Here is a 57,334-nt window from a genome sequence, read left to right on the forward strand (position 1 = left end):
CCCTCGCCACCGCGGGGGGGGTTTTTTTTTTTCAAAAAAACCCCCCCCGCTTCTTGTTGCCTACCCGACCTACTGGGTCAGGCGGGGCTGCCGGTCGCCGCCTTTGCTCTGCTTCAACCCACGCAACACTTCTGCGCCGCAAGTGTTGCGTGGGTTGAAGCAGAGCAAAGGGACACGAAAACGCCCTGACCGCAGGGATGCGGTCAGGGCGTTCTTCGCCTATATGTCCGTTAAGGCCGGATCAGCCCTGGCGGCTCTTCCACTGCGGGTTGGCGCGGTTCACCACGACCACCCGGCCGCGACGGCGGACCACCACCGAACCCGGCTTCTGCTTCAGTGCACGCAACGAGCTACGTACCTTCATGGCTGCCTCCTCGGTGCAAGCGGTTCCGAGTATCGAAACGCTCCGCCCACCCGCCGGATTCCCGCCGGTCGTCGTCGAACCTTTGTCGGCTGCCGGCCGTACCAGTGGGCGGAGGTCATCCTCATGCCCGCACGCCGGCTCCTCGCCACGGTGCTGGTCGCTGCCGCGACCGTGCCCCTGGCCGCCACGCCCGCCGCCGCTCACGGCGCTCCGACCGACCCGATCAGCCGGGCGGCGGCCTGCGGGCCCGAGGGCCGGTACGCGGCCACCAGCGCCTGCCAAGCGGCGGTCCAGGCGGGCGCTGCGGTACGGGAGTGGGACAACGTCCGGGTGGCGGCGATCAACGGTCGGGATCGGGAGCGGATCCCGGACGGCGAGCTGTGCAGCGGTGGGCTGTCCGCGTACCGGGGGCTGGACCTGCCCCGTACCGACTGGCCGTCCACCGAGCTGACCACCGGTGCGAAGTTCACCTTCCAGTACCGGACCACCATCGAGCACCGGGGCACCTTCCGGCTCTACCTCACCCGGCCCAGTTACGACCCCAAGGCTCCGCTGACCTGGGCTGACCTGGAGGCGCGCCCGTTTCTGACGGTGACCGACCCGCCGGTGCGGGCCGGGGCGTACCAGTTGGCGGGTCGACTACCGGTGGGTCGTGAGGGCCGGCACCTCATCTACACGATCTGGCAGAACTCCAACACCCCGGACACCTACTACTCCTGCTCGGATGTGGTGTTCCACAAGACCCCGCAGCGGGCCGGCGCGACGAAGAGCGCGGCGAAGAAGGCGTCAGCCGCTCCACGTACCGCCGAGAGCCGGCCGGCCACCACCGACCCGGCGGTGGCGGCGGCGGCCGACCCGGGCGTGCCGGTGGCGTCGGTGACCAACCTCGGTGGCCGGTGGCCGGTGCTGGCTGGCGCTGCCGCCGTGCTGGTCCTGGTGCTGCTGATCGGCGCGGGCCGGCGGCGCCGCAGCGTCGTCGCACCGGTAGGCCGGGAGTGTGGGGTACGCAACCACCGGGCCGGGCGGCGCCGGATCTGGTGACCCGGGCCGCCGCCGGCTCGGTGGGCCTCAGCCCAGGTGCCGGTCGATCTCGGCCAGCTCCTCGGTGCTGAAGTCGAGGTTGTCGAGCGCGGCGATGTTCGTCTCCAACTGCTCGACGCTGCTCGCCCCGATGATCAGGCTGGTCATCCTCGGGTCGCGAAGCGCCCAGGCCAGCGCGAGCTGGGCCAGCGACTGGCCACGGCTCTCGGCGACCGCGCCGAGCCCGCGGATCGTGGCCATCTTCTCCTCGCTGAGGTCGCTCTCGTTGAGGAACACACTGGTGCGCACCCGGGAGTCGGCCGGGATACCTCCCAGGTAGCGGTCGGTCAGCAGGCCCTGGGCCAGCGGGCTGTACGCGATGCAGCCGGCGCCGACCTGCTCCAGCGTGTCGAGCAGGCTGTCGGACTCGGTCCAGCGGTTGAGCATCGAGTACGACGGCTGGTTGATCAGCAGCGGCGTACCCAGCTCGCGCAGGATCGTGGCGGCCCGCGCGGTCTGCTCGGAGTTGTAGTTCGAGATGCCGACGTAGAGCGCCTTGCCGGAGCGGACGATGGCGTCGAGCGCGCCCATCGTCTCCTCCAGCGGGGTGTCCGGGTCGAACCGGTGCGAGTAGAAGATGTCGACGTAGTCCAGCCCCATCCGGCCCAGCGACTGGTCCAGCGACGAGATCAGGTTCTTGCGCGAGCCCCACTCGCCGTACGGGCCGGGCCACATCAGATAGCCGGCCTTGCTGGAGATGACCAGCTCGTCGCGGTACGGCTTCAGGTCGGTGGCGAGCATCCGGCCGAAGTTCTCCTCCGCCGAGCCGGGCGGCGGGCCGTAGTTGTTGGCCAGGTCGAAGTGGGTCACACCCAGGTCGAAGGCGCGCCGGACGATGTCGCGCTGCCGCTGATACGGGCGGTCCGGGCCAAAGTTGTGCCACAGGCCGAGGGAGACGGCGGGCAGCCGCAGACCACTGCGTCCGCTGCGCCGGTAGGTCATGGTGTCGTAGCGGTCATCCGCGGCGAGGTAAGTCACGATCATGAGCCTAGCTCCGGCCCGGGGTGCCCGGGATCAGGCGTGTGAACCGGACAACGGGGGTAGTTTCGACGCCATGCGTTTCATCCCGCTCGACACGCCCAAGCCACTGTCCAAGATCGGGTTGGGTACCTGGCAGTTCGGCTCCCGGGAGTGGGGCTACGGTCCGGCCTTTGAAGCCCAGGCGACGCAGATCGTCCGGCGGGCCGTGGAGCTGGGCGTGACCGTCTTCGACAGCGCGGAGATCTACGGCTTCGGGCGGAGCGAGCGAATCCTCGGCGCGGCCCTCGGCGACGACCGGCCCAAGGTGGTGGTCGCCACCAAGATCTTCCCGATGCTGCCGGTGGCCGCCGTGGTGCAGCAGCGGGCGGTCGCCTCGGCAGCCCGGCTCGGCGTCAGCAGCATCGACCTCTACCAGGTGCACCAGCCCAACCCACTGGTCGCCGACCACACCACCATGCGCGGTATGCGGGTCCTGCAGGACGTCGGGCTGGTCGGCGAGGTCGGGGTGAGCAACTACGGGCTGCGCCGCTGGCAGGTCGCAGAGGCGGCGCTCGGCCGGCGGGTGCTCAGCAACCAGGTCCGCTACAGCATGCTGGACCGCGCGCCCGAGCAGGAACTGCTGCCGTACGCGCGGGAGGCCGGCCGGGTGGTCATCGCGTACAGCCCGTTGGCGCAGGGCTTTCTCTCCGGCCGTTACGACGCGAAGAACCCGCCGACCGGCGCGGTTCGGCGCGCCAACCCGTACTTCCTGCCGGAAAATCTGGAACGTGGCGCGGTTCTGATCGACACGCTGCGCCAGGTCGCCGACGCCCACGACGCCACCCCCAGTCAGATCGCGCTGGCCTACCTGCTGCGCCACCCGAACGTGCTCGCCATCCCCGGCGCGTCCAGCGTGGAGCAGATGGAACGCAACGCCGCCGCCGCGGACATCGACCTCGCCGACGACGAGTACGCCGTGCTGGCCGAAGCCGCGAAACGCTTCCGCCCGGTCACCGGACTCGCCGCGATGCCGGCAATGGTGCGTGCCCGATTCGCCAGCCCAACGGAAAAGTGAGCACAGTGGACGACATCACCGCACTGATCCTGGACGACCACGCCACCTTCCGGCGCGGCTTCGCCCGCCTCGACGACGCCCGCGACGAGCAGGAGATGCTCGCCATCTGGGACGCCCTCGCCCTGCACCTGGACATCCACGCCGAGGCCGAGGAAGCGATCCTCTACCCGCACCTGGTCAAGCACGGCGACGACGGCGAGGACGAGACCGCCGACGCGATCGGCGACCACAACAAGATCCGGGATGCCATCGCCGAGGCGAAACTGCACCCCGTCGGCTCGGAGCAGTGGTGGGCGGCGGTCGGCACGGCCCGTCGGGAGAACAGCGAGCACCTGGCCGAGGAGGAGGACGAGGCGCTGCCCGACTTCCGGCGGCACGCCAGCACCGAACTCCGCGCCGAGCTGGGCCAGCGCTGGCTGACCTTCTACGGCGAGTACAAGAACGGCCGTAACCTCCCGTTCCGCGACAAGGACCCACAGCAGTACGTCGCCGACCACCGCTGAGATCTCCCCGGCACGGGGGAGTCGCGCGGGCCGATCCCGGCAGCAGAATGACGAGGTGACCCTCCGAGCGGCACTGACCCCGCTGGTCGCCGGCACCACCTGGCGTCGCGGCGTGTTCCTGCTGCTGGGCGGGGTGCTGGCGCTGCCGTACGGGCTGCTCGCGGTGACCTTCGCCCAACTGCTCGCCGACTCGGAGATCCCCCGCCCGCTGGTGTACGCCCTGCTGGTGATCGCGGTGCTGATCGCCGTGGTGCCGCTGCTGTTGGACGGCAGCCGGGCCCTGGAGATCGCCGCCGTGCGGGCCTTGCTCGGCGTCGACCTGCCCGAGCCCACACCAGGGCACCGCGGCGACCGGGAAACCCGGCTACGTAGTGCGCTCTGGATCGCCACCCACCTCACCATCGGCGCTCTGGTGATGATCGCCCTGTTCACCGCCGTACCGATGGCGTTGGCCTTCATCGCCCAGCAGTTCGGCATCGGCGCCGAGGTGACCAGCCGGGAACAGTTCGGGCCGTTGCACGGCCGGGACACCGGCTGGCTGACGGTGACCGGGGTGGCCCTGCTGGTCGGCCTCGGCTACGCCGTCGCCGGGCTGGGGGCTCTCGCCGGTTCGATGGCGCCGGTGCTGCTCGGCCCGGCTCCGGCGGAGCGGATCGCCGCCCTGGAGGCGCAGGCCACCCGGCTCGCCGAACGTAACCGGCTGGCCCGGGAGCTGCACGACTCGGTCGGCCACGCGCTGACCGTGGCCACCCTCCAGGCCGGGGCCGCCCGCGAGGTTCTGGACACCGACCCGGAGTTCGTCCGGCGGGCGCTCACCGCCATCGAGGAGACCGGACGGACCGCCATGGACGAGCTGGACCACGTGCTCGGGCTGCTCCGGGAGACCGGCCGCGACCGGCCGGTGGTGGCGCCGCAGCGTACCCTCGCCGACCTGGACCGGTTGGTCACCGACGCCCGCGCGGCCGGGCTGGCGGTGCACGCGCATCGCGTCGGCGACCCGGCGCGGGTGCCCGCGGCGGTCTCCCGGGAGGGCTACCGGATCGTCCAGGAAGGACTGACCAACGCCGCCCGGTACGGCGATGGGCCGGTCACGCTGCGGCTGGACCTGCTCCCGGGGGCGCTGGAACTGGAGCTGGTCAACGCGGTGAGCCCGCCGGATCGCGCCGACCCGGGCCGGGGTGGCCGGGGCCTGGACGGCATGCGGGAGCGGGTTCTGCTGCTCGGCGGTCGGCTCACCGTGGGCCCGGACGGCGACCGGTGGCTGATCCGGGCCCGCCTGCCGTACGAGGAGCAACGATGACCACCGGCGTGCTCATCGTCGACGACGACGAGCTGATCCGGATCGGGCTGCGGGCCATCATCGACGCGCAGCCCGACCTGGAGGTGCTCGCCGAGGCCGCCGACGGTGCCGAGGTGCCGCCGCTGGTCGCCCGGCACCGGCCGGACGTGGTGCTGATGGACGTGCGGATGCCCGGCATCGACGGCATCCAGGCCACCCGGCACCTGCTGACCACCTCCGCCGACCCGCCCCGGGTGCTGGTGGTCACCACGTTCGCCAATGACGAGTACGTCTACGAGGCGCTGCGCGCCGGCGCCTCCGGTTTCCTGCTCAAACGGGCCCGGCCCGCCGAGGTGGTGGAGGCGGTCCGGGTCGTCGCGGCGGGGGAGTCGCTGCTCTTCCCGGCCGCGATCCGTCAGCTGGTCGGGGCGTACGGGCCGGTCGGCGGTGACCGCCTGCGCGCCGCTCGGCTCACCGAGCGGGAGGCCGAGGTGCTGCGGTTGATGACCACCGGCCGTTCCAACCCGGAGATCGCCGCGCACCTGGTGGTCGGGGTGGAGACGGTCAAGACGCACGTCGGCAACGTGCTGGCCAAGCTGGGCGTCCGTGACCGTACCCAGGCGGTCATCGCCGCCTACGAGTCCGGCTTCGTCACCCCGTCCGGCTGAACGGTCCCTCCTCCGGGGGAGCGGGTTCACCGCCACCCGGGAGGATCCCGACCGGCCGTCGGCCGAGGCTGAGAGCATGACAACGATCACTGCCTCCCCACCTCGTCCCGCCTCCCGCTGGCCGGACCGGCTCGCCTCGCTGGCCGCCGGCTGGCTCGCCCTGTGGGGCATGCTCGCCCTGCTCGGCACGCTCACCGGCTCCGGCTACCCGTTCGGCGCGAACGACACCCACGGCGGCGACGTCAACCTGCTGCGCCTCGTACCGGTGGACCTGGCCGCCCCGCTCTTCGCCGGCCTGCTGCTGACCGCCGCGGTGGCCGCGCTGGCCATGAGCCGACCGGCGGTACGCCCGCCCGGCCCGCTGCGGGCGCTGCTCGCCGGCTACGCCTGGGCGGTGGCGTTCGTGCTCGCCGTGGTCGTCCCGGACGCCCCGCGTGCTGGTCATCCTCGGCTACCTGCCGATGCTGATCATCGGGGCGCCGTTCGGCTGGCCGCCGGTGGACTATGCCGAGATCTTCAACTGGGCGTTGTTCGCCCGGTTCGCCGCGCTGGTCGGCGGGTTACTGCTGGCCGGGGCGGTGCTCGCCTGGCAGCGCCGCACCGCCGGGGCCTGCGTGGGCTGCGGCCGCGGCGACACCGACCGGGCCTGGACGACCCCGTCCGCCGCCGCGCGTTGGGGCCGGTGGGCCGCAGGGATCGCCGCGGCCATTCCGCTGACGTACGCGCTGACCCGGTTCGCCTGGGCGGCCGGCATCCCGCTGGGCATCTCCCGGGAGTTCCTGACCGAGATGCAGGAGACCGGGCTGGTCTGGGCCGGGTTCGGGCTGGGCGCGTTCGCCACCGTCGGCGCGATCCTCACCCTCGGGCTGGTCCAGCGCTGGGGCGAGCGGTTCCCGCGCTGGATGGTCGGGCTCGCCGGCCGTCGGGTGCCGGTGAAGCTGGCCGTGGTGCCGGCCACCCTGGTCGCCGTCGCCGTGACCGCGGCCACGTTGGGCCTGCTCAGCAACCCCGAGTTCTGGAAACTGACCGGTGGGTTCAGCCTGACCGGGGCGCCGATGCTGCTCTGGCCGCTGTGGGGCGTGGCGCTCGGCGCCGCCACCTACGCGTACCACCTGCGCCGCCGGGGAACCTGCCAGCGGTGCGGTCGGGGCTGAGGGTGGCAGTGGGGGTGCCCCCTGATGCCCGGGGCACCCCTGCGAAGGTGAGCTAGCGTGGGTCGGGTGACTGCGCCTAACCCGGTAATTCCGGTTCCACCGGCCGACCTGCCCGGCACGCTTGGCGCGCTACGGGCGGCCGGTCACCAGTACCGCACCGTCAAGCAGGAACTCCGCGACAACCTCCTGGCCCGGATGTGCTCCGGCGAGGCCCGTTTCCCCGGCATCGTCGGCTACGACGACAGCGTGCTGCCCGAGGTCGAGCGGGCCCTGCTCGCCGGGCACGACATGGTGCTGCTCGGTGAGCGCGGCCAGGGCAAGACCCGGCTGATCCGCTCGCTGGGCGCGTTGCTCGACGAGTGGACCCCGGTCATCCCTGGTTCCGTGCTCAACGAGCACCCGATGCACCCGCTCACCCCGGCGTCCCGCGCCCAGCTGGCCGAGGCCGGCGACGACCAGCCGGTCGGCTGGCTGCACCGGTCGATGCGGTACGGCGAGAAGCTCGCCACCCCGGACACCAGCGTCGGCGACCTGATCGGTGACGTGGACCCGATCCGGATCGCCCAGGGCCGCACCCTCGGCGACCCGGAGACCATTCACTTCGGGTTGGTGCCCCGCACCAACCGGGGCATCTTCGCCGTCAACGAGCTGCCCGACCTGGCCGAGCGGATCCAGGTGGCCCTGCTCAACGTGCTCGAGGAACGGGACATCCAGGTCCGGGGCTACCAACTGCGGCTGCCGCTGGACCTGCTCCTGGTGGCCAGTGCCAACCCGGAGGACTACACGAACCGGGGTCGGATCATCACCCCGCTCAAGGACCGTTTCGGCGCGGAGATCCGTACCCACTACCCGGTCGACCTGGAGTTGGAGCTGGCACTGATCCGGCAGGAGGCCGACCTGGTCGCCGAGGTGCCGGAGCACGTGCTGGAGGTTCTGGCCCGGTTCGCCCGCGCCGTGCGGGAGTCCCCGTCGGTGGACCCGCGCTCCGGTGTCTCCGCCCGATTCGCCATCGCCGCCGCCGAGACGGTCGCCGGCGCCGCGCTGCGTCGCGCCGGGCTGCTCGCCGCCTCCGACACCCCGGACGGCCGGCCGGAGGCCGCGGTGGCCCGGGTCGGCGACGCGGTGTCGGTGACCAGCACCCTGCGCGGCAAGGTGGAGTTCGAGAGCGGCGAGGAGGGGCGGGAGATCGAGATCCTCGCCCACCTGCTGCGTACCGCGACCGCCGAGACGTTCCGGGCCCACCTCGCCGGGCTGGATCTGTCCGGCTTCACCGGGCTGGTCGAGGAGGGCGCGGCGATCGAGACCGGCGAGCTGGTCGGCGCCGCCGAGCTGCTGCGCCAGGTGGGCACGGTGCCCGGGTTGGCGAAGGTCCTCGATCGGCTCGGCCTGGGCGACGCGCCCACCCCGGAGGAGGCGGCGGCCGCCGTCGAGTTCGTGCTGGAAGGGCTGCACCTGACCCGTCGGCTCGGCAAGGACGTCACCGACTCGGGGCGCACCGTCTACGGCGGCCGGGGCTGACCGTGGCCGGCAACCGGTTCCGGTACGGGCAGTGGCGCGGCGGGCCCGACCCGCTCGCGCCCCCGTACGACGTGCAAGAGGCGGTGGACGCGGTCGGCGCCGAGGTGCTGGCCGGGGGCAGCCTGCGGGAGGCGCTGCGCGACCTGCTGCGCCGTGGGCCGCAGGGGCGGGGTGGGCTGGACGACCTGGCCGCCCGGGCTCGGCGGCTGCGCCGGGAGGCGCTTCGTCGCGGTGACCTGGACGGCGCGGTGACCAGGGCTCAGGCCCTGCTCGACCAGGCCCTCGCGGCCGAGCGGGACGAGCTGCGCGGTCGTGCTGACGACGACGCGCGGTTCGCCGAGTCGGTGCTGGACAACCTGCCCCGGTCCACCGCGCGGGCGGTGGAGGAGTTGGCCGGCTACGAGTGGGCCAGCGAGGACGCCCGCCGGTCGTACCAGCAGATCCTCGACCAGCTCCGCGACGACGTGCTCGGTCAGCGGTTCGCCGGGCTGCGCGACGCCGTGCGCGCGTCCGCCGACCCGGCCGCCCAGCAGCGGCTCGCCGAGATGATGCGGGACCTGAACGATCTGCTGGCCCGGCACGGGCGCGCGGAGGACACCACCGACGCGTTCGCCGAGTTCATGCGCAGGCACGGCGAATTCTTCCCGGAGCGGCCGGAGACCGTCGACGAGCTGATCGACGTGCTGGCCCGCCGTTCGGCAGCCGGTGAGCGGCTGATGAACTCGCTCTCCGACCGGCAGCGCGCCGAGTTGGCCGGTCTGATGCAGCAGTCGCTCGGTGACCGCCTCGCGGGGGAGTTGTCCGCGCTCGACGCGAATCTGCGGGCCCTTCGACCGGATCTGCGGTGGGGGCGCGGCGAGCGGGTCCGGGGCGACCAGCCGCTGGACTACGCCGACGCGGCCGGTGCGCTGGGTGAGATCGGCGAACTGGACGACCTCCTGGACCAGCTCGACCAGGAACACCCGGGGGCGACCCTGGACGACGTGGACGTCGACGCGGTGGCCCGGACGCTGGGCCGGGACGCGGCCGACGACGTTCGCCGGCTGCGCGATCTGGAGCGGGAGCTGCGCCGGCAGGGCTGGGTGAGCCGGGACGCGGACGGGCTCACGCTGAGCCCGAAGGCACTGCGCCGACTGGGCGGGACCGCGCTTCGACGGGTCTTCGCCGACCTGACCGCCGGGCCGCGCGGGCAGCACGACCTGCGCTCCGCGGGGGCCGCCGGCGAGGTCAGCGGCGCGTCCAGACCCTGGGAGTACGGCGACGAGCAGCCGTTGGACGTGGTCCGGACGCTGACTCGGGCCGTCAGTCGGGCCGGGTCGGGCGTGCCGGTGCAGCTCGTGGTGGACGACTTCGAGGTGGTGGAGACCGAGAAGCGGTCCTCGGCGGCGGTGGTGCTCTGCGTCGACCTGTCGTACTCGATGATCTCCCAGGGCCGCTGGGGGCCGATGAAGCAGACGGCCCTGGCGCTGGCGCACCTCATGGAGACGCGCTTTCCGCAGGACGCCCTGCAGATCGTGGGCTTCGGTCGGGAGGCGATGACGCTGACCCAGCAGGAGTTGGCGGCCGTGGAACCGGACATGGAGCAGGGCACCAACCTCCAGCACGCGCTGCGGTTGGCGGGTCGGCACCTGCGCCGGCACCCGGACGCCGAGCCTGTGGTGCTGGTGGTCACCGACGGGGAGCCGACCGCCCATCTGGACCCGGACGACGGTGAGGCGCTGTTCCACTGGCCGCCGCTGCCGGAGACGATCGAGGCGACGGTCCGTGAGGTGGACCGGCTCAGCCGCTACGGCGCCACGCTCAATCTGTTCATGCTCGGCGACGACCCCGGTCTGCGCCGCTTCGTCGACGCGGTGGCCCGCCGCAGCCGAGGCCGCATGTTCACCCCCGACACCGACGACCTGGGTGAGTACGTGGTCAGCGACTACCTCCGCTCCCGCCAATCCCGCCGCTAACCCACCCCCACCCCCACCCCTTACCCCCCCAACCCCGAACCCCGCCCTCTCTCGTCGATCATGGAGTTGTGGTGGGCCGCAAATGCCGCTCATCCGGGTGAACCGGGCACCACAACTCCATGATCGACGGGGCGGGGCGGGGTTGACTGGGTGGTGTGGTGGACGGTGTGGGGCTGCGGGAGGCTTATCGCGGGGTGTTCGCCGAGATCGACGGGGTGGAATTTGGGCCGCCGCCGGAGGGGCAGCTCAGTGCCGAGCAGATCGTCGCGCACCTGGTCGCCAACGACGAGCTGATGATCCAGGCCACCGAGGCGTTGCTGGCCGGGTCGCCGTTCGCCTACTACGACCTGGATGACATCCACCGCCCGCAGCTCGATGCGCTGGCCGCCGAGCAGGGCGGCCTGCGTGGCCTGACCGCGCTGCTACACGAAACCAGCGAACGGCTCTGCGCGCTGGTCGACCGGCTCGGTCTGGCGGCGGACACCCCGGTCGAGACCCACCTACGCGAGGGCTTCGACCTCATAGTCGACGAGCCCCTGCCCTGGTCCCGAACCCTGGACCTGCAAGCGAGGGTCCACCTCCCCAAACACCAAGCCCAGCTAAACCTGCTCCGCCCCTGACCCCCCGCCCCCGCCCCCGCCCCCGCCCCCTCCCCGCCCCCTCCCGGGGAGAGGTCACGCCCCGTCGATCTAGGGCAGATCGTTGCTCAAGGAGATCAACTCACCGCGATATCCCCTAGATCGCGGGGGAGGAGGGGCGGGGAGGGACGGGGCGGGGAGGGGAGGGACGGGGGCGGGGCGGGGAGGGGCGGGGCGATCAGCGTGGGGCGGGGGTGGAAGGTTCGGCGGTAGGTGGTCGGGGCTACTCCTATTCGCTGGTGGAGTTGTTGGCGTAGGGCGGCGGTGGTGCCGAAGCCGGAGCTGTGGGCGATCTGGTCGACCGTCAGGTCGGTTGTCTCCAGCAGCAGGCGCGCGTGGTCGGTGCGCTGTTGCAGCAGCCACTGGGCCGGGCTCAGGCCGGTCTCCGACCGGAAGCGCCGGGTGAAGGTGCGCACGCTCATCCGCGCCTGCTCGGCCAGGTCGCGCAGCGCGATCGGCTCGTGCAGCCGCTGCCGCGCCCACTCCCGGGCGCCCGCGGTGCTGGTGTCGGTGGCCTTGGGCACCGGCTGCTCGATGTACTGCGCCTGACCGCCGTCCCGCCACGGCGGCATCACGCAGCGGCGGGCCGCCCGGTTGGCCACCTCGGTGCCGTGGTCGAGGCGGATGACGTGCAGGCAGAGGTCGATGCCGGCGGCCACTCCGGCGGAGGTGAGCACCCGATCGTCGCCGATGAAGAGCACGTCCGGGTCGAGGTCGACCCGCGCGTGGAGCCGGCGGAACTGCTCCGCGTACGCCCAGTGGGTGGTCGCCCGACGCCCGTCGAGCAGCCCGGCGGCTGCCAGCACGAACGCGCCGCTGCAGATCGACATGATCCGGGTGCCCCGCTCGTACGCCGATCGCAGCGCCTCGGCCACCTCCGGCTCGACGGTGCCCAAGGTCAGCGCGTTGCCGTCGTGGATGCCGGGGACGATCACCGTGTCGGCGGTGTCGAGCAACTCCAGCCCGTGGTCGGGTAGCACCTGGAAGCCGGCGGTGCTACGGACCGGCTGCCCGCCGGGAGTGCACACCCGTACGTCGTAGTAGTGCGTCCCGTCGACGCTCCGCGCGGTGCTGAAGACCTGCGCCGGGGTGCCGAGGTCCAGGCCGACCACGTGGTCCAGGGCGAGTACGGCGATGTGGTGCGGGCGTACGGTCATGGCCCGATTATTGCGCACGATGGCTTTCCGGCCACTCGTCGCCGTCAACGGCCCCGCCCAGACTGGTCGCGTGACCAAGAACCGCCGCCTGCATCCGGCCTGGCTGGTCGCCGCCGTCGCCTTCGTGGCGTTGGTCGGCGCGGCCGGTTTCCGCGCCACCCCGTCGGTGCTGCTGCACCCGCTGCACGAGGAGTTCGGCTGGCCACTGGCCACCATCTCCGCGGCAGTCTCGGTCAACCTGCTGCTCTACGGGCTCACCGCACCGTTCGCCGCCGCGCTGATGGACCGGTTCGGCATCCGCCGGGTGGTCTCGGTGGCGCTGCTCACGGTCGCCGTCGGTAGCGGGCTGACGGTCTTCATGACCGCCAGCTGGCAGCTGCTGCTCTGCTGGGGTGTGCTGGTCGGGCTGGGCACCGGCTCGATGGCGCTGGCCTTCGTGGCAACCGTCACCGGCCGCTGGTTCGTGCGCCGACGCGGTCTGGTCACCGGAGTGCTGACCGCCGGTGGGGCAGCCGGACAGCTGGTGTTCCTGCCGCTGATCGCGGTGCTGGTGCGCGACCACGGCTGGCGGACGGCAGCGCTCGTCGTGGCCGGAGCGGCGCTGGCGGTCGTACCCCTGGTGGTGTGGTTGCTGCGCGAACACCCGGCGGATCTCGACCTGCCCGCCTACGGCGCGACCGAGGTCGTCGCGCCGCCGCCGGCGACCGGCGGCGCGGCGAGCCGAGCGCTGGGCGCGCTGGCAACCGCGGCCCGAACCCGGCCGTTCTGGCTGCTGGCCGGCGGGTTCGCGATCTGCGGCGCGACCACCAACGGCCTTGTGGGTACGCACTTCGTGCCGGCCGCGCACGACCACGGCATGACCCAGACCACCGCCGCCGGGCTGCTCGCCCTGGTCGGGCTCTTCGACATCATCGGGACGATCGCCTCCGGCTGGCTCACCGACCGGGTGGACAGCCGATTGCTGCTCGGCATGTACTACGCGCTGCGCGGGGCGTCCCTGCTGGTGCTGCCGAGCCTGTTCTCCGGCTCCGCCAGGCCGAGCATGCTGGTGTTCATCATCTTCTACGGCCTGGACTGGGTGGCAACCGTGCCGCCCACCGTGGCGCTGTGCCGCGAGTACTTCGGCAGCGCCGGGGCCGTGGTGTTCGGCTGGGTGTTCGCCGCCCACCAGTTCGGGGCGGCGTTCGCGGCGACCGGCGCGGGGCTGGTCAGGGACCGGCTCGGCGACTACGCGATGGCCTGGTACGTGGCGGGCGCGCTGTCGATCGGCGCGGCCGGGCTGTCGCTCCTGCTGCGTCGACGGCCGGGCAGGCCGGTGCCGGAGGCTGTCCTGGTCGCCGCCACCGCGCCCCGGGCCTGGAGCTTCCGGGGCTGAGGCCGGGCCGTCAGCCCAGGCTCCACTGCTGGGCCGGCCGGCCGTCGCATGGCCGCTGCCGGACCTTGTCGCCGGCTTCGGCGCCGTCGTCGTCGGCCTGGGCGCACTTGCCGCTGTGTACCGCGACCAGCAGCACCGGGCCGGTGCCGGCGGCGGCCAGCCGCCACTGCTGGTTGGCACCGCCGTGGCAGGGGAACTGCATCATCCGGGCGCCGTCGTCCCCGCTGCCGCCCTCGACGTCGAGGCACTGCCCGTGGGCGGCGTTGGTCAGCGTCACCACGTCCGCGGCGGCCGGGTTGACCACCCACTGCTGCTCCGGGCCGCCGGTGCAGGCCGCGAGCTGCGCCTCCGCCTCCTTGTCGTCGCCGTCGAGCGCGAGGCAGAGCCCGGAGGTGGCCCGCAGCACCCGGGGGCCGGTGGGCGGCGCGGCCGGGGTGGTGGCCGACGGGGTCGGTGACGGCTCGGTCGGGCTCGGCTCGGCCGCCGGGGCGGTGGGTTCCGCCGCGCTGGACGACGCGCCGACCGTCGCCGGCACCACCGGCTCGTCGTCACCGTCGAGCAGCCCGGTGGCGAAGACCACCCCCAGGAGTACGCCGACGACCCCGACCGCCAGCGCCACCCGCAGCAGCGGATCGGCCAGCGGGCCGGGGCGGGGCGCCTGTCGACCGCCGTACACGGTGCCGGCGGGGTCGGGGCGTTCGTCGGGCGCGGACATACGCGCCATCCTCGCCCACGGCGGCGCGCCGGAGCCAGCCCAGCGGTCAGTCGACGACCCGGACGTCCTTCCAGAACGCCACCCGGTCGCGCACCATCTCGGCGTCCGGCTTGGGCTCCGGGTAATACCAGACCGCGTCCTCGCTGGTGCTGCCCTCGTGCGCGAGGGTGTAGTACGAGGCCGTGCCCTTCCACGGGCAGACGGTGTGCGTCGCGGACTCCCGGATCAGGTCGTCGCGCAGGGCGGAGCGGGGGAAGTAGTGGTTGCCCTCCACCAGCACGGTGTCGTCGCTCTCGGCGACGATCAGGTCGTTCCAGACGGCTTTTGGCATGCCACCAACACTAGGCCGTGGCACCGACGACGACAGCGTTCAGCGGGTGGGCTGCGGGTCGGTGACGTCGGCCACGGTGGCGTCGAGGGCGGCGATCGCCGCGTCGGCGTCGACCGCGATGGCGAGGCCGCGTTCGCCGGCGCCCACGGTGATCTCCCGGCCGCGCAGTCGTTCGTCGGCGATCACCGGCCAGGCCCTGCTCGCGCCGAACGGGGTGATGGTGCCGCGTTCGTAGCCGGTGGCGGCCAGGGCGCCCGCCGCGTCCGGCATGGAGAGTCGGTGCACCCCGAGCAGGGCGCGCAGCTTGGGCCAGGAGACGACCCGGTCGCCGGGGGTGAGGACGAACAGGTGATCGTCGGCACCTCGGCGGACCACGATCGTCTTGACCACGTCGGGGATGGCCACACCCCGGGCTGCGGCTGCCTCCGCGAGGCTGCCGACCGCGCCGTGGCTGACCAACCGGTAGGGCAACTGCGCGGTGTCCAGGGCGGCGATCGCGGGCGACGGCATGTCCGCCACGGTAACCGCCGGACCTGGCATCGGACGGGAAACGCCCCTCGTTGACATCCCACCGAATCCGGGGTGCGGGCGTAAGGTGATCACATGCGCGCTGAGCGTGTGGATCACCCCATTGACCATGATCAAGCGGTGGACACGCTGCGACGGTCGTACGCCGCGGTGCCCACGGGCGAGCCTGTCCGGCTCGCCAAACGGACCTCCAACCTGTTCCGCCCCCGATCCGTTCCCCGCACTCCAGGGCTCGACGTGAGTGGCCTGAACGGCGTGCTGTCGGTCGACGCGACTGGCCGCACCGCCGACGTGCAGGGCATGTGCACCTACGAGGACCTGGTCGACGCGACGCTGCCGCACGGGCTGATGCCGCTGGTGGTGCCGCAGTTGCGCACCATCACCCTGGGCGGTGCGGTGACCGGCCTCGGGATCGAGTCGACCTCGTTCCGTAACGGCCTGCCGCACGAGTCCGTGCGCGAGCTGGACGTGCTCACCGGCTCCGGCGAGATCATCACCGCCCGACCCGACGGTGAGCATGCCGACCTGTTCACCGCGTTCCCCAACTCGCTGGGCAGCCTCGGCTACGCCACCCGGCTGCGCATCGAGCTGCAACCGGTCGGCCGGTACGTGGCGTTGCGCAACGTGCGGTTCACCGGGCTGGAGGCGCTCACCGACGCGATCGCCGAGGTCAGCGCCACCCGTTCCTGGGCCGGGGAGCCCGTCGACGCGATGGACGGGGTGATGTTCAGCCCCGGCGAGGCGTACCTGGTGTTCGCCAGGTTCACCGACACGGCCGACCCGCCCAGCGACTACACCGGTCAGGCGATCTACTACCGGTCGCTGCGCCAGCGCACCCGGGACGTGCTCACCGCGTACGACTATCTGTGGCGCTGGGACACCGACTGGTTCTGGTGCTCGGCGGCGTTCGGCGCGCAGCACCCGGTCGTGCGGCGGCTCTGGCCGGCGCGTTACCGGCGCAGCGACTTCTACCACCGGCTGGTCCGGCTCGAGCACCGGCACCAGGTGGCGGCCCGCATCGACCGGCTGCGCCGACAGCCGGCCCGGGAGCGGGTCGTGCAGGACGTGGAGATCCCGCTGGACCGCATGACCGACTTCCTGCGCTGGTTCGCTGACAGCGTGGGGATGAACCCGGTGTGGCTGTGTCCGTTGCGACTGCGCGAGCCGGCGGGTCCCGGTTCCGCACGGTCCTGGCCGCTGTATCCGCTCCGGCCGGGGCAGGACTACGTCAACATCGGGTTCTGGGGGAGCGTGCCGATCGCGCCTGGCGCCGCCGACGGCGACGTCAACCGCACGATCGAACGCAGGGTGTCGGAGTCGGGCGGGCACAAGTCGCTCTACTCCGACGCGTACTACGACCGGGACGCCTTCGATCGCCTGTACGGCGGCGACACGTGGCGTGCGGTGAAGGACCGCTACGACCCGGACCACCGGCTGACGGGACTGTACGAAAAGGCGGTAGCACGAGCATGAGCCTGACCGACAGAGATCAGGGGGCGGCCAGCGTCCCCGCCACCCCGCCGGCGGGGGGCCGGCACACGGGTCCGACCGTGGCGGACGTCGTCCGCGCGCTCACCGCAGGGCCGCTGCCGGTGCGGATCACCGGGTACGACGGCAGCGCCGTCGGCCCGGCCGACGCCGGCATCACCCTGGCGATCCGTACCGAGCGGGGTTTGTCGTACCTGCTCACGGCTCCGGGAGACCTGGGCATGGCCCGGGCGTACGTCAGTGGTGACCTGGCGTTGCAGGGGGTGCACCCGGGCGACCCGTACGAGGCGTTGCGGGTGCTCAAGGACGAGTTGCGGTTACGCCCACCGTCGCTGGCCGAGGGGCTGGCGCTGGCTCGTGGGCTGGGCTGGGAGCGGCTGATGCCGCCGCCGGCACCACCGCAGGAGGCGCAGCCGCGGTGGAAGCGGGTGATGAACGGGCTGCGGCACTCGCGGGTCCGCGACAGCACGGCGATCTCGCACCACTACGACGTCTCCAACGCCTTCTACGAGAAGGTGCTCGGCCCGTCGATGACGTACACCTGCGCGGTTTACCGGTCCCCGGACGACACGCTGGAGCAGGCCCAGGCGGCGAAGTACGACCTGGTCGCCGGCAAGCTGGCGCTCAAGAAGGGGATGCGGCTGCTGGATGTGGGCTGTGGCTGGGGTGGCATGGTGCGGCATGCCGCCCGCGAGTACGGCGTGAAGGCGCTCGGGGTGACCCTGTCGAAGGCGCAGGCCCAGTGGGCGCAGGCCGCGATCGAGCGGGAGGGGCTGACCGAGTTGGCCGAGGTGCGGCACCTGGACTACCGGGACGCGCCCGCGGAGCAGTTCGACGCCGTCTCCTCGATCGGCTTGACCGAGCACATCGGGGTGCGCAACTACCCGGCCTATTTCGGGGCGTTGCGCGACCGGCTGCGGCCGGGTGCGCGGCTGCTCAACCACTGCATCACCCGGGCGGACAATCGGGCGCCGCACCGCTCCGGCGCGTTCATCGACCGGTACGTCTTCCCGGACGGGGAGTTGGCTGGTCCGGGTCGGCTGATCAGCGAGATGCACGACGTCGGTCTGGAGGTGCACCACGAGGAGAACCTGCGCGAGCACTACGCGCTGACGCTGGCCGCCTGGTGCCGCAACCTTGTCGAGCACTGGGACTTCTGCGTGTCGGAGGTGGGCGCGGGCACCGCCCGGGTGTGGGGGCTCTACATGGCCGGGTCGCGGATGGCGTTCGAGCGCAACGGCATCCAGTTGCATCAGGTGCTGGCGACCCACAACGGCCCGAACGGCGTGAGCGGGTATCCGTTGCGGCCGGACTGGTTGCCCTGACCACCTGCTGAGAGCTGCCTGAAGCCGCGCCGGAAAGTCGGCGCGGCTTCTCGCGAAGCCATTGACAAACAAATTTTTTACGTACAAACTGATTTTGCCATGAGAGACGTCCTGTACCTGGAGCAGATTGAGCAGGCCGAAGTCCTGCTCAAGCCGCAGCGCGTCGAGGTGCTGCGGCAACTGGCCGAGCCGCGCACCTGCACGGAGGTCGCGGCCCGACTCGACCAGACGCCACAGCGCGTCTACTACCACGTCAAGCAGCTCGTCGCGGCCGGCCTGGTCGAGCTGGTCAACGAGCGCAAGGTCCGCGGCATCACCGAGGGCATCTACCAGGCCGCCGCCCGGTCCTACTGGCTGTCCCCCCGGCTCGTCGGCCGGATCGGGCTGCGGCGGGCCCGCGACGAGCTGAGCCTGGGCTACCTGCTCGACCTGATGGAGGAGGTCCAGGCCGACGTCGCCGCCCTGGATCGGGCGGCGCCCGAGCTGCCCTCGATCGGGGTCTCCGGCGAGATCCGGGTGCCGGCCGAGCAGCGCCAGCAGTTCCTGCACGACCTGCAAACCGCACTTCAGGACCTGTTCACCCGCTACGGCGGCAGCGAAGGGGATGCCTTCAAGCTGGCCGTCGCCTGTTATCCGAAAGGGAACGACCATGAGTGAACCGTTGAAGATGCAAGCCCGTCTCTCCGCGCCCGTCGGACGCGTCCGCGAGGCCCTGACCGATCCGGCCGAGCTGCGTCTCTGGCTGGCCGAGCACGCCGAGGTCGAGCTGCCCCAGCGGTACGAGTTCTGGGGCCGCTTCACGCCCGAGGGTGACGCCCCGCACCAGCGGCTGCTGCACGCCGACGACGACACGTTGCGCTTCGGCTGGCTGCTCGACGGGGTGGAGACCACCACCGAGTTCCAGTTGACCGCCGAGGGCACGGACAGCACCGTGCTGACGCTGACGCAGAGCCACTTCGACTTCGCCGAGGCGATGAGCGGCTCCAGCATCCGGGGCGTGCTCCAGACGTACTGGGCGCTGGCCATCGCCAACCTGGGCTCCCACCTGGAGGGCCGGCCACTGCTGCCGCGCACCGACTTCACCTCCGCCGACCTGCGCGGCGAGTTGGTCATCGCCGCCCCCGCCGACAAGGTGTGGGAGTCGCTGACCAACTCCGAGCAGGCAAGCGCCTGGTTCGGCTACCCGATCGGCATCGAGCCCTGGGTCGGCGGCCGGTATGCCATGGGCGGCTTCGACGCCGGTTACGCGGCCAAGGTGATCGACCTGGACCCCGGCCGGAAGGTGTCCGTCGACTGGGGACCCACCGGCGTCACGAGCTGGGAGCTCGCCGAGTCCGGCGGCCGGACCACGCTGACCTTCGTGCAGAGCGGCTTCGACGAGGGCAACCCCCCGTACGCGGCCTGGACCGGGTCGGTGGCCGGGCTGTCCGAGCTGCGCCGCTACCACGAGGTGCCGGACTGGCAGCCGATCTGGCTCCCCGCCGAGGTCCCGGGCCTGGAGCCCGAGCCCGCCAGCTGACGGTCTCGCCGTGATCGTGCTCGATCAAGGATGTAGTGGCCTCCGTTCGCCCCCGAGGGCACTACATCCTGGATCGAGCACGATCTTGTGCCGGCGGGCCGCCGTTCTGCTGATCCGTTGGCCGGATCGGGTGACTATTCGGGGTGCACTGGGTAATGACGGGCGATGTTCTTCATCTTTGGTCTGCGTACCAAGGTCGACCGCTCGGGGGTCGTGCAGCAGGTCTGCCGCCACTGCGGCAACCACGCCGCGCAGGTGATCACTCGCCGCTCGACCAGGTTCACCCTTTTCTTCATCCCCCTCATTCCGATCCGCACCCGGTACGCGCAGCAGTGCACGTTCTGCGGGGCCGAGTATGAAATCTCCAAGTCCGACGCCGAGCGACTCCCGGTCGGCTGACCCGTCGATGGAACGCTTCCTCTGCTGGCTGATTCGCCGGCCACCACCGTCGGCCGGCCCGCCGGTGCACAGCGCCCCGCGCCCGCCCTGCACCCCCGGCCGGCGCAAGCACCGCCGAACCCAGCGTCCACTGGCCGGCACCAGGCTTCCCCGCTCACCCTGGAATCGCTCCACCGGGCGCTGACCCGGCGCGTACCGGCGAGGCTTGTCGGTGCTCGTGGCTTGCGTGGCCGGTCGCGGCTGGACCGGCACGGGCGTCCGGCTCTGGCGGCGCACCCGGGCGCTGGCTAGGCTTTTGGGGCTTGCCGTGGACCGGTCCTCCCGAGGGTGCACGCACGACGAAGAGCCGGAGCGACCGTGTCCCGACAGGACGTGAGGCAGGCTGCGGGGGAGCGCGCCCCTGCCGAGCCGACCGGTGTGCCGCCGAACCGCGCTGGGCTGATCATCGCGGGCGCGGTCGTTCTCGTGGAGGCGTGCTGGCTGGTCGCCGCGTTGCCCGGCGCCGCGCTGGTCAGCGACCTCGGCGGGATGCTGGTGGCCGGCTGGGCGACGGTCGCGTGCGTCGGAGTGGCCCGTCGACACCCGGCACTGCTACGCCGGTTCTGGGCACTGCTCGCCGTCACCATGGCGCTCGCCGCGCTCGGCCGGGCGATCTGGACGGCGCAGCGGCTCGTCGGCGGCGATTTGCCGCACACGCCGCTGATCGGGGTGGTCTTCACCGCCGGCATCCTCACCGGCACGGCCGCGCTGCTCAGCTCGCCGTCCGCGCCACGGACCGCGGTCGGGCGGGCCCGTACGTTGCTGGACGGGGTGATCGTCGCGCTGGCCCTGGTGCCGATCGGTTGGGTGCTGGTCTACCGCGGGGTCGCCGCCGCCGAGTTGGCCGACCCGGCGCGCACGCTGGGGCTGCTCTACCCGATGTTCGACCTGATGCAGCTCACCATCCTGGTCGCGGTCTCCGGCCCGGCCCGGCAGATGTGGCGACCGATGAGCGTGCTCGCGGCGAGTCTCACCCTGCGGGTTGTCGCCGACGTCGTCTACGTGTCGCTGGTCGCCCGCGCTGACTACGCCGCCGGTCACCCGATCGACCTGTGCTGGCCGTTGAGTTACCTGCTGATCGGCCTGGCCACCCGGAACTCGCCGCCGCCGGACCTCGACGACACCGATGACACCGCCGAGTCGCCGCTGCCGCCCTGGTGGCGGGTGGCGTTGCCGTACCTGCCGGTGGGTGGGGCGATCATCGCGGTGATTCTGGCCCGTCGACCCACCGGGCAGACGCCACAGCTGATCTTCGTGACCATGATGGTGTTGCTCGCGGCCCTCGCCATCCGACAGGGGTTGGCCGCCAACGAGAACCTGCGGTTGGTGGCCCGGCTGCGCCGACTCGCGTACGGCGACCAGCTCACCGGGCTGCCCAACCGGCTGCTGTTCAACCGGCGGCTGCGCCTGGCCCTGCGCGACGGGCGACCGGTGGCCGTGCTGCTACTCGACCTGGACGGGTTCAAGCAGGTCAACGACCGGTTCGGGCACGCCACCGGTGACACTCTGCTGACCGGGCTGGCGGCCCGGATGCGGGCTGCCGTGGACAGCGACGGCACCATCGCCCGGCTCGGTGGGGACGAGTTCGCGGTGCTGGTCGACGGCGACCGACCGGTGTCACCCGAGCGGCTCGCCGAGCGGCTGCTGGACGCGCTGCGGCCCTCCGAGGGGGAGGAGGACGTCGGGGTGCACCCGTCGGCGAGCATCGGCATCGCCGAGTACGGCCCGCAGCACGCCTCCCACACCGATCTGCTGCGCGACGCCGACATCGCCATGTACGCGGCCAAGGCGGCCGGGAAGTCCGCGTACCGGACGTGCACCCCGGCGCTGCGCGAGTCGGCCGTCTCCCGCGCCGAGCTGATCGCCGATCTGCGCCGCGCGGTCGACGAGGAGCAGCTGCACCTGGAGTTTCAACCCATCGTCGACCTGGCCACCGGTGCGGTCCGCAGCGCCGAGGCGCTGGTGCGCTGGCGCCACCCCCGACTGGGGATGCTGCCGCCGGCCCGGTTCCTGCCGCTGGCCGAGGAGACGGGCCTGATCCTGCCCATCGACCGTTGGGTGATCCACGAGGCGTGTCGGGCCGCGGCGACCTGGCGGGGCCGAGCGCCGGAGGCGACCGTCGCGGTGAACATCGCCGCCGCGCACCTGCGCCGGCCGGACCTGATCGCCACGGTCACCGCGGCCATCAGCGCCGCAGGGCTGGCGCCGCGTGCGTTGACCCTGGAGCTGACCGAGTCGGCGCTGATCGAGGGCACCGACGCGGTGCTGGAGCGGCTGCACCAGCTCCGGGAGCTGGGCATCAGGATCGCCATCGACGACTTCGGCACCGGCTACTCGTCGCTGAGCTACCTGCACCGCATCCCGGCCACCGAGCTGAAGATCGACCGTTCGTTCGTGGCCCGGCTGGGCACCGACGACCGGGCGTACGCCACGGTGGAGATGGTCACCCGCCTGGCCGGCGCGTTCGACCTGGCGGTGGTCGCCGAGGGTGTGGAGACCGAGCGTCAGCACGACGCGGTCGCCGCGATCGGCTGCCCACGCGGCCAGGGCTACCTGTACGGGCGGCCGGACGGCGCGGCCATGGTGGGCCAGAATCGGGCTTGACCCTGACGTAGCGACAGGCGGGAGCCTGGTTTCCGGAAGGGAGGGGAACCATGGCGTACACGGTGGGTCAGGTGGCGAAGGTTGCCGGCGTGACGGTCCGGACGTTGCATCACTACGACGAGATCGGGCTGCTCTCGCCGAGCGGGCGGACCGCGGCCGGTTACCGGCGCTACGACGACGCGGACCTGCAACGGTTGCAACTCGTCCTGTACTACCGGGAGCTGGGTTTCCCGCTTGAGGAGATCACCGCGATCATCGACGACCCGGCGGCCGACCCGGCCGCACACCTGCGCCGGCAGCACGAGTTGCTGACGGTACGGATGAAGCGGTTGCAGGAGATGGTCACGGCGATCGAATTCGCGATGGAGGCGAGCAAGTTGAACATCCAACTCACCCCCGAGGAGCGGTTCGAGGTCTTCGGCGACGTCAACCCGGAGGAGCACGAGGCCGAGGCGGAGCAGCGCTGGGGCGACACCGACGCGTACCGGGAGTCGAACCGGCGGGCCTCCCGCTACGGCAAGGACGACTGGCTGCGGATCAAGGCGGAGAACGAGGACTGGGGTCGGCGGATCGTCGCCGTGCTGGCCTCGGGCGCGCCGGCGGACAGCCCGGAGGCGATGGAGTTGGCCGAGGAGCACCGGCAGCTCATCAGCCGCTGGTTCTACGAGTGCCCGTACGAGGGGCACACCGGGTTGGCCGACATGTACCTGGCCGACGAGCGGTTCACCGCGTACTACGAGAACATCGCCCCGGGGCTGGCCGCGTACCTGCACGAGGCGATCCACGCCAACGCGATCAGCCGCGCGTGACTCGGTGCGGTCCGGCTAGTCTGGCCGGACCGCACCGCCCCCGGGGAGATGACCGTGCAGAAGCCGAAGCTGATCGCCGCTGTCGCCGTTCTTGTCGTGGCGGTCGGCGCCGGGGCGTGGGCCCTGGCCGCCAGCGGCGACGAGCCGGACGCGGGTCGCCCGGCGGCCGAGGCGTCGTCTGCCTCGACCGACCCGGTCGGTGTGCTGAAGGCCGCTGCGGCGAAGGCCGACGAGCAGCCGTACAAGCTGACGGTGGGCACCGGCGGCGCGGATGGCGACGCCACGGTGCTGCTCTGGGACCCGAAGGCGAAGCGTGGTCTGGAGACCACCTCGTTGAAGGTGCCGACCGGTGCGGTGAAGATCGAGCGGTTGACCACCGGGCCGGACGTGTACGTGCGGGTCACCGCCCCGGACCGGCGTGTTCCGGTGTGGGACGGCAAGACCTGGTGGCACGTGGGCGCGCCGGGCGCGCCGGCCGCGAAGCAGGGTCTGGACAACACGCGGCTGGCCAGCACGCTTGCCGCGCCGGCGGGGGTCCGGCAGACCGGGGTACGGGAGTACGCCGGCACGTTGGACCTGCGCGACAGCGGCGAGGTGCTGGGCAGCGGCGTCGGCAAGGTGCTCGGCGACCGGGCCGGCGCGGTGCCGTTCACCGCTTCCGTCGACGAGCAGGGGCGGCTGGTCCGCTACCGCATCGAGCTGGCCAGTGAGCAGTCGCAGACCGCCCAGCTCGACCTGACGTACGCGGATTTCGGGCTGCAGGTGTCGGCCGACCCGCCGGCGGCGGACCTGGTCGGCGAGGATCCGCCGGCGAACATCCCCGGCGCCTGACGCAGGCTCATTCCTCGACCGCGCCGCCGGTCGGGGTGACCAGGAAGTCGTAGACGGTGCGGGCCATCCGGCGGACCGTCTCGTCACCGGTGGCCATCGGCCCGGCGGTGAGGAACGCGACGGCGGTCTCGGTGCCCGGGATCAGGTAGTAGCCGACGTCGTGGGAGGCGTCCGGCAGGTCACCGGTCTTGTGGGCCACCGGCACCCCGGGTGGCAGCGCTGCCGGGATCTTGGTGTTCAGGGTCTGCTCCCGCATGAAACCGATCATCAGGTCGCGGGTGGCGGGGGTGAGGATCTCGCCGTCCCAGACCGCGCCGAGCAGCGACACCACGTCGTCGGGGCTGGTGTAGTTCTCCTCGCCGCGCTGCGCGGCCGCGCTGTCGAGCATCCGGCGGGCCAGGATAGTGGACCGCTGGTTCATCGAGTCGATCAGCGCGTTGACCGGGGTGAACCCACCCAGGTAGGTGATCAGCACGTTCGCCGCGATGTTGTCGCTGTACTTGATCAGATACTGGGCGAGCCGATGCAGGGTGACCACCTGCGGGAACGTCTCGAACTGCAGCTGGCCGGTGCCGCCGACCACGTCGTCCGGGGTGACCAGCACGCCGTCGTCGAGGGAGACCTGTCCACAGTCGACCCGGCGGAGCAGCTCGACGAGGATCCACAGTTTGATCACGCTGGCGGCCTTGGGGCGGAGCGCGCCGTTGACGGCGATCTGCTGGTCGCCGTACCGGCCGGACAGGTCGCGGACGGTGACCCCGGCCGGGTTGAGGCTCGCGTCGGCGACGACCCGGGCGAGCTGCCCGCTGAGCGGGAACAGTTGGGCCCCCGCGATCGGGTCGGTGGGCGGCTGCGGGCTGGTGACCACCACGCCGGTCAGCTCGATCGGCTGGCGGTGCCGTCGGATCACCTCAAGCGTGCCCTCGCTCCGCCCGATCAACGGCACCCGGTAGCGGTAACCGGTGCCTCCGACGACGACCTCGCCGCTGGCCACCCCGGCGGCGACCCGCATGTTCGGGTCGGCGACCCGGCCGGTGTCGCCGTCGCAGGCGCGGTAGCGCACGGTATGCCCGAGCGAGTCCACCGCGAACACCCCGCCGGGGAACGACAACCAGGACACCTCGCTGGTCGGCGCACGATCCGGCGTCGGCTCCACACCGGGCTCGTCGCTCTGCCCGTCACCGGCTCCCGGCTCCACCCCGTACCCCGGCTCGGCCTGCTGTCCCGGCTCCGCGACGGGCCCGCGGCCGGGACCGTCCGCGGTGGCCGGCCCGGTCGTCGCGACCACGGCGAGCGCGACCGCCGCCGTCAGCCACTTCAGGGGTACGCGGGCAGGGGTGAACAACAGGGAAGATGAGCGCGTCTTGTCGCTTTTTCTCACGTTTGCACGATATGAAGCGCCGGGGGCGGGTGGGGTCACCGGGACTGCTGTCACCCGTCCGGGCGGCGATGCTCCCGGGAGCGACATACCTCAGAGGTACAACTATGCCTCTGCGGCATCAGGCACATCAGCGGAACCCCAGCCCGAGGGAGCATCCATGTTGATCATCGCCGGCAGTCTGCGCGTCGAGCCGGAGGCGCGCGACGGCTATCTCGCCGACTGCGCCAAGGTCATCGCGCAGGCACGCGCAGCCGCCGGTTGCCTCGACTTCCTGCTCGCGGCCGACCCGTTGGAGCCGGGCCGGATCCACGTCTACGAACGCTGGGAGTCCGCGGAGCAGTTGGCGGCGTTCCGTGGCTCCGGGCCGGATGACGTGCAGACGACGGCGATCCTCGACGCCGACGTGCACCGCTACGTGATCGCGGGCGTCGAGGCACCCTGATCCGGGCCCATGCCCGCCGAGGTCGCTACAAAGGGTCACATCGGTGGTCCTGCTGATGGCTCGGAGTCCGCGGGTAGGCCGGGTGCCAACCGGCGCATCGAGGTGAAGGTGGGCACCAGCGCGTCGTACAGCTCGGCGAAGAGCGGCAGCAGCGTCGCGTACGTGGCGGCGGCGGCCGGGTCGGGGCGGACCGTCTCCTCGATCCGCACCAGGTCGGCGGCGACGTCGATGCTGGGGATCAGCCCGAGCGCCTCCATGCCGAGCAGCGCCGCGCCGAAGCTCGACCCCTCGTGCGCGGCCGGGAAGCTCACCGGCAGGCCGAGCACGTCGGAGAGCATCTGCCGCCACAGCCCGCTGCGGGCGAAGCCGCCGCCGGCCCGGATCTCGCGGACCTCGTTGCCGGCCGCGCGCACCGAGCTGAGCACCAGCGCGAGCTGCTGGCAGACCCCCTCCAGCGCGGCCCGGATCAGATGCTCGCGGCGGTGCCCGTTGGTCAACCCCACGTACGCGCCGCGCGGCAGCGCGCTCCAGTGTGGCGCTCGTTCGCTGTGCAGGTACGGCAGCATGATGAGCCCGCCCGAGCCAGCCGGCGCGCGGGCGGCGAGGGCGACCAGCTCCTCCTCGGAGTGCTCGCCGAGATCCGGAGCGAGCGCCTCACCGGCCCACTTGAGGACGATGCCGCCGTTGTTGATCGCGCCGCCGACCGCCCAGCGGTGCTCGGTCAACGCGTAGCAGAACACCCCGCCGAGCGGGTCCACGCCGGGCCGCTCCACCATGACGCGCATCGCGCCGCTGGTGCCGATCGAACAGGCCACCATGCCGGGGTGCACCGCGCCCAGGCCCAGGTTCGCCAGTGGGCCGTCGCCGGCGCCGACCACCACCGGGGTGCGTTGCGGCAGGCCCGTCTCGGCCGCGGCCTGCGGGGTGAGGCCGGGCAGTACGGCGGTGGTGGCGACCAGTTGGGGGAGTTGCTCCTCGGTGATGCCGGCGATGGTCAGCGCCTCGCTGTCCCACTCCAGCCTGTGGATGTCCATCAGGCCGGTGGCCGAGGCGATCGAGTGGTCGGTGACCAGCGCCTCGCAGAGCCGCAGCAGCACCCAGTCCTTGATGCCCACCCAGTGCGCCACGCTCTCGAAGAGCTTCGGCTCCTGCTCGGCGAACCAGAGCAGCTTGGGCAGTGGCGACATCGGGTGCATCGGCGTGCCGGTGCGCCGGTGCAGGGCCAGCCCGGACGGCACCGCCCGCAGCCGCTCGGCCTGTCGGGTTGCGCGCGAGTCGGCCCAGGTCACCGACGGGGTGAGCGGGTTGCCGGTCGGGTCCAGCCCGATCAGGCTGTGCATGGCGGAGCTGAACGCCAGCCCGGCCACCGGCTCGACCAGCTCGGCCACGACCATGCTGATCGACTTGAGCACCGCCTCCAGGATGAGTTGCGGGTCCTGTTCGGCGTACCCGGGCTGCGGGTCGTCCAGCGGGTAGCCGACCGAGTAGCTGCCGAGCTGCCGCCCGTCGGTGTCGTACGCGACGGCCTTGGTGCTGGTGGTGCCGATGTCGACGCCGATGACCACGGCGGGCCGGGTGTCCTGCGGCACGACCCTCACCCCCTTCGATCGGCGGTGCGGCGGCATCGCCACCCGGCTGCGGCTGACGTTACCGAGGCAGCGACCTCCCCCGCACGACACGCGCGAAGGCGGCACTCCGTGCTGGATGAATCGACGCAGCAGTATCGGCCTATCGTGCAGGTTGCTCCGCCGATCGGGTAATTTGCCCGTTCCGGCGTGTCCGCGTGCCGCGCCGCACCTGTTAAACCGGGTGACACCCCCAGATTGGTGGCCTGCGCGACGAAGGAGTCGGCGTGGCAAAGACTGATTCGACGGGTTCGACGTGGCGGTACCGGTGGGCGCACCGGCAGAACGTGCGGCGGGTCAGCACGTACCGCGGCGCTGATACGGCGTGGCGGCGACGCGACGACGAGTTACGGCGGCTACGCGCACTCGCCGCCGACTTCCAGGGCTCCGCGGCGGGTGGTACGGGCCTACCGCTGGAGTTGGCCGCCGACGAGGTCGTGCTCTGGGCGCTGCCCGCCGCGCAACTGGTCGAGGTGCGTCACACCACCGTGCTGCCCGCGCCGGACCTCACGGTCGTCGCGCAGACCGGGCCGCTGCGTCCGCGCCGCCCGGACGGCGTACGAGTCACCGACGCCGGCATGGCCGTGATCACCAGCCGTCGGCTGGTGCTGCTCGGCGGACGCGGCCGGCGTGACTGGGCGTACGGCCGGATGACCGGTCTGGCCCACGACCCGGTGGCGCCGGTCACCCTGATCCAGGTGCTGGACCGGCGGCGTACCTCCGGGTTGCTGCTGCCCACCAAGGCGGCGTCGGACTTCCGGTTCAAGCTCACCCTGGCCTTCGCCGACGCGATCGAGCAGCGCGCCGTGGTGCTCGCCCAGCTCGACGAGCTGATTGCCGAGCACGCGCAGCTCAAGCCGTTCCGGCCGGCCGTGGCCACTCCCGGGCAGGCCCGGCTCTCCTCGTTCGTCCCCGGTGGTCGGCGGACCCTCGCGGTGGCCGCCGCCATCGCGTTGCTGGTGCCGGCGGCGCTGATCGAGTCGAACCCGTCCGACCCGACCGGTGGCCCGGAGGTCGCCGTCGCCGCCACTCCGGCGCCCACCCCCAGCGTGGTGCCCGCGCTGATTCACCCGGCGGCCCCGGCGCCCGCGCGGAGCACCCCGCCGAAGCCGACGACGTCGCCACGCCCGTCTCCCAGCACGACCCGCGACCCGCGCTGTGGGGCGCCGGAAAATCCGCTGGGGTACGACTTCTGTGGCGGTACGCGGATCCGCCGGCCGGCCACCGAGGTGTGCGACTGGTTCGACTGTGTGCCGCAGTTCTGGGCTGGTCGGGGTTACCTCGTGCAGTGCCGCGACGGCTCGGTCAGCCTGACCGGCGGCCGGTCCAACGCCTGCGAAGAGCACCGAGGCGTGCGGCGAACCATCTGGAAGTGACCGATTTGGGGGTTAACGTCTGCTTCGGTCGGCCAGAATGATCGAGTGGAGATCCGGTCTGACGATGGCGCGCGGGTGCGGATACGCCCCGTCGGCTACCAGCCCGGGGTCGACCCGCCCGACGACCCGGGCCGAGCCGCGCCCGGTTGGCACGACTGGCTGCTCATCGAGGTGGACGCCCGCACCGCTGACGGCCAGACCTGGTCGCATCACTACCCGAGCCTGATGGTCGAGGAAGCCCGCGCGCTCGGCGGTTGGCTGCACGGGCAGGCCACCGCCGCCCTCGGTTCGAGCTCACCACCGGCGCTGGTCCGCTTCAGCGAACCCAACCTGGCCCTGCGGACCCGGATGCTCCGCCGTCGTCGGTTGGAGCTGACCGTGGAGTTCACCGCCGAGTCGCTGCCACCGTGGATGCGCCGCCCGTCGACCGCCATCTACCCGCTGATCCTCACCGTCTCCGCGGATGCCCTCGCCACCGCCGCCGAGCACTGGGCCGAGCACTGCGAGGCGTACCCGCCGCGTACCCAGTCGCGGTTTCCGGCCCGAGGCCCGCTGCCGGACCGGCGGCGGGCCGGCTGACGCCTGGTTACGCGGTGTTCCTTGTCCCAACTGGACCGGCCTGCTGTGATGGGCGGTCATGGGGGACGAGCAGGTGCACCGCACCGTCGAGGCGGTATGGCGGATCGAGGCCGGGCGGGTGATCGCCGCCCTGGCCGGCCTGGTGCGTGACGTGGGCTGGGCCGAGGAGTTGGCCCAGGACGCGTTGGTGGCAGCCCTGGAACAGTGGCCGCGCGACGGGGTGCCGGCCAACCCGGGCGCCTGGCTCACCACGGTCGGCAAACGACGGGCTATCGACGCGCTGCGCCGCCGGAGCCTGCTCGAACGCCGGGTCGCCGACCTCGGGCGCGACCTCGGCGACGAGCAGTTCACCCCCGACTTTGACGCCGCCTTCGAGGAACGGATCGACGACGACCTCCTGCGCCTGGTCTTCACCGCCTGCCACCCGGTGTTGTCGCCGCAGGGGCGGGCGGCGCTGACCCTGCGGATGCTCGGCGGGCTCAAGACCGAGGAGATCGCCCGGGCGTTCCTGGTGCCCGAGGCGACCGTCGCGCAGCGGATCACCCGGGCCAAGAAGACCCTGGCCGAGGCGAAGGTGCCGTTCGAGGTGCCCGGCGTCCTGGAGCGCGGCGAACGACTCGCCTCCGTGCTGAAGGTGATCTATCTGATCTTCAACGAGGGCTACTCGGCGACCGCCGGCGACGACTGGATGCGTCCGGCCCTCTGCGCGGACGCGCTGCGCCTGGCCCGCGTCCTTCAGGGGCTGATGCCCGCAGAACCGGAGGTGCACGGGCTCGCCGCGCTGCTCGAGATCCAGGCGTCCCGCACCGCCGCCCGGGTCGACCCCACCGGAGAGCCGATCCTGCTCATGGAACAGGACCGCGGACGGTGGGACCAGATGCTGATCCGCCGGGGCCTGGCCGCCCTCGACCAGGCCCGAGCCGCCGACATCCCACCCGGCCCGTACACCCTTCAGGCGGAGATCGCGTCCTGTCACGCGCGGGCGCGTACCCCGCAGGAGACGGACTGGGCGCGGATCGCGGCCGGCTACGCGGAGCTGGCCCGGGTCGTGCCGTCGCCGGTCGTGGAGCTGAACCGGGCCGTCGCGGTCTCCTTCGCCGACGGCCCGGCCGCCGGCCTGGACCTGGCCCGGGCGCTGGCCGAGGAGCCGGCCCTGGCCGGCTACCACCTGCTACCGAGCGTGCTCGGGGACCTGCTGGCGAAGCTGGGCCGATACGACGAGGCGCGGGCCGAGTTCACTCGCGCCGCCGAACTGACCGGCAACGAACGTGAGCGCGCGCTGCTGCTCGCCCGCGCCGCCGACTGCGCCCGAGGCGTCGCGCCGGCCCGCTGAAAAATGTTCGACCGTCATGTCGTATCCCGTGCCGGCCGCTCGACGCGTCAGTGAAAGCCGGCTCGCACCGGCGCGCGGGACCGGCGACCGGCCGGCAGAGACGAGGAGATCGACATGACGACGGCGAACGCGATGAGCGCAGGGTCCGCGGTGGCGGGCGTCGACTCCCGGCGTACGACGACCAGGGCGCTGCTGGCCGGTGGAGTTGTCGCCGGCCCGCTGTTCGGGGTGGTGGCGGCGGCCCAGGTGCTCACCCGGGACGGGTTCGACCTGAGCCGGCAGCCGCTCAGCCTGCTGGCCCTGGGCGATCTGGGCTGGATCCAGATCACCAACTTCGTGCTGACCGGGCTGCTCGCCCTGGCCGGTGCGGTCGGGCTGCGCCGGACGCTTCGCGGCGAGCCGGCCGGCACGTGGGGACCGGCGCTCGTCGCCGTACACGGCGTCGGCCTGATCATCGGCGGGGTGCTGGTCTCCGACCCCAGCATGGGCTGGCCGGCCGGTGCGCCGGAGGGCGCGCCGGACACGTTGAGCTGGCATGCCGTCGGCCACGGTGTCGGGGCGATGCTGGCCTTCGGGTCGCTGGTCGTGGCCTGTCTCGTCTTCGCCCGTCGGTCGTCGCGGGCCGGGGAGCGGGGCTGGGCGGCGTTCTCCCTCGGCTGCGCGTTGGCCGCCGTCGTGCTGCTGGCCTGGCCCGACCAGGACACCATCAGCGTCCGGATGGCGCTCGGCTGCGCTGTCATCTTCGCCTGGCTGACGGCGCTCTGCGGCCGGCAGCTCGCCCGCTGACCGTCGTTTCATTGATCACGAGAGGACCGAAAACCATGCGCTACATGCTGATGCACAAGCTCGACGAGAACCTGCCCGAGGCGTTCAACCCGAGCCCGGAGTTCATCGTACGGATGGACGCCTTCATGAAGGAGGTGGCGCAGTCCGGGATACTGCTCGCCGCCGAGGGGCTCTGCGAGACCTCCAAGGGCGCGACTCGGATCACCGTGAGCGGCGGCAAGACCACCGTCACCGACGGTCCGTTCACCGAGACCAAGGAGCTGATCGCCGGGTTCGCACTGGTGGACGTGCGTTCCCAGGAGGAGGCGGTGGAGTGGGGGCGGCGGTTCGCCGACATCTTCGCCGAGACGATCGGCGAGGTCGAGGTGGACGTCCGCCGGGTCTTCGAGATGCCGGAGGGCGGTCAGCCGGCCTGATCCAGCCATGCCGTGCCGCCGCCGTGCCGCCGCATCCGGATGCCCCGGGCGGCGGCGCGGCCCGGCTCTTCTGGAACGGAGCGGTCCTGTGTAAGGTGATCTTCGTCAGCCACGAGAGGAGGTGAGCCCGGTGACCACCCATCGTCATTCCTGGGCGCTCCTCTCGGCCGTCCCCCTCAGCTGACCTTCCGCGTCGGGGAGTGCGCCCTCCTTCTTCGGAGGACCAATGTCTTTCTCTTCCTTCCGCGTCGACGTGTCCGATGCGGTCCTTGACGACCTGCGGGCCCGACTGGCCCGTACCCGCTTCACCGACCGCAGCGGCACCCAGCCGTGGCAGGGCGGCGTCGATCCCGACTACCTGCGGGACCTGGTGCCCTACTGGCACGACGGGTTCGACTGGCGAGCTCGCGAGGCCGAGCTCAACGCGTACCCGCACCACCTGGCCCTCGTCGGCGGCCGGAAGCTGCACTTCCTGCACGTGCGCGCGGTCCGTCCGGCCGGCGCGCCCGCGACGCTGCCGCTGATCCTCAGCCACGGCTGGCCCAGCAGCTTCGTCGAGATGCTGCCGCTGGTCGACCGGCTCACCGACCCCGCCCGGTACGGCGGCGACCCCGCCGACGCGTTCGACGTGGTGGTGCCGTCCCTGCCCGGGTTCGCCTACTCGGAGCTGCCGAAGGAACCGCTGACCCGGGCGGTGCTGGCCCGTACGCTGCACGAGCTGATGACCGACGTGCTCGGCTATCAGCGTTACGGCGCCTTCGGCGGCGACGTCGGCGGGGTCGTCACCGGCTGGCTCGGTGCCCTGTACCCGGAGCAGGTGGCCGGCATCCACATGATCCACCCACCGTTCCCGGCCAGCTTCGACGCCCGGCCGCTGTCGGCGGCCGAGCAGGCCTACCTGGACGCCGAGGCCGCGTACGACGAGACCGACGGCGGCTACAGCGCCATCATGGGCACCCGACCGGACACCCTCGCGGCGGCGCTGGTCGACTCCCCGGCCGGGCTGGCCGCCTGGCTCGTCGACAAGTACCGGGACTGGAGCGACAACCACGGGGACCTGGCGAACAGCATCGACCGGGACACCCTGCTCACGATCATCACGCTGTACTGGGCGACCGACACGATCGGCTCGTCGTTCCGGCAGTATGTCGACTTCGACCACAACACGCCACGGCCCATGATCACCGTGCCCGCCGCGTTCACGGTGAGCACCGAACCCTCGCAGGCCAGCTTCCCCCGCTCGATCGCCGAGCGGGCCTGCACCGACATCCGGCACTGGAGCGAGCCGGGCCGGGGCGGGCACTTCATGCCGTTGGAGGAGCCGGACCTGCTCGCCGGGGAGCTGAGGCAGTTTTTCACCTCACTGCGCCCGTAGTCGCATCCTAGTTTCGTAGCGCCGCGCATTGCCGGCGGCTGTTCCGGTTGTCACCCGGACGGCCGCCGGCACCGGGCTACGCCCCGATCGACGCCTTGGCGGCGTCGATGGCGTCGGACAACTCCTCGGTGTGTTCGAAGCCGTCCTCGATGATGGCCATGTTCACCCCGCACTCGCGCTGCCGTGCTCGCAGCAGCGTCTCCTCGATCGGGGCCACCGGGAAGGCCAACGGGTCGAGACCGGGAGCGGAGCCCACATCGTCGACCAGGAGCCATTTGCTGTCCGCGTCGTAGACGACCACACCGGCGGCGATTCCCCTGGTCCACTGGTCGAAGAGCGTGGCGAGGCTGGTGGCGGCACGGACCGAATCCCAGGCATCAGGGGAGATTTCGTAGCGCCAGATCTCACCCTCGTGCTCGCCCGCGAGGACGAACGTGTAGAGAATGGCATCGAAGTGGAACAGGGGCAGTTGCTGCCGCCAGGGGAACGGCGTGCCGATCGACAGCCCCAGATAGTCCAACGCGTCCCTGCCCTCCGGCCAGGGCATCCGCCAGCCGACGTTGGGCAGCAGGTGCCGGGCGGGCCAGCGCTGCGACTGCAACCACGTCAGCTGCTCCGCGATGTGATCCACGCCGAAGATCCGGTAGACCACGTCCGGCGGTTGCCCGGCCGGCGACTCGGCCTGGTCCGGCCAGTCGAGACCGGCGGCCGTCGCCGCGACGCGGTACTCCCGCACCGCGTCACGCAGCACGCGCATGTCATCGAGCATCAGGAAGCTCCTTGGCTGTGGGAGTCCTGCGCAGGCTAGCTCCGCGGCCGTCCCCGCGTATGCCCGTCAATTCTCTCCTTTCGGGCGCAAAGGGATGCATCGATCCCGCCCGCGTTGCCTGTCACGTACGTGACCGGTTGTACCACGTGTGACCGTGACCTCACTGGCACGCTCCCCCTGGCGGATCGCCTGGGCCGAGCGCGAGAACGAGCGCCGGCAGCGCGCGTACCGCGACGCCACCGACGCCTGGCTGCGCCGCAACGACCACCTGGTCCGGCTCCGCATCGAAGCCGCCGGCTTCCTCGGGTGTACGCAGCCACGCACCGGCCTGCCGGTGGACCTCGACGACGATGAACTCGTCTTCCGCGTCGTCCCCGCCGCCGAGCTGGTCGAGGCCGAGGCGCGGCACGTCGCCGGCCTGCCGACGCCCGGCCCCGTCACCTGCGCCGAGACACCCGGCAATACCCTGCCGACCGGCCTGCGGGTCGTCGACGCCGGCGTGGCCGTCGTGACCAGCCACCGGGTGGCCTTCGCCGGGCGCGAGCGCTGGCGCGAATGGCGGTATGCGGACCTGGCCGACCCCGCGCACCATTCCGACGTACCCCTCACCCTGCTGCACACCACCGACCGCAGCCGGCTCGCTGGCCTGCTGGTGCCGGCCGCCGCCGCGGTGAACGCCCGCTTCTACCTCACCCTCGCCGTCGCTGCCGCCGCCGGGGAACGCGCCGCCGTCACCGCGCAGCTCGACGCCCTGCTGGACGCCCACCAGGGCGCGCGGCCGACGCCGCCGCCGTTTGTCGAGCCGGACCAAGCGCCGCTGACGGCGGTACGCCCCGATCGCCGGGTGATCGCCGTCGCCGCCGTCGCGACGGTGGTGTTCGGGACACTGGGCCCCGGCGCTCTCGGGCCCGAGCAGGCAGGCACTGTGCAGCGGGCAGCAGCCACCACGATCGCCATTACCGACGCTCCGACGGCTATCGACGCACTCGTGCCGGTCCTTCCCATCGGGCCGGTGGCGCCGGAGCGCGGGAGGGCCGGGTCGGTCGGCCGTACGGTGCAGGCCCGAACCACAGCCGGCGCGCCACATGGCCCATCGAGCACGACTTCCGTGCGGCCGCCGGTCCCGGTTGCGCCGGCGGCGTCCACCGCTGTGGACCCGCCGACCGCTCCGGCTCCGACCACGGACCCGCCACCGGTGGCCCGCCCGATTTTGCCCACTGCTGCGGCCTCGTCCACTGCTGCGGCCTCGTCCACTGCTGCGGCCCCGCCTACTGCCGCGCCGTCGCCGGACCCCGCCCTGATCACGCTCTGCCTGGATCCCCTACAGCTACCGCTGCTGGACCGGCTGCTCTGCCCACCGACCGAACCCTGACGCGCTGGTTTGCCGGCCCTTCTGCCTGGCTCAGCCAATGGCGCCGAAGTCGGGGACGGTGATGGTGCCGTCCTCGGCGAGGGGGAAGGCGGGGTTCCAGGCGATCTCCCACACGTGACCGTCGGGATCGGTGAAGTAGCCGGCGTAGCCGCCGTAGAACGTCTCCCGGGCGGGTCTGGTCATCTCGGCACCGGCGGCCACCGCCACGGCGATCACCTCGTCGACCTCGGCCCGCGAGCGGACGTTCTGCGCCAGGGTCACCCCGCCGAAGCCGTCGGTGCCTCGATCGTCGATGCCCGCGTCGTCGGCCAGCTTGTCGCGGCCCCACAGCACCAACGCCAGGCCGCCGGCCTGAAGGAAGACCGTCTCCTCGACCTCCTGGCCGCGCCAGCCAAGGTGCTCATAGAACGCCTTTGCGCGCGCCACGTCCGTGACTCCGAGGGTGATCAGGCTGATCCGCTGCTCCATGTCGTCAACCTAACGCGTGATCACTCGGGGGCATGGCAGACGGCTTCGACGTTGTTGCCGTCCGGGTCACGGACGAATGCGGCGAAGTAGGTCCGGTGGTACTCCGGCCAGATCCGGGGCGCGTGCAGGACCTCCGCGCCGGCCTTGACGGCGGCGTCGTGGAACGCCTGGACGGCGGCGCGGTCATCGGCCGTGAAGGCCAGGTGCAGCTCGCGGGCCTCGCCGCGGGTTTCGGTCGGGCCTAGCCAGAAGTCGGGACGGTCCCGGCCGTAGCCGACGACGTTCGGGAACTCCAGGAGGCGGCGGCCGCCGAGCGGGGCGAGCACGGCGTCGTAGAAGGCGCCGCTCGCCTTTACGTCGCGGACCTGGACTGACAGGTGGTCGATCATCGCGGGCTCCTCCAAGCGTCTCCGGGCGAGGCTGACGCCACGCTAGCGGGTACGACGCGTGGTCCGTGTTCGCAGTGGATCGCCACCGGACACCACCCCGGTCGTCCGCACGGGTGCTCGTACCGCTGATGCGCAACCACGGCGGCTCGCCGCCGGGGTGCCCGCGCACCGCAACCACCTGCCCGCGGTGGTGCAGCCCTGATGCCGATGGAGCACCTCCTCCCGGGTGAGCCCTTACCTACGCCACAATTCGACTCGCTGTCAGGTGGACTCGGGTAGGTGGTTCTGTTGCGCCACCACCCTCACGGGCATGACTGTTTCCACTCCTGGCCTGTCCGGGTTCCGCCGTGCCGGGGCGATCGTGGCGGCCGCGCGCGCCGCGGTGGCTGTCGGTGTCGTTCCGGGGGCCGTGCCGAGGCCGCCGCCGGCGACACCCTTCCGCTGGGCGACGCCGGCCTGACGGAGGTACGCACCACTCGTGCACTGGCCGACGGCGTCACCTGACCCGTATCCAGCGGGGAAGTGAGCCCGCGCCGGCCGACCAGATCATCACCACCACGCGGGGCCCCTGGTGCGGCCGGCCCCTACCACGGGGGTGGCCAGATCTGGAGGTTTTCGACCATGACTGGGCGGATCCAGGCGGAGTGCGAGCAACAGGAACGGACTGATTAACACTCCACCGGACTGACGTCAAGGCTCCGTGGCCGATCCGCGTGGAATCGGGGTTGACTCGACGGTGTTCCCGGGGCGTAATGGATACACGTTCCCGCACTGCCGGCTGGCGCGGTCGGCCAGAAAGAGGCGAGCAGGCACTCCCAGAGTCGGGTTGCCTGCTCTTGTTCGCGCCGACGGTGCTGGGAATGTCGAGAGAGGGAGGCCCCACATGAAGGATCGTTCGTCGGCGAGTTGAGCCGCCGCACCACCATGGCGCTTGTCGAGCGCTGCCGGTGGCGAGAGTCCTGACCCCTTGTGGCTCGGCGTGGCCCCCCCGTGTCCGCCTGTTGATCGCAGCCTGCTGTGCCGGTTGTGGCGACGCCTGCTGGCCTGGTGCCTGCCCCTGCGCATTGCAGGAGGGGTTCCGCCCGGACGGGCGTCAGTCGGCAGGTCGCGCCGGCCCAAGCCCTGATCCGAGCGGACCTGAACTGCACCCCCACATCGCCCGCACCGTGAACATCATTCAACTGGAGCACGAACATGACATCAACCAACATCAATCACGCGAAGCCGACTGCCAGGTCGGTCCGCCCCTGTACGACGACGGTCGTCAAGATTGCGCACGTGCTGCCTCGCCATGGGGGGTGGGCCGTTGGCGACGCCTGAACAGCGATCCCACGATGTCTCCGCCGATCAGCGGTCGGGGCGGGAGCGGCTGGAGAACCGCATCCAGGTGCTGATCATGTTGTTGATCGGTGGCGCGGCCGGCGCGGCTTCCTTCCGGCACGTGCATGACGTGGCGGCGGCACACGGCCAGCCGGGCTGGCTCGCCTGGGCCGACGCGGTCGTGCTGGAGTTGACTTCGATCGCCGCCGGTCTGGAACTGCGCCGCCACCGCCGCCTGGGCACCAGCGTCGCCTTCCCGGCGACCGTCCTGACAGTGGCGGTGTTCCTGTCCCTCGCCGCCCAGGTGGTGGAGGCGGAAGCGTCGGCGATCGGCTGGATCGCCGCCGCGCTGCCGGCGCTCGGCTTCCTGACGATGGTGAAGATCGCCCTCGGCCGCGCCGACCCCGTCCCACCCGACCGCACCGCCCGCCCCACGCGGGTCGCCCCAGGACCGCCGCTGGTCGCGGACGCCGCGGTCCCGGACACCCGCGAGCCGGTCCCCGCACCGCCACTGCCGGCCCCCGCGAGCACTGAAGCGGTCCGGGACTGCATCGCCGCGGTCCCCGCCCCGGCGGTCCCCGCCCCGGCGGTCCCCGCCCCGGCGGTCCCCGCCCCGGCGGTCCCCGCCCCGGCGGTCCCCGCCCCGGCGGACCAGGACCCGGCGGACCAGGACCCGGCGGACCAGGACCCGGCGGACCCCGCCCCGGCGGACCAGGACCCGGCGGACCAGGACCCGGCGGACCAGGACCCGGCGGTCCCGGACCGACGGGCCGAGGACACGCCGGTCCGGGACCGAGGCCCGGGGATCACCGCGCTGGTCCCGGCCGCCCGGACCGCCGCCCGCGCCCTCGACGCCCACGGAACACCCCTGTCCCGCAAGGCCCTCGCCGGACAGCTGCGCGCGGACGGGCACCAACTGTCCAACGCCACCGCCTCCACGCTCGTGCGCGTCCTGCGCGGCGAGAGCACCCCACCCGCGCCGGACCTGTCACACCGGGAGGCCGCGTGACAGAACCACAATCTGCGACCTCTGTCAGCCATAGCAGTCGCCGTGAGACCAGCACACGGGTCTGTCAGGAAGCCCGTCTCCTGACAGAACCTGACCCGACCTGGCAGAGCGAACACCGGCCCGCCCGTCACGGCAGGGCGACCAGTGCACACCTTGCTCTCCATCCCCCTGTTCGGATCCTCGAAGGAGCGACAAGCGTGCTGACCCAGCTCAGCGACCCTCACCCGCGCCACCAGAGTCGTCACCGACCTGCGGCGCACTCGCTTTCAAACCACTGTCAAGGCGGAACCGGTGTGGCCGGCCGTGTCGGCGTCGGTGTCGGTCTCCGTTGCACCGTCCGCCTTGATCCTGACCCCCAAACCGACCCGCCGATCCCGCCTACAGCCCAGGTCAGCCCCCTTTCAGGAGTGCGGGCCGGCTCCAGACACACCCTCATGTGTGGGGTATCCCCCCAGGGGTAGCCCATGCGTAAACCGCTACCGGCTCCGGACCCGCTGCTGCGTCTACAGGCCAGCATCACCGCCCGCGACGACCGCCTCCTCAGCTGGCTCTACGACCATGGAGTCCTCACCACCGATCAGATCGGCGCCGCACTGTTCCCGTCCCTGGACTTCGCCCAGCGCCGGCTACGCCGCCTCACCGTCCTGCGGGCGACAGACCGGTTCCGACCCAACCGGGCCTACGGCGGCTCCTACCCGTACCACTACGTCCTGGACCAGCTCGGCTACGACCACGTCCACGCCCAACGCGGACTCGGACGACCACGCCGGGACCAGGCCCGCCGCCGAAAGCAGTCCCTGACCGCCCGGCCGGACCTGCCGCACCTGCTCGGCGGCAACCAGGTCTTCATCGACCTCGCCGCCCACGCCCGCACCCACCCCAACACGGCCCTGGACCGGTGGCAGCCCGCGTCCGCCTTCCACGAGCCCGGCGTGTTCTACCGCAGAGGCGGCAACCCGCAGATGATGGTCCACGGACCGACCGGACTGCCCCGCCCCGACGGCGCCGGGGTGTGGACCGAGCACGGACGGTCCGTGCCGTTCTTTCTCGAGTACGACACCGGCCGCGAACGCCTCAACATCCTCACCGAGAAAATCGCCAAGTACGAACGGCTGGTCTGCCTCAGCAACTGGGCGTGGCCAGTCCTGTTCCATCTACCCTCCGCCTGGCGGGAGGCGAACCTGCACCACCGCGTCGCCGGCATCAACCTGAAGACGGTCATCGCCACCACCACCGCCGAGCTGCGTGCCGCACTCGATGCCAGCCCCGCTGACCAGGTCTGGCAACGGGCCGACAGCAGCGGCCGTCACCGCCTCGTCGACCTGCCCTACACCGACACCGACCACGACGACGAGTTCCCCACCCACGCCGTGTCCGATCATGAAGGTAGGACCGCCTGATCAGCGGGCGGATCAGGCGGCGCGTGCGGTGGCCTGGTGGCCCCGCATGCCGCCGAACCCGCCCACACCCGCGCAACCCCCGGGACGACGGCCCCCGCCCGCCGTGCGGCCCGCACCAGGCGACGGTCCGGACCGCGCGGCAGAGGCGAGGCAGGCGCCTCGCCGCCGGTCCAGGTCTGCCGGCGGCGGTCGCCAACGACAGACAGACCCCGGGACCGACCGCGCACTCACATCTAGCAACTCGCGCTGTGAGTCCCTGTGACCGGCGCATGTCTTCTCCTCCGCGGCCACGGAAGTTGCAGTCCGCGGCCCTCCACCGCCGCCGACCCGCCGCCGTCTCCGGACGGAGCGGTCCAGCGATCTTCAGCCGGTACGCGCAGCGCACCGCCAGCACGTTCGGTGATCTGATGACGGCCGTGCGTCCGTACGACACGCGAGTCTTCCTCGGCAAACGGCAGGCGGTCGAGTCGCCGCAGCGGACACGGCGTACTTCTCACCGGGCGTCGCCTGGCAGCCGATGGCGATGAGCGGAACCGCGGGGTGCTCGCGCATATCAACAGCTGAGGCGCGGCAGCGAATGCCGACTGGTTAACAGTGGTCCTTTTGGGCTTGAGCAGCGACAGCCCTAGCCTCCTTCAGGAGCTTGGCGACCTCGTTTTGGTAGCTGGCCCCCTTCTTTTTCCAAGCCGCAGTCTTCACCGATACCTGATCCAGGAGATCCTTGACGTGTTCGGCATCTGGTGCGTTAGGCGGTGTGTACCCGGGCAGCGCAGCGGCGGCCTGCTTAAATGCGGATAGATCACGGTCGAGCAGCGTAGCAGCGTCCTTGAGCGCTTGGATGTCGCTCGTCAGGCTGCTCATGTCGCTGTCGATGCTGTAGGAGTCGCTTTCGACGCTGTAGGCATCGCTCTCGGCACTGTAGGCGTCGCTGCACGCCGACGACTCGTCGTGCTCTCTATCAGCCATCGCGGCGTTGGTCTTCGCGCTCGCCAGACCCTGCTTTGCGGCGGTCAAGTCCCTTTCGAAATCTGAGAAGGAGGGCGGCTTGGCAAGCCCATCCCGTACGACCGCGGCGTCCTGCGCCACATCTTCAGCTGCCTTTGCGATCTGCTGCCGGCTTTCTTGCAGAGAAGCTGCTGCGGCTGCACTCGCCGCAACCGCCTGTCGACCTGCCCGGTTGGCATCAGCCTTCGCTTGCACCTCCGCAACCTTGCGGTTGTAGGTGTCGGTGGACGCCGGTGCGAGCGTAAGTGATGCGGTCGAGCCGTCGTCTTGCGGCACCTGCAGCGTCATCTCCGAGCCGGACACCGTGCCGGAAAGGTTGGTAACGAATCCGAGCCCCTGGGGGAAGCTGAGGGTCATTGCCTCGCCGTCCATCGTGCCCGTGAAGGCCGCGTGCGTCGACGTCGTCGTGGTCGGGTCGGCGCTGTCCAGGCTGGTCTGGTCCAGTGTTCCCGAGAGGGTGCCTGCCTGCCGGGTAATTTGAATCATGACCGCGCTCGTGGTGTCCGCCCCTACCCAAGTGTGTGGGAAGCCCCCGACTCGGTTGGTGATGCTCGAACACGACGTCGCGGTTATACCGGGCACGAGTAGCAGGGCGGCAACCAGGAGTCGGGCAGGCCCCAGACGCATTTGCACCTGCGAAACCTAGCGACCTTTCAGGCATAGGGGTAGGCCCCATTTGGACGACGAAGGTGCCGGTTTGCAGGAGAGCCTATGGACTCGCGTCACGAATCGTGCACCTCCCGCTTTCGGAGGTCATGCGGCGATGGCCCGGGCGGCGGCGTACGTGTCGGCGGGGAGCGGGTGGTGCAGCCGCCAGAGAATCCGCATAGGCCGTTCGCCGGCGTGCTCCTGGTACGTCATTGGTCCGGCGTACAGGTACGGCGGCGCGCCCAGGTCGCGGTCGGCGAGCTTAATCTCCCGGACGAACAGGTGCACCGTCGACCCGATTTCGGCGTGCTGGATGTAGCGCTGCCCGGTCCCCGACGCCGACGACGTGGTGCTCTGCGACTCCCACTGAAACAGGCTGTCGGTGATGGCCCGGTCGGCGTACATCGTGGTGGGGGAGTAGTGCTCCTCGGACTTGACCAGGGTGACGAAGAAGAGGTCGGCCTGCTCGTCCGGCAGCCACTTCACGCCCTCGCGCAGCGACCCCGGGTTCGCCATCCCGAAGGCCGCGCACGCCTCGTTTCGGCTGTAGCGGGCGTGCACCCGCAGTGGCACCCGGTTCGACGCCGGCTCCGGTGTGACCCGGTGGATCCGATCCCGTAGGACCTCGGCGACCTGGCGCAGCTCGGCGCAGCGCGCCGGCTCCGCCCAGAGCCGCTTCAGCCGGGCATCGCGCTCGGTCAGCGACACCGACGGCCCCCAGAGACTGAAGTGCAGCATGTCCAGCAGCCGTCCGCGGCCAGGGTGCTCGCCGCCTGCGACCCGCGCCAGCAGGGACAGCCGGTCTACGTCGTCGATGTGCAACATTCGCCCGATAGCCCGGCCGAGCTCGCGGTCGTCCGGCCCGGCGGTCGAGGTCTCGATGCCGGCGAGCCGCCGCAGCCCGGCCCACCCGCCGATGCTCGCCGACCGGTAGACGTCCTCGACTTCCAGGCCGGTCTCCCGCAGGAACTCGGCCAGGCTCACGTCACCGAGCTGCCGCAGCTCCGCCACCAGGCCGTTCTTCGAGGTCGGCAGGGCCGACTTCAGGTTGGCGAGCACGACCTCCTTCGCCACCCGGTCCAGCTCGACGTGGCAGCCGCTCGGCAGCGACGGGAAGCCGTCCCGGACGGCCGCCTCGACGGCCCGACGGCTGACCCCGGTCAGTGCCCGCCACCGCAGGTCGAAGCGGAAGTTGGCGTGCTGGCCGCCGATGAAGTCGAGCACCGTCAGACAGGGTTTGTCGTCGTCGAGCCGCAGCCCACGGCCGAGCTGCTGAAGGAAGATCGTCGCGCTTTCGGTGGGCCGCAGCATCAGGATCGTGTCGACCATCGGCAGGTCGACACCCTCGTTGAACAGGTCGACGGTGAACAGCACGCGGAGTTTGCCGGCCTTGAACTCCCGCAGCAGGCCGTCCCTCGTCGTGCGGTCCGCCCGCGAGGTCACCGCCGCCGAGGGTACGCCGTGCCGGGTAAACCAGTCCGCCATGAACTCGGCGTGCCCGATGCTTACGCAGAACCCGAGCGCCCGCATCCGACCCACGTCGGCCGTGTCCTGTACCGCCTTCAGGACCATCCGTGCCCGCGCGTGGTTGCCGGTGTAGAGGCCGTCCAGCTCCGCCGGGTCGTACCCTTGCCCGCGCTTCCACCGCAGGTGTGACAGATCTACGTCGTCGTGCACTCCGAAGTACTGGAACGGCGCCAGCAACTGCCGCTCCAGCGCGTCCCACAGGTGCAGCTCCACCGCCGCGTGGCCGTCGAACCACCGACGCACATCACCGCCGTCGGCCCGGTCGGGGGTCGCCGTCAGTCCCAGCAGTACGCGCGGCCGCAGCCGCTCCAACAACCGGGCGTACGTCGGCGCTTCCGCGTGGTGGAACTCGTCAACGATCACCATGTCGTACGCGTCGGGGTTGATCTCCCGGCGGTGCAGCGACTGGATCGAGGCGAAGACGTGCTTCCAGTGGGTCGGCTCCTTGCCCCCGACCAGCATCTCGCCGAAGCTGCCGTCACCCATGACCTGGCGGAACGTCGACATGCTCTGCTTGAGGATCTGCTCCTGGTGCGCGACGAAGAGCAGCGAGTCGACTTGGCCTGCCCGATGTAGCCGCCGGTAATCCAGCGCTGCCACCACCGTCTTGCCGGTGCCCGTCGCCATCACGACCAGGTTGCGGTGCCGGCCGTGCACCTGCCGCTCCGCATCCAGGTCGGCCAGGATCTCCGCCTGATACGGGTACGGCCGCACATCCAGGTTCGCGATCTGGGTCGGTACGTCGTCAGCGCGCTCACCGCTGAGCGCCTGCCGGAGCCGCTCAGCGTCCTTGGCGGCGTCGTAGTCCTCGAACGCCGGGTCGTTCCAGTAGTCCTCGAACGTCGCGGTGAAGGTGTCGATGACGTGCGGCTGCTCGATGTTCGAGATCCGGACGTTCCACTCCACCCCGTCGACCAGCGCCGACTTCGAGAGATTTGAGGAGCCCACGTACGCGGTGGTGGTGCCGTTGGTTCGACGGAACAGCCACGCCTTGGCGTGCAGCCGGGTCGTCCGGGTCTCGTAGGAGACCTTGATATCGGCGCCCAGCTCGGCGAGTCGGTCGAGGGCTCGTTGGTCGGTCGCGCCCATGTAGGTCGTGGTGATGACACGGAGTCGGCCGCCGCGTCGGATCAGGTCGCGGATGGCGGGCTCGACGATGCGCAGGCCGTGCCACTTGATGAAGGCGCAGAGCAGGTCGACGTGCTCTGCGGAGGCCATCTCGTGGGTGACCTCGTGGCCGATCCGGGGCTGGTGCTTGCCGTTCACCAGGAGAGCGCCGGTGGAGAGCGGGGTGGTCGGGCGCTGCGGAAAGGTCGGTTGCGCCGGCGGGGTGGGCGGGGCGGCGATGGCGTGTAGGAGGTTTTTGGCGTCGGCTACCTGGTCGCTGTGATTTGTTGCGGCCGGGCTGAGGACGGCGATGGCTTCGGCAATGCGGTTGGTCAGCTCGACCTGGTGGTGCAGCTTGTCGTCGCCGCCAGGGACGGCTTGGAGAGCGCGGCTGATCAGGGCGGCGAGGTGACGGGTGAGGGGGCCGTGTGAGTCAGCAGCGTCTAGGGCGCGGTGCTGGATCAGGGCGGGATCGACGCGGTGGAGCTGGTCGGCGAGCTGCTGGGTGATCAGGTGCTCGTAGATGCCCCGCTCAAGATCCGTCACCCCGGCAACCTAACCTTCTCGCAGGCGTCCCCGTTGCCCCTACACGAGGCGCGAACGCTAACCCGATGACTGTTTTGGCAGACGGACCCGCCCACCATCTCCGCGCGTCTCTCCTGAGTCCTAGCGAGGCGTCCCACTGTTGCGCGCGTCCTGGATCGCGAGCCGAATGGCGGCGTTGATGCGCTGACCCCGGCGGCGGAAGCCCAACTCCTGCATCGCCTCCGTGATGATCTGCTCCTCCGTACGCAGACGCCCGTCGCTATTGATCCACGCCACCAAGCCGGCGAGCTGCCTTCGGCTGTACTCGGTGATGGGGGCGCCCGGGTAGAGCTGGGGCTTCGGCATGCTTCGGATTGGTGCGGTGGGAGACGGCGGGGCACTCTCCGACCGTGGCCGCACGACCGGCCGCTTCACCGCCGCCGGTCGGCTCGCCTCGGCGACGGCTGCGTCGTAGGCCGCCTTCACCCGCGCGACTTCCTGGTCCCGATTCCGGAACCAGGCGGTGGACCAGATGCGATGGAAGCGCCAACCGAGCCGCTCCAGGTGCTCCTGTCGCAGCCGGTCGCGGTCGCGGGCGGTCGGCGACGAGTGGTAGGTGGCCCCGTCCGCCTCGATCGCCAGCACCATTTCGCCCGGCCGGTCGGGATGCTGGGCGGCGAAGTCAATCCGGTAGCCACTGGCGCCGTACTGAGCGACGAGTGGAATTCCGGCCGCCGTCAGCCGGTCCCGCACGTCCGCCTCGAATGGATTGAGTGTGGGCGCGGTGCCGACGGCGGACAGCCGCTCGCCCTGGCTTTCGGCGTACTCCAGGTAGCTGCGCAGCAGCTTGGCGCCATGGGCGTTGAGCTTGTTCGGGTCCAGGTCGCGGGCGCTGAACGAGCTGACTACCGTGGCACGCTGCCGCGCCCGAGTCACCGCAACGTTGAGGCGCCGGTGTCCGCCGTTGTTGTTGATCGGCCCGAACCGATACAGCATCCGGCCGTCGGGCCCCTTGCCGTAGCCGACCGACAGAATGATCGCGTCTCGCTCGTCGCCCTGCACCCGTTCGATGCTCTTAACGAAGAAGGGCTCCTCGCCCCGCTCCTGAAAGAACTCGTCGAAGCCGCCGCGGTCGATCAACGCACGACGCAGGGCCGCTTCGATCCGCTCGGCGTGCTTGATGCCCATGGTGATGACGCCCAGCGACTCGTCCGGGCGCTTCTCCGCGTGCTCCAGGATCAGTCCGACGACCCGGTCCACCTCGGCGCTCACCCGGTCGCCCGGCCCGTAGCCGACCGGGTTGTTGTCGACCAGGACGTGGGTCAGGCAGCCCTCCGTGGCGGCGCCCGGGAAGGTGACCAGCTCGTTGCCGTTCGGCGCGTAGATGTGCAGGTTGGAGAAGGCGATCAGTCGCTCGTCCCGGCTTCGGTAGTGCCAGGCGAGGTGCTTGTTCTGTGACAGCGGGAGCGCGGTGGCGAAGGCCTGGAGCAGTGACTCCACGTCGTCGGTCAGCGTCGTCTCGCCGTCTTCGTCAGCGACGGAGTCGTCGTCGCCACTGTCGAAAAACCGGGTCGGCGGCAGCTGGTGTTCGTCGCCAGCAACCACAATCTGCCGGCCCCGCATGATCGAGGTGATGCCGTCGACGGGCTCGACCTGGCTTGCCTCGTCGAAGATGACGACGTCGAAGAGGCGCTGCGCCGGTAGCACCTGGCTCACCAGTAGCGGGCTCATCGCCCAGCAGGGCTTGACGGCCAGCAGCACCTCCGGCGCTGCCCGGAACAGCTCCCGCACGGGCAGGTGCCGGGCCTTCTTGGCGGCCTCCTTGCGGACGAGCTGTTGCTGCTCTGGGTTGGCGTCGAGCGTCGCGACCAGGTGAGCCGCCGCAGCGCGGCGGATTCGACCGGGGGTCGCTTCGATGTGCTGATGATCGGCCCGCTGGAAGTCGCTCACCGCGGCCGTGAGCAGCTCGGCGTTTAGACCCGCATAACGGGCATCGGTGAGGGCGATGTGATCAAGGATGGAGTGCAGCCAGGCGTACTCCAGCACACGCTCGGCCTCGGTGGCGCCGACCCGGCGCTCCGCCAGCTCTGCCAGTAGCGCGTGCAGATTCCACCCCAGCAACGCCGCCCGTAACTCGTTGTGCCGGGCCACCCGCTGCAACCCCAACTGGTCGCCGGCCAGGGCGGAGAGCTGTTGCTGAAGCCGCTCTGGAGCATCGGTGAACGTGGCGGGCAAAACCGCTTCCAGCACTGCCAGGGACCGGTCCAGGTGATCCGCGTTGGCGAGCGCCGCCGGCAGGCAGTCGGCCCCGCGCGGCTGGCTGCCGTTCTGGCAGCATTGCTGCCAACGGTCGCGCTGGTCGGCCACGGCGAGCAGACCGGCGTGTAGTTGTTTGCGGGCAGGCTTGTCTGGGCTGGTCCAGAGGGCGCGGACCTCCTTCAATGCCGCCCGCCGCTCCAGCCAACCGAGCGACACCATGGTCGACTTCCGGCCGCGCCGGTCGGCCGTGGCGGCGATCCAGCGGTCGAGGTCGCCGGCGAACACCTCCGGCGTGAAGCGGTCCAGCGACCCGGTGACGTCGTGGACGAGGGCGAGCAGGTCCCGCCAAGCCGTCCGAGTCTGCGGCGGTCGCAGCCCACAGTCACCGGTCAGCGTGCGCAGCAACTGCTGCGTTTCGGGGAGAATCTCGTAGGCGGCCTGCCCGGCCGCCGCCATGACCTCTGGGACCGCCGCTGTCGCCGCGCCGGTCGCGGCCTGCCACGGGCTGGATGGCATGGACCGGTCAAAGGCGCCAAGACGCGCCAGCTCGCCCACGGCCCGCCAGAGCTGCTCGGCCATGGCCGGGTCCAACCGCTGAAGCATCGGCGCCCGCCAACGGAATGCCGTGCGGGCGCCGGCCCCGAGCGCGATCAGTCGCTCCTGGATTTCGTACGCCGACATGTCCCACGGCGCGTGCCGCCGGTGCAGCATGTGGCCGTGGGCGACGAGCTGCTCCCGCCGGGCGAGTAATTGCCGGCCGAGGTCCTGCAGTTGCGGCTGCCGCTCCTGTGCGATGCGCTGCAAGCGGCTGCCCAGCGCCTGGGCCAGCTCGCGGCGGCTGGTTCCGCCGCCGTGCAGGTTGATGACGAGGTCGTCCAGGTCGACGGAGGTAAGGCGGTTGAGCACCGCGTCGATCGCGGCCCGCTTCTCGGCGACGAAGAGCGTGGTACTGCCGCGCGCGGCGAGCGCAGCGATGATGTTCGCGATCGTCTGACTCTTGCCGGTGCCCGGGGGACCCTTGATGACGAGATGCTGGCCGGCGACGACCGCGTTGATCGCGTAGCTCTGCGACGAGTCGGCGTCCAGCACCAGGAACTCGTCACCGAGCGGGACGGTGTCCGGAGTCGCGGGAGTGACCGAGACCGGTGAGGCAAGCGAGGTGCCGGCCGCGACGTCGCCGGCAAGCGCGGCGATCACATCGCTCTCGGCCAGCAGCTCGCCGTTCTTCTCGATGTCCTGCACCATCGGCAGCTTCTCGTAGAGGAACGTGCCGATGACCTGCGTCGAGGCGGCGACGAACTCCGGCACCCGCGATGCCGCACGGTTGAGTCGGGTGAGCAGCTCGCTTGGCGCGAAACCGACTTCGGGCAGCTCGGCCAGTAGCTCGTCCTCGGTGATGGTCACGCCGTAGTCACGGGCCAGCTTGAACAGCAGCACCGGGTTGACGATGGGCGAGGCTTCGACCCGTAGCCGGAAGTCGGTCTCGGTAGCGGTCGTCGCGTCGATCTGCAGCGGGTGCATGATCACCGGTGCGCGGGGTGTGCGGTCCGGCTCACGCCAGCTCGCCATGCCGGTGACGACGTAGCCGGCGTCGAGACCGCGCTCCTCGGACAGCTCGCGCATCTTGCCCCGAATGTTTCGAAGGCGGCGCTGCGCGTCCGCACGCGATTCCTGAAACGGGAAGAGCTGGCCGAGGGTCTGCGGCTTGCCGGAGAGCAGCCGGATGACCGCCGTCGGGTCGGCGGCGGCCAGGGCTAGCGTGCCGGCCTTCAGATCGCGGTAGTACAGCAGCCGGTTGTTGCCGGAGGTGTCGATCAGCGACTTGGCCCAGCGGTCCGCGGCCGCTGCCACTCGCCGCAGGCGCTCCACGTCAAGCATCCTCATCGACTCCCCGTTGCCGCACGACCTGCTCCACGGCGAGGTCGGTGATGATTGTCGCCACCATCTCCCGCAGCCGGCGCAGTTCCCCTGCGGTGAGACCCAGCTCGTAGCAGTGGTGGTGCCCGGCGAGGGACAGCGCCGACCAGGTGTATCCGGCCCGGGCGGCGGTGCGCCGGCCAGCGTAGCGGTCGAGGATCAGGAACTGCGGCGAGCGGGCGCGCATCGGCAACACCTCGGGGTGGCAGCGCCGCCAGTAGTCGTCCATGGCGGCCTCGAGCGCGAGCCGGAGCAACCATGCGCAGGCGCGGGGCCAGGCGCCACGGGTGCCGCGTACGACGCTGGACAGCAGTTGATCGGCGGCGTCCAGGCAACTCTGCGGCATCGTCACCAGCTGGCCGGCCGTCATCGCAGGTGCTCCGCGAGTCGGCGTGCGTCCCGGACCAGCACCTCGAGATCGAACGCGCCCGGTCCATGTACGCCCTGCTTGCAGGCATGGAAGGCGTCACCGGCCCACCTGCCGAACTGGTTGATCCTCGTGAGCACCTTGCCGCCCTGATGCATGTCGCCGAAGAGCGCCAGTGCGGTCACCTGGTTGAGCGTCAGCGCCTTCTCGATGAGCTCTTCCACCTCACCGTGCCGCTCACCGCGCGCGATCCGCTCCCGCCGGATTCGGTCGTGACAGGCGGCCTCCAGGGCCGAACGGCAGAAGCCGGACACCAGGGGATAGCGCGCGTTGTCGGCCAGCTCCTCTGCCTTGAGGATTGAGGTGGCGTCGTTGAGGTACCGCTCGATCGGGTCGCTGTTCTTCCGAATCTCCACCACCGACTCGTCGCGCCGGGTCACTGCCCAGATGGTGGCTTCGATGCGCAGCCGGCGTACCGCCTCGGGCAGCCGGTTGTCGTGGGTGAAAACCACGACTTGGCGGGTCTCCGCCAGGCTGGCGAGCACCTGGGCCAGGCCGTCGACCTTCGACGGGTCCATGCTCTGCACCGGGTCGTCGATGATGAGGAACCGGAACGGGCTGTCGTCGGCGCAGGCGCGAGGCAGGAACACGGACAGGCCGAGGGCTTGGAGCTCGCCCTGGCTCATGACGGCCATCGCGGAGGTGGTGGTGCCGTCGACCCGGGCGGGGAAGGAGATTTTGCGGTGTGTGTTGGTGCCGTCGAGCCGCATCCCGCTCGGTTCGACGTTGCTCTCCTGACGGAGCTCGTCCCAGATCTCCTGCGAGCGCTGGGCGAAGGGTTCGAACCGTTGGTCTCGCAGCTCCGTGATGGCAGTTTTCAGCCAGTCCCGTGCGGCGTTGACCCGCTTGAGCTTCGCGTCGTTCTGCACGCCGACTCGCGCCCGATTCAGCCAGTCCTGCAGCGAGACGGCATGCTCACGCCAGGCGTCGTGGCGCTGTCGCAGCCAGGCGCTCGTCTCATCCTGCAGTTCGGTGAACGCCTCGAGCATCGGCGGGTAGGCGGCCCGGAGGTGCGCGGCGTGCTCGTCGGAGGAGAGCTGGGCTGCGGCCGAGCGGAGCTCGTCCGCTTTCGCGCGGAACCGCTTCACCACATCAGGCTGGTCGAGCGCGTTGGCCAACGCCTCGAGGTCGTCGCTACTGATTCGCCGGTCCAGGTCGAGCAGCCGCGCGGCCCGGGCCTGCGCCTCCTGGAGCCGCCGGTGCCCCTCCTCGACATCGACGGTTTCGCGCTGAATCTGATGGATGGTGTCGCCGGCGCGAGTGCGCCAGGCGGCGTCCAGGGTGCCAGTTCCGCAGACGGGGCACGGGCGGTCGCCGTGTTCGTCGTGAAAGGTGACCGCCATCCGGAGCAGCTGTGCTGCCTGCTCTGCCGTCCCGGCGCGGGTGGCGGAAAGGTCGGCGACGTGCGCCGCCGCTGCGGTGAGTTCATCGGCCACCTCGGTGGTGTATGCCGCGTCGGGCAGCGCGACTGCGACCAGGCGGCGGGCCGCGATGGCGACCGGGTCGTTGGTGTCGCTACCGGCGTCGGCGAGCAACTGGTCGAGTGCCTCGAGGTCGGGAGCCCGCTTCGCGAGGAGCGCGACTGCCGCCTGCGCCCGCTGGTCGTCGACGCCAACGAGCGCGGTACGCAGCGCCTCGCGCGCCGTCTTGACGGCCGAGACCTGGCCACTCAGGTCCTTGCGCGTTCGCATCAGCCGCTTGTCGGCGTCGACGATCGGGTCCATGCCGAGGATCGGGGCCATGGCGTCGAAGAGCCCACTGGGCGTGGAGGTGACGAGCCGGGCGAGGTCGCTCGCGGTGAGGAACGGACGGTAGGCATCGAGGGGCTGCTGCCACCCCAGTGCCGCGGTGTCCGCGTAGCGGTTCCCGTCATCAGCCAGGACGTGGCCGACCCCCTGGTGTGCCTCGGTGTGGTCATCGCGCCAGGAGCGGCGTACTCGAATGGGTTTCGCGGCTCCTTCGGCCCGGAGCTGGACCTCGATCTCGCAGGGCGACCCGCAGTGCAGGTTGCGCCAGCCGTCCTTGAAGACGCTGTTGCGGTCGGCCCAGCGGGCGCTGTCGCCGGTGAGGGCGAGCCCGACGGCCTCTGCATAGCTGGATTTGCCGGAGCCGTTGCGGCCGACGACGAGGGTGAGCCCCGCGTGCGGCTGGAGCCGGAGACTTTGTTGTGGACCGACGCCCCGGAAGCCCGCGACGGTGATGGACTCCAGGTAGAGCGGTCGAGGCCGCGGGCGTAGGGCGGGATCGCGCTCGGGCAGGTTGACGGGCTCGCCGGCGAGCACCCGGTCGAGGGCATCGTCGCCGACATAGGCCGCAAGGACGAGGTCGACCACATCGTCGGCCACGTTGCTCTCAGCCAACCGGTGGAAAACCTGGTCAAGTAGGGATTGATCCCAGGCCATGCGGGTCTCCCTTCCAGGCGTAACCGTAAGTAGTGTTCCCGTTATCAACAATCCTGGTTGCGGGGGATTGCTGGGAAACACTGGAACTTGTAGCATGCTCGATGTGGCCGAGTCCATAGAGAACCTCGAACGTCGGATCGACGACCTCCGGGCGGCGGTCCGGCGGGCGGTCGTGGCACGCGACCAGGCCCGAGCCCGGGCACTGCGCGCCGAGCTACGGTCCGCCGAGCGCGACTGGGAGCGGGCCCTCACCGACCTGACTGACGGCACGCCGGACGTCGGTCAGCCTGCGGCGGATGAGACGCCCCTGGTGTCGGTGCGCGACCAGGTCCACCACGCTCTCACGCTCCTGTCCGCTCCCACCGCGCCGAAGCTCATCGCCGAGGTGCACAACGCCTTCTTCGGCTCCGCCGGTCCCAGCCTCGCTGCGGCCAAGCTGACCCACCTACGACGCGACGAGGAACGCTCGTTCCGCACGGCGCGGCACTCCCGGCCCTACTACCTCTGCTCGGCACTGACCGTCGAGCATCTCGCGCCGGCCCGTGGCCTGCTCGGCGTGTCAACCTGGCCGCTGGAGCGGCGCATCATCGGCCCGCTCAGCCCTCGGGTGGACTTCCTGACTGCCGCCATCAAGGTCGCCGAGCAGGTCGGGCGCATGCCGGAGCGGACCCTCACGGTGGCCCGCCTGCTACGCCGGTTCGCCACCAGCATCCCCGGCGCGGTCGACGGGCACGAGGCCGCGGACCCGACGATCGTCATCAAGGCCGCTCACGCCGAGCTGGAGGTGCACGCCGACGCCGACCGGGCGCAGCGCGTCGCGGCGGCGGACCGCGCCCGAGCCCAGCTCGACGAGGCGGAACAACTCTTCGGCAGCCGACTGCGGGTTATCAAGGGGTTGGCGTGACCAACACCAGCCAGCGGTTGGCCGGGATCCGGGGTGGCGTCGAGCCGGCCCGGCACAATGCACGCACCATCGCCGCGCTCACCGGCAACCCGGGCTGTGCTCGCCGGGCCGTGCTGGACTGCGCTGGCGTCGACAAGCAGCGGCTCGCCGCGTACGTCGACTACCCCGCGCGGTTTGGTCAGTCGCAGTTCGCCATCACCCGCGGCAACGTTTTCGAGGCGCAGGTCAAGGCCAACGGCTGCGCGGAGCTGCTTGGCCTGCTCCGTGACCTGCTCGACCTGAGCGTCCCCGAGGTGTCCTACGACGACCTCGAATCGGTGGCGGGCCGGGAGAGCCAGGATGTGCGCTACTCCCGTGCGAAGGCCCTACTCACCCGCGCAGCGGCCCAGGCCGACGGCGCCGGCACGCTCTTCGACCACCCGCTGCTGCGACTAGAGGTCGCCGGGCAGCGGGCCTACCTGGAACCTGATCTGATCGCGTTCCAGCACGACGGCCTCTTCCACGTCGTCGAGATCAAGTCGTTCGCCGTCATTGACGGGCAGGCCGACTCCGGCAAGGTAGCCGCCGCGGCCACCCAGGCCGCCGTCTACGTGCTCGCCATGCGGGAGATGCTCGGTGAGGCCGGCTACGACCCCGAGGTCGTCTCCCACGACGTGGTACTGGTCTGCCCCCGGGACTTCTCCAACCAGCCGATGGCCGTCCGGGTCGACGTGCGCAAGCAAATCGCCGTGGTACGCCGGCAGCTGACCCGGATGACCCGCGTCGACGCCCTACTCGCCGAGCTGCCCGCCGACCTGACCTTCGACCTGGCGCCCGACGACAAGGGTGTGCCCACCCGTTCCCCCGCCTCGCTCATCGCCGCCCTCGAAAAGGTCGAGGCGCGATACTCGCCGGAGTGCCTGGCCAGCTGCGAGCTGGCGTACCTATGCCGGCACGAGGCCCGGGGCTGCACCGCCGCCCTCGGCAAGGCGGCTCTGGAGGAGATGGGCGGCATCGACCGGGTGGAGATCGCCCTCGCTATCGCCCGCGACCAGCAGGCGCCCGCCGAGGACCAGCAGGAGGCCGCGGAGCTGCTGCGGGCCGCCGCCCGACTGCGGGCCGAGCTGATCAGCGGGGTGGCCGGATGACCACCCTCACCACCCTGGCGCGCGCCGAAGCCGTTGTCGAAGGCCGCGCACAGCGGACCACCCTGGTCCGCCACGTGCACGTCGCCGAGCGGCCCCTGGTCTTCATCCCGCTGACCATGGCCGGTGAGGCGAACGCGCCGCTCGCCGCGATGGTCGGCGACGACCCGGACGCCGCCCCGACGCTGCTGATCGTGCCGCAGCCGCGGAACCGGGATCAGCGCTTCGCCTTCGCCGCCGAGCTGGCCGCCGTCGTCCTGCCGTACGTCGACAGCTTCCGCGGTGAGCTGGAAGCGGTGTCGGTGAATCGGGGCAAGGACATCCGGATCCGGTACGCCGACGCGCCCCAACTGCTCGTGCCCAACCCGGGCGGCGCCGGCTTCACCCGCCTCTTCGGCCGCTCCACCCGGTTCCGACGGACCGACGGCGACTACGCGGTGCACCCGTCCGTGCCGCTGCTCGGCCGCTGGCTGACCTACTTCGCCGAGCGGGCCGAACATCCCGGCTCCTGCTCGCTCGTTGCGATGACGCAGGCGCTGACCCTGCACTGGGCGACCGGTCAGAGCCCGCTAGAAGACGCTCAGCTCGCCGCGCTCCTGGCGTGGATCGCACCGCCGGACGGCCTGACCGGCGCACAGGCGGCGGCCGCCGCCGAGGACCCGGTGACCTGGCCGCCGGCCGGCCCGGTTACCGATCCCAGCTTCGACAACGAGATCCTGGCGCCGGCAATGACCGCGTACCAGCGGGCGGTCAGCGCTGACTCGCTGGTCGACCGGAGACGCGCCGAGCTGGAGGAACTCCTGCGGTCGCAGCTCGAGCCGACCTGGCGGCTGATGTGGCAGGGGGTGTCGCTGCTGCGCGACCTGCCGGCCGGCTCGCGGGTCGACGGGCGCTGGGCCGAGGACCGCGACGCCTTCACGAACTTCACTGAGTACGTCGACGGGGGCGGTTTCCCCCAGGCCCGCCGGGACGGAGCGGTGGCGGCGGCCAAGCGGCTGCACCGACTCGAACGGGCCCAGGCCTCGTACGACGTGCAGCGCGCCTACGACGACCCGATGGTGATGGCCGACTACCGGCTCACCGGCGAGGCGTTCGTCGGCGAGGTGACCGCAGCGGACCCGACCAGGGTGGACAGCAGCGGCAAGAAGCGGATCCTGCGCCCCTGGATCACGGTCACCACCGCCGACCCCGTGCTGGTCACCCCGGGTACGAAGCTGTTCTCGCCCGACCGGCTCAGCAACCAGAAGGCGACAGTCGTCTCGGCGGCCCGCAACGACGGCGGCAGCGCCGAGGTGGTGCTGGAGCTGGCTGGCGGGATGGGCTCGTCGCTGACGCCGCCGCCGGGCAGCGTGCCGGGCGTGGGGGAGCGGCTCTGCTACACCACACTCACCGACGCGTTCTTCCCGGCCGGTGCCTTCCCGACGCGGGAGGAGACGCCGTGGACCCACGGCGGACCGCCCGCACCCTTCGACGACGGCGCCCCGACCGCCGAGGACGCGCGAGAAGAGTGGTCGTGACGTATCCGTCTGCAGCGGCGCTATCTAGAGACCAACCATTCAGATCCGTGGGGGAGCTGGGTTGAGCAAGTTGGGCACCATCCTCGACCAGATTGACTCGGGCACCGTGCTGTTGCCCGAGTTCCAGCGCGGCTACGTATGGAACCGGGACCAGGTACGCGGCCTGATGCGCTCGCTCTACCTCGGCTTCCCCGTCGGCGGGCTGCTGGTGTGGGAGACGGAAGCCGACCACGGCTCGGTCCGGGGCAGCGACCACGTCGGCGGCGGGGTGAAGTTGCTGCTCCTCGACGGGCAGCAGCGGATTACCTCGCTCTACGGGGTGGTCCGCGGCAGGCCGCCAGCGTTCTTCGAGGGTGACCCGGCCGCCTTCACCGGCCTGCGGTTCAACGTCGAGGAGGAGACGTTCGAGTTCTACGCGCCGGCGAAGATGAAGGACGACCCCACGTGGGTCGATGTCACCGCGCTATTCGTCGAGGGACTGGAAGCGCAAATCGGGAAGCTGAACGCGCACCCGTCGATTGCGCCGCGAATCGTGGCGTACATGACCCGGCTCAGCCGTCTGCGTAATCTCCTCGAGCGCGAGTTCCATCAGGAGAAGATCACCGGGGCGGACAAGGGTGTCGAGGTCGTCGTCGACATCTTCAACCGGGTCAACTCGGGCGGCACCAAGCTCTCGAAGGGTGACCTGGCGCTGGCGAAGATCTGCGCCGACTGGCCCGAGGCCCGCTCGACGATGCGTAAGCACCTGGGCACCTGGTCGACCGCCGGGTTCCAGTTCAACCTCGACTGGCTGCTGCGGAACGTCAACGCGGTAGCGACGGGCCGGGCCCAGTTCGAGTCCCTGGAAGGGGTCGGCTCGGCCGACTTCGCGCAGGCGCTCAACTCCAGCGAGCGCTACCTCAGCGGGTTCCTCGACGTGATCTCCGGGCGGCTCGGCCTGGACCACGACCGGGTGCTGATGGGTCGCTACGCATTCCCGGTGGTCTCCCGCTTCCTGCACCTCAACGGCGGCACGTTCGCCGACGCCACTCAGCGCGACCGGATGCTCTTCTGGTACATCCACGCCGCGCTGTGGGGGCGCTTCGCCGGCTCGACCGAGACGATCCTGACTCAGGACTACGAGACGGTCGCCCGCAGCGGCATCAATGGCCTGATTACCAGCCTCAGCCGCTGGCGCGGCGGCAACCTGGTGATCGATGGCCAGGACTTCGAGGGCTTCGGCCGCGGCTCCCGCTTTTACCCCCTGCTCTACCTGCTCACCCGGGTGCTTGGCGCCCGCGACTTCGGCTCCGGCCTGGAACTCAAGAGCGAGATGCTGGGACACCTCACCTCGCTGCAGGTCCACCACATCTTCCCCAAGGCGCTGCTCTACAAGCACGGCTACGGCCGCTCCGAGGTCAACGCCGTCGCCAACTTCTCCTTCCTCACCCAGCAAACCAACCTCGCGATCGGCAAGCGGCCGCCCGAGGACTACTTCGCCGAGACCGAGCAGAAGCACCCGGGCGCGCTTGAATCCCAGTGGATCCCGACCGACCCGCAGCTGTGGCGGCCCGACCGCTACCTGGACTTCCTCGCCGCCCGGCGGGAGCTGCTGGCCAACGCCGCCAACGGGTTCCTC

48 protein-coding genes (1 of these 48 running past the window's edge) are annotated in these 57,334 nt (G+C 71.2%); 32 read left to right on the forward strand and 16 right to left on the reverse strand.

Going from position 1 to position 57,334, the window contains the following annotated elements; translation table 11 throughout:
- Positions 1-241: 241 nt before the first annotated feature.
- Positions 242-364: a 50S ribosomal protein L36 gene (locus tag ABZS37_RS12335; protein WP_030490864.1), complete on the reverse strand. Its 123-nt coding sequence runs from the start codon at positions 362-364 to the stop codon at positions 242-244.
- Positions 365-487: 123 nt separating this feature from the next.
- On the opposite strand from ABZS37_RS12335, the gene ABZS37_RS12340 reads away from it, so the two are divergent.
- Entirely contained in the window at positions 488-1,405 is a 918-nt protein-coding gene (locus ABZS37_RS12340; protein ID WP_355168217.1) for a lytic polysaccharide monooxygenase, read from the forward strand.
- 27 nt (positions 1,406-1,432) lie between these two features.
- On the opposite strand, the gene mgrA is transcribed toward ABZS37_RS12340, so the two are convergent.
- On the reverse strand, positions 1,433-2,428 hold the full coding sequence (mgrA, locus tag ABZS37_RS12345; RefSeq protein WP_355168219.1) for an L-glyceraldehyde 3-phosphate reductase: 996 nt from the start codon (positions 2,426-2,428) through the stop codon (positions 1,433-1,435).
- A gap of 70 nt (positions 2,429-2,498) precedes the next feature.
- On the opposite strand from mgrA, the gene ABZS37_RS12350 reads away from it, so the two are divergent.
- The 8 genes from ABZS37_RS12350 (at position 2,499) to ABZS37_RS12385 (ending at position 11,176) form a co-directional block, all read left to right on the forward strand.
- Positions 2,499-3,479, forward strand: a complete 981-nt coding sequence (locus ABZS37_RS12350) for an aldo/keto reductase (RefSeq protein ID WP_355168221.1) — start codon at positions 2,499-2,501, stop codon at positions 3,477-3,479.
- A gap of 5 nt (positions 3,480-3,484) precedes the next feature.
- Positions 3,485-3,982 (forward strand): hemerythrin domain-containing protein, encoded by a 498-nt coding sequence (locus tag ABZS37_RS12355; RefSeq protein WP_355168223.1) that lies wholly within the window; start codon positions 3,485-3,487, stop codon positions 3,980-3,982.
- Between the two features lie 55 nt (positions 3,983-4,037).
- The gene (locus ABZS37_RS12360; RefSeq protein ID WP_355168225.1) at positions 4,038-5,282 is read left to right on the forward strand and encodes a histidine kinase; all 1,245 of its coding nucleotides are present in this window, start codon (positions 4,038-4,040) and stop codon (positions 5,280-5,282) included.
- Positions 5,279-5,929 carry a response regulator transcription factor gene (locus tag ABZS37_RS12365; protein ID WP_355168227.1) on the forward strand — a complete coding sequence of 217 codons (651 nt, stop codon included), beginning with the start codon at positions 5,279-5,281 and terminating at the stop codon, positions 5,927-5,929. Before ABZS37_RS12360 ends, ABZS37_RS12365 begins: the two co-directional genes overlap by 4 nt.
- A 434-nt stretch (positions 5,930-6,363) precedes the next feature.
- Positions 6,364-7,083, forward strand: coding sequence for a hypothetical protein (locus tag ABZS37_RS12370; protein WP_355168229.1), 720 nt, complete (start codon positions 6,364-6,366; stop codon positions 7,081-7,083).
- 57 nt (positions 7,084-7,140) lie between these two features.
- The gene (locus ABZS37_RS12375) at positions 7,141-8,601 is read left to right on the forward strand and encodes a sigma 54-interacting transcriptional regulator (RefSeq protein ID WP_355168231.1); all 1,461 of its coding nucleotides are present in this window, start codon (positions 7,141-7,143) and stop codon (positions 8,599-8,601) included.
- A gap of 2 nt (positions 8,602-8,603) precedes the next feature.
- The gene (locus ABZS37_RS12380) at positions 8,604-10,556 is read left to right on the forward strand and encodes a VWA domain-containing protein (RefSeq protein ID WP_355168233.1); all 1,953 of its coding nucleotides are present in this window, start codon (positions 8,604-8,606) and stop codon (positions 10,554-10,556) included.
- A gap of 158 nt (positions 10,557-10,714) precedes the next feature.
- Positions 10,715-11,176: a hypothetical protein gene (locus tag ABZS37_RS12385; protein WP_355168437.1), complete on the forward strand. Its 462-nt coding sequence runs from the start codon at positions 10,715-10,717 to the stop codon at positions 11,174-11,176.
- A gap of 95 nt (positions 11,177-11,271) precedes the next feature.
- Here ABZS37_RS12385 and ABZS37_RS12390 read toward each other — a convergent pair whose 3' ends face one another.
- A complete protein-coding gene (locus ABZS37_RS12390; protein ID WP_355168235.1) occupies positions 11,272-12,351 on the reverse strand; it encodes a DJ-1/PfpI family protein in 1,080 nt (359 codons plus the stop codon).
- Positions 12,352-12,421: 70 nt separating this feature from the next.
- On the opposite strand from ABZS37_RS12390, the gene ABZS37_RS12395 reads away from it, so the two are divergent.
- Complete coding sequence (locus ABZS37_RS12395; RefSeq protein WP_355168237.1) at positions 12,422-13,726, forward strand: MFS transporter; 1,305 nt, start codon at positions 12,422-12,424, stop codon at positions 13,724-13,726.
- 10 nt (positions 13,727-13,736) lie between these two features.
- On the opposite strand, the gene ABZS37_RS12400 is transcribed toward ABZS37_RS12395, so the two are convergent.
- The 3 genes from ABZS37_RS12400 to ABZS37_RS12410 are packed head-to-tail and all read right to left on the reverse strand — an operon-like array spanning position 13,737 to position 15,282.
- Positions 13,737-14,441 (reverse strand): RICIN domain-containing protein, encoded by a 705-nt coding sequence (locus tag ABZS37_RS12400; protein WP_355168239.1) that lies wholly within the window; start codon positions 14,439-14,441, stop codon positions 13,737-13,739.
- A 46-nt stretch (positions 14,442-14,487) separates the two neighbouring features.
- Positions 14,488-14,772 (reverse strand): DUF427 domain-containing protein, encoded by a 285-nt coding sequence (locus ABZS37_RS12405; protein WP_355168241.1) that lies wholly within the window; start codon positions 14,770-14,772, stop codon positions 14,488-14,490.
- Between the two features lie 39 nt (positions 14,773-14,811).
- On the reverse strand, positions 14,812-15,282 hold the full coding sequence (locus ABZS37_RS12410; protein WP_355168243.1) for a YbaK/EbsC family protein: 471 nt from the start codon (positions 15,280-15,282) through the stop codon (positions 14,812-14,814).
- Positions 15,283-15,375: 93 nt separating this feature from the next.
- Between ABZS37_RS12410 and ABZS37_RS12415 the strand changes: the two genes are divergently transcribed.
- The 8 genes from ABZS37_RS12415 to ABZS37_RS12450 all read left to right on the forward strand — a co-directional run bounded on the left by ABZS37_RS12415 (position 15,376) and on the right by ABZS37_RS12450 (position 24,314).
- Complete coding sequence (locus ABZS37_RS12415; RefSeq protein WP_355168245.1) at positions 15,376-16,773, forward strand: FAD-binding oxidoreductase; 1,398 nt, start codon at positions 15,376-15,378, stop codon at positions 16,771-16,773.
- On the forward strand, positions 16,770-18,113 hold the full coding sequence (locus tag ABZS37_RS12420; RefSeq protein WP_355168247.1) for a class I SAM-dependent methyltransferase: 1,344 nt from the start codon (positions 16,770-16,772) through the stop codon (positions 18,111-18,113). Before ABZS37_RS12415 ends, ABZS37_RS12420 begins: the two co-directional genes overlap by 4 nt.
- 99 nt (positions 18,114-18,212) lie before the next feature.
- Positions 18,213-18,770 carry a helix-turn-helix domain-containing protein gene (locus ABZS37_RS12425; protein ID WP_354996253.1) on the forward strand — a complete coding sequence of 186 codons (558 nt, stop codon included), beginning with the start codon at positions 18,213-18,215 and terminating at the stop codon, positions 18,768-18,770.
- A complete protein-coding gene (locus ABZS37_RS12430; RefSeq protein WP_355168249.1) occupies positions 18,763-19,632 on the forward strand; it encodes an SRPBCC family protein in 870 nt (289 codons plus the stop codon). Before ABZS37_RS12425 ends, ABZS37_RS12430 begins: the two co-directional genes overlap by 8 nt.
- Before the next feature lie 165 nt (positions 19,633-19,797).
- On the forward strand, positions 19,798-20,031 hold the full coding sequence (locus tag ABZS37_RS12435; protein WP_355168251.1) for a zinc-ribbon domain-containing protein: 234 nt from the start codon (positions 19,798-19,800) through the stop codon (positions 20,029-20,031).
- A 357-nt stretch (positions 20,032-20,388) separates the two neighbouring features.
- Positions 20,389-22,674, forward strand: a complete 2,286-nt coding sequence (locus ABZS37_RS12440; RefSeq protein ID WP_355168253.1) for an EAL domain-containing protein — start codon at positions 20,389-20,391, stop codon at positions 22,672-22,674.
- Between the two features lie 50 nt (positions 22,675-22,724).
- Positions 22,725-23,483, forward strand: a complete 759-nt coding sequence (locus tag ABZS37_RS12445) for a MerR family transcriptional regulator (RefSeq protein WP_355168255.1) — start codon at positions 22,725-22,727, stop codon at positions 23,481-23,483.
- Positions 23,484-23,537: 54 nt separating this feature from the next.
- A complete protein-coding gene (locus tag ABZS37_RS12450; RefSeq protein ID WP_355168257.1) occupies positions 23,538-24,314 on the forward strand; it encodes a hypothetical protein in 777 nt (258 codons plus the stop codon).
- 7 nt (positions 24,315-24,321) lie between these two features.
- Here ABZS37_RS12450 and ABZS37_RS12455 read toward each other — a convergent pair whose 3' ends face one another.
- Positions 24,322-25,695 carry a serine hydrolase gene (locus ABZS37_RS12455; protein ID WP_355168259.1) on the reverse strand — a complete coding sequence of 458 codons (1,374 nt, stop codon included), beginning with the start codon at positions 25,693-25,695 and terminating at the stop codon, positions 24,322-24,324.
- Between the two features lie 157 nt (positions 25,696-25,852).
- On the opposite strand from ABZS37_RS12455, the gene ABZS37_RS12460 reads away from it, so the two are divergent.
- On the forward strand, positions 25,853-26,137 hold the full coding sequence (locus ABZS37_RS12460; RefSeq protein ID WP_355168261.1) for an antibiotic biosynthesis monooxygenase: 285 nt from the start codon (positions 25,853-25,855) through the stop codon (positions 26,135-26,137).
- A gap of 35 nt (positions 26,138-26,172) precedes the next feature.
- Here ABZS37_RS12460 and ABZS37_RS12465 read toward each other — a convergent pair whose 3' ends face one another.
- Positions 26,173-27,726 carry a gluconokinase gene (locus tag ABZS37_RS12465; RefSeq protein ID WP_355168263.1) on the reverse strand — a complete coding sequence of 518 codons (1,554 nt, stop codon included), beginning with the start codon at positions 27,724-27,726 and terminating at the stop codon, positions 26,173-26,175.
- Between the two features lie 263 nt (positions 27,727-27,989).
- On the opposite strand from ABZS37_RS12465, the gene ABZS37_RS12470 reads away from it, so the two are divergent.
- The 6 genes from ABZS37_RS12470 (at position 27,990) to ABZS37_RS12495 (ending at position 33,627) form a co-directional block, all read left to right on the forward strand.
- Positions 27,990-29,138, forward strand: a complete 1,149-nt coding sequence (locus ABZS37_RS12470; protein WP_355168265.1) for a hypothetical protein — start codon at positions 27,990-27,992, stop codon at positions 29,136-29,138.
- Positions 29,139-29,183: 45 nt separating this feature from the next.
- Positions 29,184-29,717, forward strand: coding sequence for a hypothetical protein (locus ABZS37_RS12475; protein WP_355168267.1), 534 nt, complete (start codon positions 29,184-29,186; stop codon positions 29,715-29,717).
- Positions 29,718-29,775: 58 nt separating this feature from the next.
- Positions 29,776-31,050, forward strand: a complete 1,275-nt coding sequence (locus ABZS37_RS12480) for an RNA polymerase sigma factor (protein WP_355168269.1) — start codon at positions 29,776-29,778, stop codon at positions 31,048-31,050.
- Between the two features lie 114 nt (positions 31,051-31,164).
- Positions 31,165-31,836 carry a DUF998 domain-containing protein gene (locus ABZS37_RS12485; protein ID WP_355168271.1) on the forward strand — a complete coding sequence of 224 codons (672 nt, stop codon included), beginning with the start codon at positions 31,165-31,167 and terminating at the stop codon, positions 31,834-31,836.
- Positions 31,837-31,871: 35 nt separating this feature from the next.
- On the forward strand, positions 31,872-32,252 hold the full coding sequence (locus tag ABZS37_RS12490; RefSeq protein ID WP_355168273.1) for a YciI family protein: 381 nt from the start codon (positions 31,872-31,874) through the stop codon (positions 32,250-32,252).
- 226 nt (positions 32,253-32,478) lie between these two features.
- Positions 32,479-33,627, forward strand: coding sequence for an epoxide hydrolase family protein (locus ABZS37_RS12495; protein WP_355168275.1), 1,149 nt, complete (start codon positions 32,479-32,481; stop codon positions 33,625-33,627).
- A 76-nt stretch (positions 33,628-33,703) separates the two neighbouring features.
- Here the strand turns inward: ABZS37_RS12495 and ABZS37_RS12500 are convergent, their stop codons facing one another.
- Positions 33,704-34,396, reverse strand: coding sequence for a hypothetical protein (locus ABZS37_RS12500; RefSeq protein ID WP_355168277.1), 693 nt, complete (start codon positions 34,394-34,396; stop codon positions 33,704-33,706).
- A gap of 154 nt (positions 34,397-34,550) precedes the next feature.
- On the opposite strand from ABZS37_RS12500, the gene ABZS37_RS12505 reads away from it, so the two are divergent.
- Complete coding sequence (locus ABZS37_RS12505) at positions 34,551-35,768, forward strand: hypothetical protein (protein WP_355168279.1); 1,218 nt, start codon at positions 34,551-34,553, stop codon at positions 35,766-35,768.
- A gap of 30 nt (positions 35,769-35,798) precedes the next feature.
- Here ABZS37_RS12505 and ABZS37_RS12510 read toward each other — a convergent pair whose 3' ends face one another.
- On the reverse strand, positions 35,799-36,236 hold the full coding sequence (locus ABZS37_RS12510) for a VOC family protein (protein WP_355168281.1): 438 nt from the start codon (positions 36,234-36,236) through the stop codon (positions 35,799-35,801).
- 20 nt (positions 36,237-36,256) lie between these two features.
- On the reverse strand, positions 36,257-36,625 hold the full coding sequence (locus ABZS37_RS12515) for a VOC family protein (RefSeq protein ID WP_355168283.1): 369 nt from the start codon (positions 36,623-36,625) through the stop codon (positions 36,257-36,259).
- Between the two features lie 1,396 nt (positions 36,626-38,021).
- On the opposite strand from ABZS37_RS12515, the gene ABZS37_RS12520 reads away from it, so the two are divergent.
- Positions 38,022-38,954: a DUF2637 domain-containing protein gene (locus tag ABZS37_RS12520; RefSeq protein WP_355168439.1), complete on the forward strand. Its 933-nt coding sequence runs from the start codon at positions 38,022-38,024 to the stop codon at positions 38,952-38,954.
- 464 nt (positions 38,955-39,418) lie between these two features.
- Positions 39,419-40,354, forward strand: coding sequence for a replication-relaxation family protein (locus ABZS37_RS12525; RefSeq protein WP_355168285.1), 936 nt, complete (start codon positions 39,419-39,421; stop codon positions 40,352-40,354).
- Positions 40,355-40,942: 588 nt separating this feature from the next.
- Here the strand turns inward: ABZS37_RS12525 and ABZS37_RS12530 are convergent.
- From ABZS37_RS12530 to ABZS37_RS12550, 5 genes are all read right to left on the reverse strand, one after another.
- Entirely contained in the window at positions 40,943-41,845 is a 903-nt protein-coding gene (locus ABZS37_RS12530) for a hypothetical protein (RefSeq protein WP_355168287.1), read from the reverse strand.
- A 267-nt stretch (positions 41,846-42,112) separates the two neighbouring features.
- Complete coding sequence (locus ABZS37_RS12535) at positions 42,113-45,187, reverse strand: DUF3427 domain-containing protein (RefSeq protein WP_355168289.1); 3,075 nt, start codon at positions 45,185-45,187, stop codon at positions 42,113-42,115.
- A gap of 120 nt (positions 45,188-45,307) precedes the next feature.
- A complete protein-coding gene (locus ABZS37_RS12540) occupies positions 45,308-49,303 on the reverse strand; it encodes an AAA domain-containing protein (protein ID WP_355168291.1) in 3,996 nt (1,331 codons plus the stop codon).
- On the reverse strand, positions 49,296-49,712 hold the full coding sequence (locus tag ABZS37_RS12545; protein WP_355168293.1) for a hypothetical protein: 417 nt from the start codon (positions 49,710-49,712) through the stop codon (positions 49,296-49,298). Before ABZS37_RS12545 ends, ABZS37_RS12540 begins: the two co-directional genes overlap by 8 nt.
- The gene (locus ABZS37_RS12550; protein ID WP_355168295.1) at positions 49,709-52,171 is read right to left on the reverse strand and encodes an AAA family ATPase; all 2,463 of its coding nucleotides are present in this window, start codon (positions 52,169-52,171) and stop codon (positions 49,709-49,711) included. The genes ABZS37_RS12545 and ABZS37_RS12550 overlap by 4 nt, the downstream gene beginning before the upstream one ends.
- 94 nt (positions 52,172-52,265) lie before the next feature.
- Here ABZS37_RS12550 and ABZS37_RS12555 point away from each other — a divergent pair, with 94 nt between their 5' ends.
- The 4 genes from ABZS37_RS12555 to ABZS37_RS12570 all read left to right on the forward strand — a co-directional run.
- Positions 52,266-53,075, forward strand: a complete 810-nt coding sequence (locus tag ABZS37_RS12555; RefSeq protein ID WP_355168297.1) for a hypothetical protein — start codon at positions 52,266-52,268, stop codon at positions 53,073-53,075.
- Positions 53,072-54,202, forward strand: a complete 1,131-nt coding sequence (locus ABZS37_RS12560; RefSeq protein ID WP_355168299.1) for a hypothetical protein — start codon at positions 53,072-53,074, stop codon at positions 54,200-54,202. The genes ABZS37_RS12555 and ABZS37_RS12560 overlap by 4 nt, the downstream gene beginning before the upstream one ends.
- A complete protein-coding gene (locus ABZS37_RS12565; protein ID WP_355168301.1) occupies positions 54,199-55,716 on the forward strand; it encodes a hypothetical protein in 1,518 nt (505 codons plus the stop codon). The genes ABZS37_RS12560 and ABZS37_RS12565 overlap by 4 nt, the downstream gene beginning before the upstream one ends.
- A 61-nt stretch (positions 55,717-55,777) precedes the next feature.
- A protein-coding gene (locus ABZS37_RS12570; RefSeq protein ID WP_355168303.1) for a DUF262 domain-containing protein crosses the window boundary here: on the forward strand, positions 55,778-57,334 show its 5' portion. 780 nt of this gene lie beyond the right edge of the window; only the first 1,557 of its 2,337 coding nucleotides appear in the window; the start codon lies at positions 55,778-55,780; the stop codon falls past the right edge of the window.

The sequence above is a fragment of the Micromonospora sp. NPDC005413 genome, from assembly GCF_040606435.1.
Classification (GTDB): domain Bacteria; phylum Actinomycetota; class Actinomycetes; order Mycobacteriales; family Micromonosporaceae; genus Micromonospora.

Excerpts from the sequence above, each read along its gene's own strand:
- ABZS37_RS12335 (WP_030490864.1), bottom strand. The coding sequence starts at position 364 with ATGAAGGTACGTAGCTCGTTGCGTGCACTGAAGCAGAAGCCGGGTTCG.
- ABZS37_RS12340 (WP_355168217.1), top strand. The coding sequence starts at position 488 with ATGCCCGCACGCCGGCTCCTCGCCACGGTGCTGGTCGCTGCCGCGACC.
- mgrA (WP_355168219.1), bottom strand. The coding sequence starts at position 2,428 with ATGATCGTGACTTACCTCGCCGCGGATGACCGCTACGACACCATGACC.
- ABZS37_RS12350 (WP_355168221.1), top strand. The coding sequence starts at position 2,499 with ATGCGTTTCATCCCGCTCGACACGCCCAAGCCACTGTCCAAGATCGGG.
- ABZS37_RS12365 (WP_355168227.1), top strand. The coding sequence starts at position 5,279 with ATGACCACCGGCGTGCTCATCGTCGACGACGACGAGCTGATCCGGATC.
- ABZS37_RS12390 (WP_355168235.1), bottom strand. The coding sequence starts at position 12,351 with ATGACCGTACGCCCGCACCACATCGCCGTACTCGCCCTGGACCACGTG.
- ABZS37_RS12400 (WP_355168239.1), bottom strand. The coding sequence starts at position 14,441 with ATGTCCGCGCCCGACGAACGCCCCGACCCCGCCGGCACCGTGTACGGC.
- ABZS37_RS12405 (WP_355168241.1), bottom strand. The coding sequence starts at position 14,772 with ATGCCAAAAGCCGTCTGGAACGACCTGATCGTCGCCGAGAGCGACGAC.
- ABZS37_RS12410 (WP_355168243.1), bottom strand. The coding sequence starts at position 15,282 with ATGCCGTCGCCCGCGATCGCCGCCCTGGACACCGCGCAGTTGCCCTAC.
- ABZS37_RS12415 (WP_355168245.1), top strand. The coding sequence starts at position 15,376 with ATGCGCGCTGAGCGTGTGGATCACCCCATTGACCATGATCAAGCGGTG.
- ABZS37_RS12420 (WP_355168247.1), top strand. The coding sequence starts at position 16,770 with ATGAGCCTGACCGACAGAGATCAGGGGGCGGCCAGCGTCCCCGCCACC.
- ABZS37_RS12425 (WP_354996253.1), top strand. The coding sequence starts at position 18,213 with ATGAGAGACGTCCTGTACCTGGAGCAGATTGAGCAGGCCGAAGTCCTG.
- ABZS37_RS12430 (WP_355168249.1), top strand. The coding sequence starts at position 18,763 with ATGAGTGAACCGTTGAAGATGCAAGCCCGTCTCTCCGCGCCCGTCGGA.
- ABZS37_RS12435 (WP_355168251.1), top strand. The coding sequence starts at position 19,798 with ATGTTCTTCATCTTTGGTCTGCGTACCAAGGTCGACCGCTCGGGGGTC.
- ABZS37_RS12445 (WP_355168255.1), top strand. The coding sequence starts at position 22,725 with ATGGCGTACACGGTGGGTCAGGTGGCGAAGGTTGCCGGCGTGACGGTC.
- ABZS37_RS12460 (WP_355168261.1), top strand. The coding sequence starts at position 25,853 with ATGTTGATCATCGCCGGCAGTCTGCGCGTCGAGCCGGAGGCGCGCGAC.
- ABZS37_RS12480 (WP_355168269.1), top strand. The coding sequence starts at position 29,776 with ATGGGGGACGAGCAGGTGCACCGCACCGTCGAGGCGGTATGGCGGATC.
- ABZS37_RS12485 (WP_355168271.1), top strand. The coding sequence starts at position 31,165 with ATGACGACGGCGAACGCGATGAGCGCAGGGTCCGCGGTGGCGGGCGTC.
- ABZS37_RS12490 (WP_355168273.1), top strand. The coding sequence starts at position 31,872 with ATGCGCTACATGCTGATGCACAAGCTCGACGAGAACCTGCCCGAGGCG.
- ABZS37_RS12495 (WP_355168275.1), top strand. The coding sequence starts at position 32,479 with ATGTCTTTCTCTTCCTTCCGCGTCGACGTGTCCGATGCGGTCCTTGAC.
- ABZS37_RS12500 (WP_355168277.1), bottom strand. The coding sequence starts at position 34,396 with ATGCTCGATGACATGCGCGTGCTGCGTGACGCGGTGCGGGAGTACCGC.
- ABZS37_RS12510 (WP_355168281.1), bottom strand. The coding sequence starts at position 36,236 with ATGGAGCAGCGGATCAGCCTGATCACCCTCGGAGTCACGGACGTGGCG.
- ABZS37_RS12515 (WP_355168283.1), bottom strand. The coding sequence starts at position 36,625 with ATGATCGACCACCTGTCAGTCCAGGTCCGCGACGTAAAGGCGAGCGGC.
- ABZS37_RS12520 (WP_355168439.1), top strand. The coding sequence starts at position 38,022 with ATGTTGTTGATCGGTGGCGCGGCCGGCGCGGCTTCCTTCCGGCACGTG.
- ABZS37_RS12525 (WP_355168285.1), top strand. The coding sequence starts at position 39,419 with ATGCGTAAACCGCTACCGGCTCCGGACCCGCTGCTGCGTCTACAGGCC.
- ABZS37_RS12530 (WP_355168287.1), bottom strand. The coding sequence starts at position 41,845 with ATGATTCAAATTACCCGGCAGGCAGGCACCCTCTCGGGAACACTGGAC.
- ABZS37_RS12540 (WP_355168291.1), bottom strand. The coding sequence starts at position 49,303 with ATGCTTGACGTGGAGCGCCTGCGGCGAGTGGCAGCGGCCGCGGACCGC.
- ABZS37_RS12545 (WP_355168293.1), bottom strand. The coding sequence starts at position 49,712 with ATGACGGCCGGCCAGCTGGTGACGATGCCGCAGAGTTGCCTGGACGCC.
- ABZS37_RS12550 (WP_355168295.1), bottom strand. The coding sequence starts at position 52,171 with ATGGCCTGGGATCAATCCCTACTTGACCAGGTTTTCCACCGGTTGGCT.
- ABZS37_RS12555 (WP_355168297.1), top strand. The coding sequence starts at position 52,266 with ATGCTCGATGTGGCCGAGTCCATAGAGAACCTCGAACGTCGGATCGAC.
- ABZS37_RS12565 (WP_355168301.1), top strand. The coding sequence starts at position 54,199 with ATGACCACCCTCACCACCCTGGCGCGCGCCGAAGCCGTTGTCGAAGGC.